Raw genomic sequence first — 57,671 nt, 5'->3', positions numbered from 1 at the left:
GCTAGTGCGACAAGCGACCAGCCGCCCCGTGCGGCCCCCACGATGGTATCGGCGAATGTGCCCCGGGTGTCTCACGACGTGCGGCAGCGGACCGTCTACCGTTATCCGGGTGAGTGCATTTCCCTGCAGCGATGATGTCCTTCCCGAGTCCGTGGCCGTGCTGCCACTGCCCGAGGTGGCCGACAAGCTCGGGCTCGTGGTGACCCGGGTGCATCAGATGCTGCGCGACCATCAACTTCTCGCCGTGCGCCGCGACGGCGTGGCAGGCGTCCCCGAACGGTTCTTCGACGACACGGGTGCGGTGATCAAATGGCTGCCCGGCCTGATCACCGTGATGAAGGACGCCAAGTACACCGACGAAGAGATCCTGGAATGGGTCTTCACCGAGGACGAGACTCTGCCGGGCCGACCGGTCGACGCCCTGCACGGTCCATTGGCCCGTGAAGTCATCCGCCGCGCCGCTGCCGATCCTTTCTGATCCCACCCGACCCTGACCTGTGCCGCACTACCGGTGCGGCACAGGCAAGCGGTCAGCGTGGGCCGCGCAGCGCGGCGGTGCCGAATTCCACCGCGGCAACACGCAGGCGTCGCCTCCGTGGGACTACCGCGCGCCCGCGGAAGACGGCGTAGTCGGAGTGTTCGATCTGGTCGAGAATGCCCGCGTACAGCGTGCTCGCGGTGCGGATGGCCGGGCGGACACGCGGTTCCAACAGGTCGATGCCGCGGTCGGCCGCACGATAGATGTCACGGTTGATTGCGATCAGGTGGGCCAGTGCCCTGCGCACCCGCTGATCGGTGTGCCCGCGGCGATGACAGTGGACCAGCAGGTCGTGGTCGACCCCGAACGCGGCCAGTTCGTCGGCGGGCAGATAGACCCGCCCGCGATCGAGATCCTCGGCGATATCGCGGAGGAAGTTGGTGAGCTGGAACGCCTCGCCGAGTGCCGCGGCGGCGGGTTCGGCCTCGGCCACCGGCACGACGGTGCCGAGTATCGGCAGCAGCTGTAGTCCGATCGCCGCCGCCGAACCGCGCATGTATTCGCGCAGTTCGTCCATGGTCGCGTAGCGGTTGCGGTGCTGCGGTGTGCCGACGATATCCATCCGCATCGCATCCATGAACGTCCAGAAGTGCTGGTGCGCAATGTCGTAGCGTTCGATGGTGTCGGCGACGGCGAGCAGGACCCGGTGCCGTTGCTCGCCGATCTGATCCGGGAGCGGATTGCCTTCCAGGCGGCTGCGCAGCTGCTTTTCGATGCGATCGAGCAGCTCGGCACAGTCCTGGACGTGGTAGGCCGTTGCCGCCGGATCGGGGGTGTTCGCCAGCTCGATGGCGTCGGCGTGATCGACGATGTCGTCGACCGTCCTCGCGAACGCGTAGAGCGCGTGCACCGCGGGTCTTCGCTCGGCCGACAGCAGGCGGGTCGCCAGGAAATAGGTGCGGCCGTGCACCGCGGCGAGTTGCCTGCATTCGTGATAGGCGACGGCGAGTTCGGCGGTCATGGCTGAGGCAGTGCTGGTCACAGCCGGGGCGGTGCCGACGAATCCGCCGAGGTAGTAGCCCGCAAACGTAGCGGGTCCACCTTCCGCAGCGACAGCGCCGCCACCACCGCGACGAAGGTCGCGGCGGCCACATGCCAGAAGTTGTACAGCCCGATCGAACCGTCCGGCTGGAACACCAGCATCAGCCAGGTGCATAGGCCGACAAGCACCATCAGCGTGGTGGTCGACAGCGCGAAGCCCGCGGCCAGCGCCAGTGGCCAGGAGTAATACCAGGGCAGCGCGGCGGGGGAGAGGATGACGATCGCGACGAACGCGATGAGGATGCCGAGCACCGCTTCGCGTTCGCTGTGCCGGAAGCGCCACCACGTCCACACCAGCACGGCCACCAGCGCCGCCGCGCAGATGGTCCGGGTGACGCCGAGCACCGAATCGAGCCGCCATGGGGTGATCCAGGTGGTCGCGTGCGCCATGATCGTCGGCAGCGACAGCCAGTTGATGATCTTCTTCGAGCCCGAAAGCGCGGTCAGCCAGCCGATGCCGACACCGGCGGCCAGCGAGGCCACCGCGAAGACCACCGCGAATACGCTCAGCCCGAGTCCGGCGATCTTCGCGAACATCAGTGCCGGGTGCGGCATTTCCTCGCTCGGTTTCGCGGCATCCGGCTCACCTTCGAGCGGCTGCGTGGCACCCGGGGAATTCGCGGCTCGCTCGAGAGCCCTGCGTTCCTTCTCGTGCAGCATCCAGATCCACACCAGGAACGGCAGCGCGATTCCCGCGGTCGCCTTGATGGCCACCCCGATCGCGACGACCACGACGCCGGCCACATGGTGGCGTTCCAGCACCAGCGCGATGCCCGCACACATCAGGCCGACCATCAGCATCTCGTTGTGCACGCCGCCGATCAGGTGGATCAGTACCAGAGGATTGAGCACGGCCAGCCATAGCGCGACCGTCGGCTTGCCGCCGAGATGCTTGGTCAGGTACGGCACCGCCCACATCATCAACGCCAAGCCGGGCAGCATCACCAGCCGCAGCGCGATCGTCCCTGCCACCACGTTGTCGCCCGTGATGGCGGTGATCGCGCGGCCGAGTAGCAGGAAGACCGGACCGTAGGGCGCCGTCGTGGTGGTCCACACCGGGCTCACGTTGTCCAGCAGCACACCGGGATTGGCGACCGGGCCGACCTGATAGGGGTCGAACCCGTCACGCAGCAGCGCGCCCTGCGCCAGATAGGAGTAGGCGTCACGGCTGAACATCGGTGCGGCGAACAGGAGCGGGAAGATCCAGATGCCGACGATCGCGCGCAGCTCGTTCAGCGTCACCCCGGCATCAGGTCGGTTCCCGAAGCCGATGGTGGTCCGGCCCAGCCGAACCCATGCGGTGATCATCAGCAGCACGCCGACCCAGATGACCATGGTGGACAGCGCGTAGCCGTGGCCGAATCGCAGCCAGGACAGGTGCAGTCCCTCGAGTAGCGGATCGCGTTTGCGGACACTGCCCGCGCCGAACCCGCCGAAGGTGATCATCATGGCGCCGAAGAACCCGAGTAGTGCCGAGTGTCCCTCTGGGCTGCGCAGGAAGTCGGCGGAGGTCCGCATCCACCACCGGAGTCCCTGGTGGGACGGTCCGGCGGGGGCGATGTGCTCGGTACGGTTGACAGGCGCACTCGACGTGCGGTCCGCGATGTCGCGGGTCTCGCTGATCGAGGCGTCGGTGGCGGCTGCGGCGCTGGCTTCGGGGGGTGGCATGTGGTGTCGGTCCCCCCGGAGTGGTCGGCGGTCGCAACCGCGAGTGAATTAGGTCGGCGTTGAGTTTAGAGGTTCGCCGGGAACACTATCCCGGTGGTGCGTGGGGTTTCATCCCGAGCGGGGCTCGCAGCACCGGTAATCCGGTTTGCCGCCAGTTTTCCGGACAGCACTGTCGTGGGCACTCCGACGCCTGGAGTGGTGCCGCAACCCGCGATAACTACATTGTCGCTGGAGTGCGGAAAATTGCGTGGCCGAAATGGCCCGGTTTGCCGGAACAGGTGTGCCGCGGAGAACGGAGTACCGGCCAGCATGCCTTGTTCGCGCCAGGTGTTCGGGGTGTCGAGATGATCGACGGTGAAATATTCGGCGATGCCGTTGTAGCCGCGTGACTCCAGGACGCCCAGCAGTTCACGCAGGTAGGACGGGCCGAGCCGATCCCAGTCCAGCGGCGCGGAATCCAGGTTGGGGCAAGGAGCCAGCAGCGAGAACGGTTCGTGACGGCCGTCGGGCCTGTCGATGTAGAGGGTGGAGTCGGTGAGTGCGGGGCGCGTCAGCAGCAGCGACGGATCGCTCATCACCCGGCCCTTGCCGCGTCTGGCCGCGATCTCGGTGAAGGTCCGATCCCAGGCCGCGCCGAAGTCGATGGTGTGGTGCGCCTGCACCGGCCAGGTGGCGGCGATCTCCGCGGGCACGGTGCCGTGCGCCACGATGGCCGACGGCGCGGCGCGCAGCGGGCGGCGGCGCACTCCGAATCGTTCGATCGAGCCGAGATCGGTGGTGAGCACCAGGGCGTCGCAGTCGAAGGACCGACCGTCGGCGGTGCGGACCCGTCGCGCGCGCCGGTTGGCATAGTCGATCGCCGTGACTTCGGTGCTCAGTGCCAAGGTGCCGCCTGCGGCAGTGAAGGCGTCGGCCATGGCGTCGGCGATGGCGCGCATCCCGCCCTCGGGGAAGTAGACGCCGAGGGAGGTGTCCATGTGAGGGATCGCGCCGTACACGGCAAGCGCCTCGGCGGGCGGCATGCCCGCGTAGAGCGCCTGGAAGGTGAACAGCCTTGCCAGCCTTTGATCGCGCAGGAACCGGCCGACGCGCGGGCCGAGCCTGCCGAACCCGCCGAGCCGCACCAGCGCGGCGAGTGCGCGCCGCTTCTCGGGCTTGCGCACCATGTCCAACGGCGAATCGAAGTTCGTGTCCATGAACTCGCCGAACTCGGCCTCGTAGATCCGTGCCAGCCACGCCCGCAGCCGTCGATAGCCGCGTGCCTCCTCCGCCCCGCAGACCTCGGTCACTTCCTCGGCCATGGCCTCCGGGTCGGCGAACACGCGAATGGTGGCGCCGTCGGCGAAACGGGCGTGATAGCTCGGCGCGAGCCGATGGATCCGCAGCGGTGGCGTGCAGGATTCCGGGGTCAGCCCCACGGCGGCCAAGGCATCGGTGATCAGCTCCGGCAGCGTCAACACGGTCGCGCCGGAGTCGATCTCGTAGTCCGGCCCGCGATACCGCCCGACGCGCCCTCCCGGGTGATCGGCGCGCTCCAGCAGGGTCACGGTGCGGCCCGCTCCGGTCAGATACAGCGCGGCCGCAAGCCCGGATAGTCCTGCGCCCACAACGACGACCCGATCGGTCGGTCCTGCAACGACTTTCACGCGGCGCGCCTTGTCGCCGCAAGCGCCATCGCGCGTAGCTGCTCCTTCGTCGCCTGGGTGGCGGAGCTGGATTCTATGGCGGCCAGGCCCTGTTCGGTGAGGTCGGTGATGCGGCGTTCCACTTCGTCGACCGCGCCGAGGTCGGTGAGGACGGCGCGCAGGTGTTCGACCTGGTCGGCGGTGAGGTCGGTGCCGATGCTCGTGCGCAGCAAGGTCGCGGCGGCCGGGTCGGTGCTGTCCGCGCGCTGTAGCGCCTCGGCGATCAGCACGGTGCGCTTGCCCTCGCGCAAGTCGTCGCCGGAGGGCTTGCCGGTGACCGCGGGGTCGCCGAAGACGCCGAGCAGATCGTCGCGCAATTGGAAAGCGATGCCGATGTCTGTGCCGAAGGTGCGGTAGTCCTCGACCAGCCGAGGATCGGCGTCGGCGATGGCCGCGCCCAGGTGCAGCGGGCGTTCGACGGTGTAGGCGGCCGTCTTGTACCGGTTGATACGCAGCGCGGCGGCTACGGATTCGTCGCCGCCCGCCTCGCCGTTGATATCGAGCAGCTGCCCGCCGAGCACCTCGGTGCGCATCAGCGCCCAGACCGGTGCGAACCTGGCGATGGCGGCGGGATCCAGGCCGGAGGCGTGCACCATATCGTCGGCCCAGGCGAGCGCGAGGTCACCGATCAGGATGGCGACGCTGGCGCCGAAGTGCTCGGAGTCGCCCGCCCAACCGCGGTCGCGGTGGCGCTGCTCGAAGTCGACGTGCACGGTGGGGAAGCGCCGCCTGGTGCGCGAAGAATCGATGATGTCGTCGTGAATCAGCGCGCACGCCTGCACCAATTCCAGTGCGGCGCAAGCATTCAGCACCGCGGCCGCGTCGGGACCGGTGGGGTCCCCGCCCGCGCCGAGCCAGCCGGTCCAGGCGAATGCGGGCCTGGTGCGTTTGCCGCCGCGCAGGACGAACAGCTCGAGGGCCTCGGCGGCCTGAACGAATACCGGGCCCAGCGGTTCGACCGCGGGCCGCCGAGTGCGGAAGAAGTCGGTGAGCGCGGCTTCGACTACCGCGACGAATGCGGGCGTCCCGGGCTTCAGCGCTGCATAGTCGGTGGCCGGCGCGGTGTCACCGTTCGGTGGTGGGGTTGGCGCCGCCGACGTGGCCGCCTCGTCCGACGGGTTGGCCCGAGGCGTCTGGGTACCGGTTCCGGCGGACAGGGGAGCCTCCAAGGTCGTGCGGGTCGTGGACTGCGCCGGGCCGCGTGCTGCCCGGAATGCGGCAAGTGGTGCCGGGCGAGCTGTCGTGCGTCTTGCTCGGCGGTGGCGACGATGCCGCCTGGTCGCAGAATACGCGGCCGTTGAAAACGGCACCCCTGGCGACCCGGCGAGGCTGCGACTGCCCACCACTACACTGGACCGGTGACTTTCGACAACGTACGGGGACCCTCGACCCCTGGCCGACCGTCCCCGACGCCACCGAACGTCTCTGGAACACCCTCGGTTGTGCAGAGCCTGCGGACCCATTCGAGCACTGCGGTGCCGTTCTCCGTGGAATTCAACCCGCCGCGCGACGCCACGGCCGAGGCGAGGCTGTGGCGTGCGGTGCGACAGTTCGAGCGGATGCATCCGGCCTTCGTATCGATGACCTACGGCGCGGGCGGGTCCACCCGCGACCGCACCGTGCGAGTGACCGGTGCCCTGGCGCAGGAGACCACGCTGCTGCCGGTGGCGCACCTGACCGCCGTCGAGCACAGCCTCGCCGAGCTGCGCTCGCTGGTCGGCGCGTACGCCGATTCCGGTATCCGCAACATCCTGGTGCTGCGTGGTGACCCGCCGGGCGATCCGCTCGGCGAATGGACCAAGCATCCCGAGGGCGTCGCCTATGCCGAGGAACTGGTGCGCATCGTGCGTGACCTCGGCGACTTCCATGTGGGCGTCGCGTCGTTCCCACAGGGCCATCACCGTTCGCCCGATCTGGACACCGATACCCAGTACCTGGCCGCGAAACTGCGTGCGGGCGCGGAGTATTCGATCACCCAGATGTTCTTCGACGTCGAGCACTACCTGCGCTTGCGCGACCGGATCGCCGCTTTCGACCCGATCGAGGCCGCCAAGCCGATCATCCCCGAGCTGATGCCGATCACCTCCCTGCGCACCGTCGCGCGCGCCGAGGAACTGTGCGGCCGCCCACTGCCGGGCGCTGTGCTGGAGCGGCTGCACAAGGCGGCGGGTGACAACCCGGACGCCAACCAGGCAGCGGTCCGTGAGGTCGGCATCGAGATCGCCACCGAAATGGGCCAGCGCCTCATCAACGAGGGCGCCCCCTGCCTGCACTTCATCACCCTCAACTTCGCCAAGGCGACCAGCGAGGTCCTCACCAACCTCGGCTACGGAGTGACGGCCGCTCCGATCAGCGCCTGAGCGGATCGCACCGGTGGGCCAGGTGGCCCACCGGTGTTGTCATCTAGGGGCGGGTGAACTCTCATCGGTGCGAGCTGGAGGCTCGGGGTCGCAGTATCGCCGCACCCAGGTCCAGGATCTACGCGGCGGTTATCTACGCCGTGATGGCCAGTGCTCGTGAGATCGGGCACTACGGCGTCGGGGGGTGGCGACCGCGCCACAGTTAGATGTGATCCTCGACGGTGCTGAGCGAACCGATTGGGATGCAGCAGTTTTCGCTGTTCTCATAGAAACGGCCGCACTCAACTGAACGGGCTCTCCTTCCGTGTTTGTCAACTAATATTGACGCCGACCCCGTTGTCAATCTAGATTGACATTGGAGGATGTCATGGGCGAGGAGAGTGTTCGTGAAGCGACGAGGTGTCAACTACGACGTCGGTATCGAGTTCGGGGAGCGATACCACTCACGTCCCGTGTTCGATCCGGAGATCGCCCGGGCGGGAACTCGAGATCATCGGGAAAGACCTGCACTGCAACACCGTCCGGATTTCCGGGACCGATCCGGACCGATTGGCCGTGGCGGCGGAGCACGCACTCGACCTCGGGCTCGAGGTTTGGCTGTCGCCCCACCTGCATGACAGATCTCCCCGGGAGACTCTGGACTACATTCTGCGCTGCGCCGCAGTTGCCGAGCGGGCGCGACAGCACCGGTCCTCGGTCGTGTTCGTGCTGGGCTGCGAGCTGACATTGTTCATGAACGGGATCCTGGATGACCGCAACTCGGTCGAGCGGTTCAGCAAGCCGACCGCCTTGCTGGCCACCGTGTTGAAGCTGAAGGTGCTCAAATCGCACAACAGACCACTGAACGCGTTTCTGGCCGAGGCCGTCACTGCGGTTCGAAAAATATTCAACGGCCCGATCACCTACGCGGCCCTGCCGATCGAGGCGGTCGACTGGACCTTGTTCGACATCATCGGCGTCGACTACTACCGCGCGAAGCGCAATCGCGCCACCTACGGCCGATCTCTGCAACAGCTGTCCGACTACGGCAAACCGGTCGTAGTCACCGAAGTCGGTGTCTGCGCGTACCAGGGCGCTGAAGACAAGGGGCCACGGGGATTCATGATCGCGGACTTCGCCTCGGACCCGCCGCAATTGAACGGCGACTACATCCGAGACGAGGCGATGCAGGCACGCGAGTTGACCGACATGCTGGGCCAACTCGATACGGCCGGTGTCGACGGCGCATTCGTCTTCACCTTCGTCACCCCCGCTCTTCCCCATCGTCCCCAAGCGCGACTGGACCTCGACCTGGCCGGCTACGGCCTCGTGAAAAGCTACGTCGATCACAACGGCGTCGCATATCCCGACCTACCGTGGGAACCAAAGGAGTCTTTCCGCGCCGTCGCGGACTTCTACGCCCATCACACACGGTGACAGTTCCCTACCCGCCCCGGCAACGGACCGGGCCTCGGCTCCGTGACCCGGTTGGCTGGGATCAGTCGGGTAGGTCCACCAGCGTCGCATTCCCGAGTCCGGTGCGGTGGCGCACTAGCGGCGCGACAGTTCGCGGCGATCGCTGACCATCGGCATCGAGACACACGATCCGGCGGGCACCGGTGCGGTGCCCGCCGGATCTCGTCCTGCGGTTCAGGCGGCGCGCGCGGCGCGGAGTCCCCATGCCTCGGCGAGCAGGCGGTGGGATTCGAGGCGGTCCTCGTGGTCGTGCGCGATGCTGGTGACCAGGAGTTCGTCGGCGCCGGTGACGCGTTGCAGTGCGGTGAGGCGTTCGGCGACCGTTGCGGGGGCACCGACAAATTGGGTGGCAAGACGGTCGTCGACCAGGCGTTGCTGCTCCGGTGTCAGCGGGGAGGCGTCGGCCGGGTCGAGATAGTCGGCAGCGCCCGCACCGCTGCGAATGCTGTGCACCCAGTGCCCGTAGGTGGATGCCCGTCGCTGCGCGGTCGCATCATCCTGGGCCACAACTACATCCGCCGAGATCACCACATAGGGCGCAGCCAGCTCGGCCGACGGCCGGAATGCCGCCCGATACGCATCGACCGCGTCGAGGGCGGTACCCGGCGCGACGTGGTAAGCCGCCGCGAACGGCAGACCGAGTCGTCCGGCGAGTTCGGCACTTTCACTGGCCGAGCTGCCGAACAACCACAGTTCGACCTGCGCCCCCTCACCCGGAACCGCGTGCAGCGCAACACCATCGGTGCTCTTGTAGGTGCCGTTGAGCAGCGCGCGGATCTCGTCGACCTGATCAGCGAAGTCCAGCGGGTGCGCACCCTCCTGCTGGAGCGCGGCGATCGAGGCGATGAACTTCGAACGGTCGGTGATCCGGCCGGGATCGAACGGCGGCGGGACAACCACACCGTCCCGGATCTCGGTGCGCCCTGTCACCGTATCGACCACCGGGTGGCTCTTCTTCGGACGCTCTGGCTGCGCACCGAATTGAGCACGGCGATGACCGGAGCGGCCGAGCCCGAGATCGAGACGCCCCGGGTACAGGGCATCGATGGTCCCGAACGCCTCCACGATCGACGCCGACGTGTGGTGCCCCACCTGCACCGCGCCGGAGCCGACCCGAATGCGCGAGGTAGCCGCCGCGACCAGACCGATCAGGGTGATCGACGAGGAACTCGCCACCGAAACGAAATGGTGTTCGGCGAGCCAATACCGGTGATAGCCCCAGTCTTCGGCGTGCTGCGCAAGATCGATCGTATTGCGGATCGCCTGCTGTGCGGTCGACCCGGCGCTGATCGGTGCCAGATCGAGAATGGACAGTGGAACGCTCATGCCGCCGGCCCCAACCGCGGATTCTGCTCGCCTGCTTCGATAGCAAGGCGCAGCCTGTTCTCCGCGGGTGCGAGCGGGCAGGTCGCGAAATCGGTGAAGGCGCACGGCAGGTTGGCCGCCCGGTTGAAATCGAGCCGCACGGTGCCGTCGGATTCGGGTGCGTCCACCGCGAGCGAGCGCGCCGTAGGGTAGGTGGTGACGCCGCTGGTGGCATCGGTGAACAGCACCCGCAGATTCGTGGGCTCACCGAAGGCGATGACCCGCTCGGTCACCTCGCCGATGCTGAATTCGATAGTGCCCACGGCGGTATGGTGATGCTCGAGACCGTCGACGACGGCGCCGGTCGTCACCGTCTGCGGTGCGTCGAACGGTACGAATCGGCCCGTGACCACCCAGCGCGGATCCGGTGCGTAAGCCGGAATCCCTTCGAAAGTCAGCAGCCTCGACGCGGCCGGATCGTGCACCCGCACCGCGTACTGTCCGGTGCGGCGGATCACCTCGAGCACCCGATCCTCGTGCAGCACAGTGAGTCCGGAAGCACCTTCGGCCGGCGCGAGGATCTGCACGCCTGCGATGCCGGTGCCATCGAACTCCAGTCGGTCGGCGGGTTGGGCGGTGATGAAAACCTTGTCGTCGGTGACCCACCAGGTGCCCGGCACACCGGGCAGCCGCTCGGGTTGGTCGGTGAGCCAATGCAATCCGGTCAAGCTGAGGAAGCCGAGCGGGTCGCGCAACTGATCCTCTCTGGCGTGCTGCCAGGAAGCCCACTCGGTCTCGAAAAGTGTTGTGGTGCTGGTGGTCATGACGCTCGGGCTCCTTCGTGTGCAGTGCTGCGGTGGTGCTGATGCGGGTGGGGCAAGCCGAGATGTTCACGCAGGGTGGTGCCGGTGTACTCGGTGCGGAAACTGCCGCGTTCCTGCAGTTCCGGGACGACGCGATCGACGAATTCGTCGAGTCCGGCCGGGGTGAGATGCGGGACGAGGATGAATCCGTCGGCGGCATCGGCCTGCACGTAGGCATCGATCTGTTCGGCGACCGCCGCGGGCGTGCCGACGAACTGCTGGCGCGCGGTGACCTCGATGATCAACTCTCGGATGCTGAGCTTCTCGGCCTCGGCTTTCTCCCGCCATCCGTCGGCTATGGCGCGGGGGTCCTTCGCGTGCCGTACTCGGCCGCGGGTGATGTCGGCGTCGCCGGACGGTTCGACATCCGGCAGCGGCCCATCCGGGTCGTAGCCGGAAAGGTCACGACCCCAGACCTGTTCGAGGAAGGCGATGGCGGTTTGCGGGCCGACCTGCTGAAGCCGAATCTGCCTGGCGCGTTCCTGCGCGTCCTCGGCGGTATCGCCGAGCACGAACGTCGCGGCGGGCAGAATCTTCAGCTCGTCCGGCGTGCGGCCGTATTTCGCCAAGCGGCCCTTCACATCCGCATAGAACTTCTGACCCGCTTCGAGCGAGCCGTGTCCGGTGAAGATCGCATCGGCGGAGGCGGCGCCGAACTCACGCCCCTCGTCGGAATCGCCCGCCTGCAACAACACCGGGTGCCCCTGCGGGCTCGGTGGCAGTACGAATCGGCCCGAGATATCGAATTGTGTGTTCCGGTAGCTGATTTCGGGAACCGCTCCGGCGAACACACCGGCCTCGCGATCAACCACCAGCGAGTCGGCAGGCCAGCTGTCCCACAGCGCGCGCGTGACCTCGACGACCTCGGCGGCACGCCGATAGCGTTGACTGTGTTCGAGATAGCCACCGCGCCGGAAGTTCTCGCCGGTGAACGCGTCGGAGGAGGTGACGACATTCCACGCCGCCCGCCCACCGGATAGATGATCCAGCGAGGCGAACTGCTTGGCCAACTCGAACGGCTCGTTATAGGTGCTGTTGATGGTCCCCGCCAGCCCAAGCTTCTCGGTAACCGCGGCAAGCGCATTCAGCACGGTAAACGTATCCGGCCTGCCCACCACATCGAGATCGTGGATCCGCCCGAGATGTTCACGCAGCCGCAGCCCCTCGGCAAGGAAGAAGAAGTCGAACAGCCCGCGCTCGGCGGTCTCGGCCAGATGCACGAACGACTCGAAATCGACCTGACTCTTGGATTCCGGATCACTCCACACCGTGGTGTTGTTCACCCCGGGAAAGTGCGCGGCAAGATGAACCGCCTTACGAGGTTTGTCGCTCATCACAGCGTCCTTTCCGAAGTAGACGTCGAAGCTTCCGCATAGCGGCTGGCCGGCCGCGGCAGACCGAGACGCGCCCGCAGCGACCCGGGGTTCCGGGTGTCGGGACCTGTTGTCGGGATCCGCACACCTTCCGGGTGCCCGGTGCGGATCCCGAGAAGGGGTGCCGCGGTGAGGTGGCGGAGGGCGGCGCGGACGGCGAGTGGGCGCAGGACGACGCCGTCGGCGGCTCCGGCGGTGCGGAAAGCGGCGAGGAGCTCACGCAGCGTGTCCGAGGTGCCGATGTGGCGCAGCGTGTTGGGCGCACCGGGGCCGGCGGTGGCGATCGGCTCGGCCCAGCGGTCCAACTGGACCACCTCGTCGTGCGCCGCCGGCACCGTCTCTGCCAGGTGGACGTCGATATCCAGCAGCACTCGCACCGCATCCGGATCGCGGCCCGCATCGACGAGCGCCGTGCGCAGCGTGGTGCGTCGAGCGGCGGCCTCATCGAGATCGGTGGCGCTGCTGCGGATCAGATCGGCGCGCTGAATCGCTACGGCGGTGCTCGCCGGGTCAGCGGCGCGGACCGCGACAATCGGCAGCCCCTGCGGGGAACGCGGTGTGATCGACGGACCCTTCACCGAGAAGTTGTCTCCGACGAAGTCGATGTAATGCAGCTTGTCCCGGTCGATGAATCGCCCGGTCGACTCGTCGCGGACCTCCGCGTCGTCCTCCCAGCTGTCCCACAGCCGCGCGACCACTTCGATCGCCTCGTCCGCCTCGTGCCACAGCGCCTGGGCATTCTGTGCGCCCTTACGCCCGAATGCCCTCGCCTGCTCGGCCCCTACGGAGACGGTGACCTCCCAGCCCGCACGACCCAGCGACGCGAAATCGAGGCTCGCGATCGCCTTGGACAGGTGGAACGGCTCTGTGTGCGTCACCGCGGCCTGCGGAATCAGCCCGATGCCGCGGGTGACCGCGGCAACCCTGGCCGCGATCGCCACCGCGTCGAGCACACCCCGGGTAACCCCGTGCCCGCCTTGCTGCACACCGAACGAATCGGGCACGAAAACCGCGTCGACCCCGAAACTCTCGGCGGCCGCGATCGCGTCCACCCAGTACCCGCCGGTGAACAGATCCTCCGCGCGAGAATCGTCGCGCCGCCACGACGCCGGATGCACTCCGGTTCCGGCGAGCTCTACAGCGAGGAAGAAGTCTGAATCAGACATCGGCACGGTCCTTTCCAGTCGATTCGACGCCGCGTTCGTGAGGGGGCGTGTGGGTCCGGTGCGGCGGCGACTTGTGTGCGGACTGCCCTTTCGTGGCTGTGGCGCGGGCGGGAATGGCCGACAACAGTTCCCGGGTGTACTCGTGCTGTGGGTTGTCGAAAATGTCGGCGGTGTGGCCCGTTTCGAGGATGCGGCCGTTGCGCATCACCGCGACGCGGTCGCTGATCCGGCGGACCACCGCCAAGTCATGGGAGATGAACAGGTAGCTCAGTTGCAGCTCGGTTTGCAGACGGTCGAGCAGCTCCAGGATCTGGGCCTGTACCGAAGCGTCCAGCGCGGAGACCGGTTCGTCGAGGACCAGCAGGTCGGGGTGCAGTGCAAGGGCTCGCGCGATCGCGACCCGCTGTCGCTGCCCACCGGACAGCTCGGCGGGGCGACGCTGCGCGAACTGCTCGGGCAATGCGACCTGTCCGAGTAGTTCCCGGATCCGTCCTCGGCGTGTCTTGCGGTCGCCGACTCCATAGGCGCGCAACGGTTCCTCGATGATCGACCCGACGCGCCAGCGCGGATCGAGAGAGGCGTAGGGGTTCTGATACACCACCTGGAACCGCTGGCGCAATGCCCGCAGCTCGGGTCTGCGGACCCTGGTCAGCTCGTGGCCGTCGAAGGTGATCGCACCGCTGTCGGGTTCGGTGAGCCGCAACGCGATTCGCGCGGTGGTGGACTTGCCGGAGCCGGATTCGCCGACCAGCGACAGTGTTTCGCCCCGTCCGAGGTCGAAGTCCACGCCGGAGACCGCTGTCACCGACTCACCGGCTTGTGCGCGGAAGCGCTTGCGCACCCCCCGAACCGACAGCAGCGGCGTGCCTTCGCTTGGGCGCCGAGGACGGAACCCGCCGAACGGAGCCAGGCTGGGTGATGCCGCGAGCAGTCGTTTCGTGTACGGGTGCCGAGGTTCGGCGAGCAGCGTTGCGGTGGGGCCGGTTTCGACGACTTCACCGCCGTTGAGCACCACCAGCCGATCGGCCCGCTCGGCGGCGACCGCAAGATCATGGGTGATCAGCAGCACGGCCGTGCCGCGAGCCGAGATCTGCTCGGCCAGCCCATCGAGCACCCGCCGCGCCACGGTCGCGTCCAGCGCACTGGTCGGCTCGTCGGCGATCACCAGCTCCGGCCCGCAGATCAAGGCGGCCGCGATCAGCACCCGCTGCCGCTGCCCGCCGGACAGCTCATGCGGATACTGCGTCGCCCGCAATTGCGGCCGATCGAGCCCCGCCTCGGCGAGCAACTCCACTGCCCGCTGCCTTGCACCGCGCCGATCGGCCAGACCGTGCACGATCAACGCCTCGGCGACCTGATCGCCCACCCGCTGCACGGGATTCAGCGACAGACCGGGATCCTGTGGCACGAACGCGATCCGAGCCCCGCGCAGTCGCCGCAGCGCCCGCTCGGATCCGGTGTCGATGGTCTCCCCATCGAAAGTGATGGTCCCGCCCGCGACTTCGGCATTCGGACCGAGCAACCCGATCACCGCCTGCGCGAGCGTCGACTTGCCGGAGCCGGATTCACCGACCAACGCGACAACCTCACCACGCGCCACAGTGAGCGAGGCACCGGCCAACGCGGTGACGGGACCGGAGTCCGACCGGTAGCGAACATGGAGACCGTCGATCCGCAGCAGCGCGGTATCTGCTGACGATGATGCGAACCCATTCTCGGAGCCACGGAATTCGTTGTCGCTCATGTGTGCTCACTCCTGCTCACGACGCGACCAAGGCGCTGGGCGGCGAGGACGACCGCGATGATCACCAAGCCGGGCAGCGTGGTCATCCACCAGGCGGTGGCGAGGTAGTTGCGGCCCTCGGAGATCAGCGAGCCCCATTCGGGAGTCGGCGGTTTCGCGCCGTAGCCGAGGAAGCTCAGCGCCGAGACCGCGAGCACCGCCATGCCGAACTCGACCGCGGCAAGGGCGAGCACCGGCTGGTAGGCGTTGGGCAGCACGTGCCGAGCGAGCACGCTGTACCAGCGGACGCCGGACGCGTGCGCGGCCTCGACGAACGGTGACTGGCGCACCCGCAACACTTCCGAGCGCATCACCCGCGCGAAATTGGCGACCAGCGAAACACCTACTGCGATAGCCACATTGCGAGTTCCGAAGCCGAGCGCGGTGACCAAGGCCAGCGAAAGCAGTAGCGCCGGGATGGACAGCAGCACGTCGACGAATCGCATGATGAGCGTGTCCACGACGCCACCGATCGACCCGGACAGCAGTCCGAGCAGCGACCCCGCGACCAACGCGATGGCCACCGCGGAGATCGTGGCGGTCAGTGAAAGCCCCGCGCCGTGCACCATCCGGGTGTAGAGGTCACGGCCGAGGTTGTCGGTACCGAACCAGTGCTGAGCGCTCGGCCCACGGAATTTCTCGGCGGGCACGCCGGTGAGCGGATCGCCGCTGGCGAACACCGACGGCAGCAAAGCCCACCCCAGCGCGATCAGCACGACTACGACGGCCACGATCAGCGCGGCATTGCCGCGCACTGTCGTCCATCGCAGCACCGGCCGCCGCAACCACGGCGCTGCCACGCCGCGCCGCTCGTCGAGCACGTCAACCATGGACGTTCACCTCCGCGATGTTGTCGATGAGCAGCCACGGCTCGAATGCGAAGCCCGCAGAGAGCACTCCCGGTGGCAGGGCAATTACGGCGTTGTCACGCACGGCGCGGGCGTCGGGTTGCTGAACCGAGCCACAGTTGCCTGCAAAGGTGAATCGAGCAGGCGTCGGTGGGGTTGTGCGGCGCGACGACTTCCACGAGCGCGCACGTCGCCCCCAAGTTGATGTGTCGAGGAGATCAGGCACGAACACCCACCTCCTTCTCGCCGACGCCGACGCCGACGTCGCTGCTCTCCGGCACCGCGCGGCGAGTGCGACCCGCGATGCGCGGATCCAGCAGCGGATAGAGCAGATCCACCGCGAGATTGACCGTGACGAACACCGTCGAGGTCAGCAGCACGATGCCTTGTACAACCGGAATATCCTGGGCGAGTACGGAAGTCTGGGTGAGCCGTCCGACGCCGGTGCGAGCGAACACGGTTTCCACCACCACCGACCCGGCCAGCATGTTGCCGACGAGCACGCCCGCGATGGTGAAGGTGGGTAGTGCGGCCGAGCGCAGCACGTGTTTGCGCTGCACCCACCAGCGTGAGCCGCCCTTGGCCAGCGCCACATCGACGAACGGCTGACGCCACGTCGATTCCAATCCGGCCGCAAGCACCTGGGCGATCACCGCGCCGATCGGAATGGCGAGGGTGATGGCGGGCAGGATGGTGCCCGCGAAGCCGTGGCCACCGAACGCGGGTACCAGTCGGAACTGGAAAGAGAACAGTTGCAGCAGTAGCAGTCCGGTCCAGAACGTCGGCACCGAGACACCGAGCGAGGGCAGCGAGCGCAGGGCGTTGCGCAGCCAGTGGCGGCGCGAGTAGGTCGCGGTGAAGGCCAGCGCCACACCGCCGACGGTCGCGAACAGCAGTGCAAGCGAGGCCAGTCCGAGAGTGGACGGCAGTGCGTCACCGATGGCGCCGGTGACAGGTTGGCCGGTCGAGATGGAATGGCCGAGGTCGCCACGCACCGCGTGCGTCAGCGCGGTCCAATACTGCTCCCACAGTGGACGATCCAGCCCGTACCTGGCCTGCAGCTCCGCGATCGCGGCCTTGTCCACCGCGGTGCCGGAGCCGCCGGAATCGGCGGCGATGGACACCGGATCGGCGGGCAGCAGATAGAGCACCACGAACGAGATGGTGAAGGCCGCCCACAGCACCCCCACCGCCTGCAGTGCTCGCAGCGTCACATAACGCGCCACCGCTACCGCCCGCTCAGCCAGGTGTCGAAGAACTGTAGTCGCGCCGAAGCCTCGAACTTCAGATCCTGCACACTGCCGCCCGCGCCGATGGCCTGGGACAGCTCGACCGTCGGAATCCACAGACCCGAATCCAGCACCGACTGCTGCGCGGTGTGGATGAGGGCGCCGCGCGCGGCGGCGTCGCTGGTGCTCAGCTGCCCGTCGAGCGCGTCATCCAGTGCCGGGATGCGTTCGCGGACATTGAGATTGCGGCTTTCGACACCGAATGCGGTCCGCAGGATGTCGCCGTCGGCGCGGGTGGTGTTGTAGTAGAGGCTGTCGTAGTCCTTGGCGTTCTGCCTGGCCGTGTACTCCGCGACCGCGACCAGATCCAGGCGTAGCTCGACGCCGATCTGCCGCAGCTGCTGCTGCACCAGTTCGAGGATCGCCTGATTGCCTGCGAACACCTGGCTGAACAGCACCGAGAAGGACAGCCGCTCACCGTTCTTGACGCGGATGCCGTCGTTGCCGGGCGTCCAGCCCGCCTGGTCGAGAACGCTGCGCGCCTTGGCTTGGTCGTAGCTCAGTTTCGCCGAGAGGTCCTGATAGCCAGGAGTGGTGCTGGCCAGCGAACTCGTCGCGGTCTTGAATTGCGGGCCGAGCACGGTGTCGATGAGCTGCTTGCGGTCGATCGCGGGCAGCAGCGCCTGGCGGACCGCGGGATCGCGCAGGGGACCGCGGGTCAGGTTGGGCTGGAAGCCGAATGGCACACCCGGGTTCGCGGTGCTCAGTACCCGCCCGCCGGTCGCCTCGATCTGCGGCGCGTCCTGTGGCAGGGCGTCGCTGATCGCGTCGAGCTGACTGGAGCCGAGACTTCCGGTTCGGACACCGGATTCGGGGACCACGGTGAACTCGATCTTGTCCAGATAGGCCTCGCCGCGGTGCGCGAAGACCGCCGAACCCCAGTTGTAGCCTGCGCGCTTGGCCAGCGTCGCCGAGGCGTCCTGGCGGTAGTTCGCGTAGGTGAACGGACCGCTGCCGACATTGTCGCCCGCGCAGCGCTGTTCGGCGGGTTTGGCAGTGGTGACGTCGGCGAGGATGCCCAGCTGCGCGGTTGAGGTGGCCTGGAGGAATTGGGCATTCGGCTTGCTGAACTCCACTCGGGCGGTCAGCTTGTCCACCGGGGTGGTCGCGACATAGTTGGTGAGGTAGCTCGCGCCGAGCGGCGCCTTCGCCGCGCCGAGTGCGACGACCGAATCGAAGGTCTTCCGCACCGATTCCGCGGTCAGCGGCGTGCCGTCGCTGAAGGTGACGCCGTCGACGAGATGGAAGGTGAAGACCTTCGCGTCGGGAGTGACCTCCCAGCTCTGCGCCAGCCACGGCTTCAGTTCACCGGTCTCGGGATCCTGATCGGTCAGCGAATCCACGATCTGACGGCTGACATACAGCGTTTGGTTGGTGCTCGACTGCGCGGGGTCCGAGCAGGTGGGAGCCACCGACAGGCCGTAGCGCAGGGTGCCGCCCGGCTTGGGCGGGCCCGCGGCGGTGCCGGTCCCTGCCGAATCACTGCCGCAGGCGGCGAGGCTCGCGGCCGCGGTGACGGCTGCGGCCACTGCCGCGATTCGATGGCGGGGTCGGATCACTGTGGTACTCCAGATGTTTCGGTGCGGACGAGTTCGCCGCGGGAATCGAGGTCGTTGTCGGTGGCTGGTCGGGTGGGGATTTCGTTGTCGTCGGTGGCGGTGTTCGTCGCCAGTGGCCTGCTGTGGATGCGGCGCCGCAGCTCCGGCGCCACCTCGGTCTGGAACAGCTCGAGGCTGTCGCGATGCTGAATCTCGGTGCGTCCGTCGCGATCGGCGGCCAGGTGGGTCACCTCGTGGCCGAAATGCTGGTGCTGTCGACCGACCTTGTCGATCACCTGCTCCGGGCTGCCGACCAATGCCGAGCTGCGAGTGAGGAAGTCGTCGAGGGTCTCGAATACCACCGGCAGCCCGAGTTTGCGGGCCAGCGCGAGGCGCGCCTCGAAGATCGGACGGAATACCTCTGCGGCCTCCTGCGAGGTCCTGGCCACATGGAATCCGGCGGTACCCGCACCGACCAGTGCGTCGGCGGGGTTGTGCCCGTAGAACTCCCACCGTTCCCGGTAGTGGCGCACCAGTTCGGCATACGGCTCGATCGGGTTGGTGACATTCGCCGAGAACAGGGGATCACCATGGCGTGCGGCCAGTTCCACGGAATCGCGGCTGGTCGTGCTGCCGTGCCAGATCCGAATGCGCGGCTGCCACGGCCGCGGCAACGCTTTCGCCGCGTGGAGGTCGGGCCGGAACCGGCCCGACCACGTCACACTGTCACTGGCCCACAGCGCCCGAAGCAGCTCGTAGCCTTCGCGATTGCGATCCCACTGGTCGTCGGTGGTGACGTGGAACAGCTCCGCCTGCGCGCTGCCGTTGCCCTTGCCGATGATCAACTCCAGCCGGCCGCCGGAGAGATTGTCCAGGGTCGAGTAGTCCTCGAACGCGCGCACCGGATCCAGCAGGCTCAGCGTGGTGACCGCGGTGAACAACGAGATACGCGAGGTGACCGCGGCGATGTGGCTGAGGATCACCGGCGGTGCGGCCGAAAGGAACGGATCCTCGTGCCGCTCACCGACGGCGAAACCGTCATAGCCGAGCTCTTCGGCGAGGCCGGCCTGTTCGATGACATTGACCAGACGTTCCCTGGTGCCGGGCAGCCGCCCGGTTTTCGGATCCGGCACCCGGGTGACCAGGGTGAACAGCAGGAATTTCATGCGCGGGCTCCTACTGGATCGGAGGCGGGATGTGGTGCGGGCAGGTACTTCTCGAAGGGATGTGGGCCGATCTGGTCCGACGGAATGTCCTGGTCGTAGAGCGCGGCGTAACCGTGAGTGAGATACAAGGCGACGGCCTCGGGCTGGCGCGGCCCGGTGGTCAGGTAGATGCGCCGGTATCCGCGCCGCGCGATCTCGGTCTCCAGCTGTTCGAGCACGAAAAGGCCGAGTCCTTGCCTGCGGTGCTCACGTGCGGTCCAGATACGTTTCAGCTCGGCCGTGTCGTCGTCGTAGCGGCGAAAGGCGCCCCCGGCCACGGGCTCGCCGTCGCGGGTGACGACCAGCAGCGCGCCGTCCGGCGCCGCGAACTCCGCGGCGGGGTAGTTGCGCAGCGAGTCGTGTACCTCGCCGACGGTCCGGCCGTAACGAGTGCTGTATTCGACGGCGAGTTCGGCGAGCAGGGGCGTGGCCAGCGGATCGTCCTGGGCGACCGCGTGCACCCGTAGCCCGCTCTTGGCTGTCGGTCGCCATGTCTGTGAAAGTCGCTGTGTCATCGGGCCGTCACGACTTCTTCGGTAGGCCGGTCGGATTGATCCGCGAGCTGGCCACGGTTTCGGTCTTCAGCCCCCACCGGTCGATGACCTGTTGGTAGGTGCCCGACTGGATGGCGTGGTTGATGGCCTTGTGGACGGCGCCGATCAGCCCGTTGTCTTTCTTGGTGAGCACGCCGATCTCGCCCTGGAGCGCCTCACCCGCGCCGGAGAAGGTGGCCACGATCTTGGTCTGATTCGCGGTGGCCACGTGGTAGATCGCTGTCGGGTTGGGTCCGATGTAGCCGTCGAGGCGGTGCGAGGCGAGCGCCAGGTAATAGTCGCTGGTTTTATCGAAGTAGGCGATATCGATGGCGGGCAGTTTCTCGGCGGTGTTCTGCTCGTTCCACTTCACCAGCAGCTGTTCCTGGTTGGTCCCGGTTCCGACGCCGATCCGCTTGCCTGCCAGGCTCTTACGATCCTTGTAGTCGAGCGTGCTGTCCTTGGGGACCTCGAGCGCGACATTGTCGGTGCGGTAGGTGGCGAAGTCGTACTTCTCTTTGCGTTCCTCGGTCACGGTGACGTTGCTGATGAACGCGTCGACCTCGCCGGAGTCCACTCGGACGAAGTTCTGTGTCCAGTCCGCCACAGTCGCTTCGAGTTTCAGACCGAGGATGTCGGCGATCAGCGCGGCGAAGTCGACTTCGGAGCCCACCACGGTCCTGTCGTCGGTGGCGTAGAAGCGCAGTGGGGGCGCGGTGCCGGACGCACCGGTCACCACCAGGGTGCCGCGGTCGCGAATGGATTGGGGCACCTCGGCGGCGATGGCATCGACTTTGGTCGTGTGCACCCGACCCGACTGAGCGGGGGAGAGATCGAAGGCGACCGAACCGGCCGGTGCGACGACGGTGTCCTCATCGGGATCAGTGCCGCCGCCGGTGACCAGCAATGCGGCCGTGGCGGCGATGCCGACCAGGGCGGAGAACTTCATCGAATACCTGTTCATCAGGGGAGCGCGCGTCGTGCGCTCAGCGGACTCGGGACAGAAATGCGCGGGTGCGCGGATGTTCGGGGTTGTCGAGCACGGCGGCGGGCGAGCCCTGCTCGACGATCGCGCCCGCATCGAGGAACACGACGGTGTCGGCAACCTCACGGGCGAAACCGATTTCGTGGGTGACGATGACCAGCGCGGTGCCGCCATCGGCCAAACCGCGGATCACGTCGAGGACCTCGCCGACGAGCTCGGGGTCCAGCGCGGAGGTGGGTTCGTCGAACAGGATCACCGGCGGCCGCAGTGCCAGCGCCCTGGCGATCGCCACCCGCTGCTGCTGTCCACCGGACAGCCGCCTCGGATAGGCGTCGGCGAGCGCGCCGATGCCGACGCGGTCCAGCAGTGCCTTCGCCTCGCGCTCGACCTCCTGCCGCGGGCGACCCTGCGCGGAAATCGGTGCGAGCGTGACGTTGTCCAGCACCGTCAGATGCGGGAAAAGATTGAACTGCTGGAACACGAACCCGATATGGGAACGCTGCTTACGTACCTCGCGGTCCGACAGCGCGTGCAAAGTGTTGCGGCGCTGCCGGTATCCGATCAGCTCGCCGTCGATGTGCACGGTGCCCGCTTCGAGCGGCTCCAGGTGGTTGATCACCCGCAGCAGCGTCGACTTGCCGGAACCGGATGGGCCGATGACGGTGACCACTTCGCCCGCGGCGACGGTCAGGTCGATGCCGCGCAGGACCTCGTGCGCGCCATACGATTTGCGGACACCACGGACCTGGACGGCGGGAGCCGTGCCGGTATGCCGCTGCTCGACCGTGTCGAGCGCACCGGCGCTCATCGGGTCGCTCCGCGCGGTGCGGCCGAACCGATTTCGGCGACGTCGCGCAGCCTCTGCCATGCCCGCTGCAGTGGTGTCGGCGGCGGTGTGCGCTGTGCGCCCTTGGCGTAGTGGCGTTCGATGTAGAACTGCGCCACCGACAGGATCGTGGTCAGGATGATGTACCAGACCGTGGCGACCATGAGCAGCGGCACCACCCGGCCACTGCGGCCGTAGATCACCTGGACCTGGTAAAAGAGCTCGGCGATCGCCATCACCGACACGATCGAGGTGCCCTTGAACAGGCTGATCACTTCGTTGGTCGCGTTCGGCAGGATGGATCGCATCGCCTGCGGGACGATGATGGTGCGGAACTGGCGTAGGCGCGGAATGCCGAGCGCCGCCGCGGCTTCCAGTTGGCCGGGATCGACCGAGATGAAGCCGGCACGGATGATTTCGGCCGAGTATGCCGCCTGGTGCAGCGCCAACCCGATCACCGCCGCGGTGAACCCGCTGATCACGCCGTTCACTTCGAAGGTCAGAAACGGGGGGCCGAAAGGGATTCCGAGGGACAGCGTGTTGTACAGGTAGGCAAGGTTGAACCAGAACAGCAGCTGCACGATCAACGGAATCGACCGGAACGCCCAGATGTAGACCCATGAAATCACCCGCAGCACCGGATTGTTCGACAGCCGCGCGATCGCCAATGCGGTACCGATCACGAACCCGAGCGCAGTACCCCACACCGTGAGCTCCAACGTGACCCGCAGTGCCGACAACACCGACTTCGCGGTGAAGTACTTCGCGAACGTGGACCAATCCCAGCCCGGATTGGTTACCAACCCATGTATGAACTGCGCGAGCAGCACCAGCGCCACCGCACTGATCACCCACCGCCATGGATGCCGTGTCGGGGCAACCTTCAGCGCTGGCTCGGTGGTCTCACCGAGTGCGGTTGCAGCGCCGCTGTCGAGCGTCGCGGTAGCGCTGCGTGCACTGACGATGGCGGGATCGCCCGTCGTACCCGGCTCGCTCGATGCGGGGGCGAGGCCACGGGATTCAGCGGCGTCGGATCTGGCGGATTCGTCGGGTGTTGCGGTGGCGGGCCTACCGGGTGCGGCCTTCGTGCCGGGCCCGTCCGGGGAGCCGGGCGCACCGCCGACGGCGGCGCCGGATGCGATGGACGCACTCATGTCGAGGTCCTTCGAAGAAAACGAACGGGACCGCCCCTCATCGGGCGGCGGTCACATCACCCGGCCAGCGACGGGTGCACGGTCTGGCGGCGCGATCAGCCTCGACAGTTCGCGGCGGTGACGCGGCACTGGTCGACATGACGACGGGCCCAACGGTTGACGCATTGCTCGGTGATCATTTCGTTTCCTCCATCGTTCCCGGCGGAAGCACCCGCACCCGGCGAGCGGGGGGTTGCTGCGACGTCGACGAGCCAGGTCTCTCGGTCGCTCTGGATGGTGCGGCCCGCGCCGAGCGCGGGCCTCGAAGGGTTTAGCCCGATCAGCATGCGAAGTAAGGGCACTCCAGAACAAGGTTAGGAATCACTGTGAGCGCAGCCCTTGTCCGAGCGCCCCATGCCCGCGATCATTTAGCCCGTCGCCACGCCCCACCTTTCGGCCCGAGTGTCGACCGTGCGACGCGCGACGCGCCGGAAAGTTGCCAGTCGGAAGAAGCCCTGTTGTGAGGGTTTGCCGGAGTACCCTGACCTCGATCGTGCCGACGATGAGAGAGGTCCGCTGTGACCGTTGTGCGCCGTCTGACCACGCTTACCGCCATTGCGACCAGCTCGGCCGCACTAGCGCTCGCAACCCCGGCCATCGCCGTCGGCGCCCCGGCGGTTCCGGCCCCCGCACCCCCGGCCGCGTCAGCTCCTGCGTCCGCCGAGCGCCCTGGCCTGGCCCAATCGGCCGCTCCCAATGATCTGTTCGGCGCATATCAGTCGGCAATCGACGCGCTGCACACCTTCGGCATGGACCCGTTCCTGTACCCGACCGCCGCGCCATTCTGCTCCAACGCCACCACCCTCGGCCTGGTCCCCGCCGTCGCAGGCGCAATCCCCGGCCCGTGGCCCAAGACCACCGTGAATATCCCCGGCCTCGACCTCACCGCCGTCAAAGCAGGCCAGACCATGTTCACCTTCGTGCCCTACGGCGTCGCCCCCGACACCTCGACCGTGTCGGGCATGCGCGTCGCCTGGATGAACCTGAGCAACGGCCGCAGCGGCTTCACGTCGATGGGCCCGCTCTCCGACATCTTCCGCGCTATGGTCCCCGCGGAGGTCCCCCAGGAAATCCGCCCGCTCGCCGAACGCGCGATCCGAGACTTCTTCTTCGCCGCCCTCCCGGTCGGCGGCGTCCGCGCGGTGCCGGTGGACACGGGCTCGGGAACCGTACTCGCCGCAGTCTTCGGCACCATCGAAAACGGCGGCAACTCCTGCTTCTTCCTCCCGACGATAGGCATCACCTCGGTTCGATAGTCCGCTCCGCCCCGACACTTTCGCCCGGAATCAGCAAGCTTGGGTTCAGGCTGATAGCACCACTCTTGATCGCTCTTTTTCCTCACTGCTTGCGACGCAACCACAGCCAGCCTTCACGCCGGAAGCCGTGTCCCTGCTCGCTCAGGGCCACGGAAGACCAAGCCTGGTGTACCGCACAGGACGCACCAGCACTGCCCCGAACAACCGCCAGGAAGTGAGCCCGGCCCACCAACCCAGGACAAGCTCCCCAACACCGGCTGCCCTCACCACCTAAAACGCCTGAAACGCAACCACAGCCAGTCCTCACGCCGGAAACCGTGGCCTGTCTACCCAGGTTGCGGAAGACCAGGTCGGGTACGGCACACGACGTGCCCAGCACTGCCCGGAACACCGCTGGAAGGTGAGCTCGGTCTACCAAACCGGGCACGCTACCCACAGCTCTGGCCTACTCCGGTGAGCTCCAGCAAGGCAACCTCAGGCAGGCGAGCTCGGTCCACCAATCCAGGGCACGCTCCCAAACGCTCGGGCTGTCCTCGGTGAGTTGCACGGGGCACGTCAGGGTGGTGAGCTCGGTTTACTGAACCCAGGGCGCGCACCCCAGTTTTGGTTGCCTCCCCGTGGTTTTGCCGGGGGCAGTGCTGGGCGCGTCGGGTGCCGTACCCGGCTTGGTCTTCCGCAGCTTTTCGAGGCAGGCACACGGCTTCCGGCGTGAGGACTGGCTGTGGTTGCGTTCGCGAGCGGTAGAGAAATCCGTCCTCACACCCCGTGTCGTAACCGCACACCCGGTATACGGGGTGTGCGGTTGTGACGCGGGGTGTTCGGACGACAGTTTGGTCTTCCACAGCTTTGCGAGGCACGCCCACGACTTCCGGCGTGAGGACTGGCTGTGGTTGCGTTCCCGGACGGTAGAGAAATCCGTCCTCACACCCCGTGTCGTAACCGCACACCCGGTATACGCAGTGTTCGGCTGGGACACGGGGTGTTCGGACGACAGTTCGGTCTTCCACAGCTCTTGGAGGCACGCACACGGCTTCCAGCGTGCGGACCGGCTGTGGTTTGCGTTTCCGAACCCGCACAACCTCCCTAACCGTCGCAACCCAATCGCGATGGCAGCCGCACCCCGTGTCACAACCGTACAGCCGATACACGGGGTGTACGGCTGCTACACGGGGTGCGCGGTTCGGGGGCGGGGCGAGAAACGGTGGGTGCAGGGGAGGTTGGGGGCAGTGTCTGCTTGGGCCGGGCTGGTCAGGGGGTGAATGAGCGGTTTTTCCAGCGAAGTGTGCCGTGTCGGTGGGCGTAACGGGATCGCGCCCACAGGGCGGAATACGCGCCGATTGATAGCGGATGAGCAAGGGCCGCAAGGATGTCAGTGGCTGTGACGGGGCCACCGGTCTCGGTGGAACGGGACAAGAGACGGGCTGCCACCGCGGCGGAGTAGCCGAGCAGACCGGCTCGACGGATTGCGCCTCTACCAGCGGCGGTGGCGAGAGGCGGAAGCCAATAGCCCAGTGTGGCAATGGCTCCGACGGTCGCGCCCGCGCTTGCGGATCCGCCGTAGGCGGACCATAGCCACCGGGTATATCCCGCTTCGAGTTCGGCGGCGCCACAGTACATTCGGGTGTCTGCCAGATGGCCTGCGGCGACCAGTGCGGTGTGGAAACCGTTGCGGCGCAGTTCGCGAGCGATATCGAGGTCCTCGGTGGGGCTGGCCGCTACCGCGCGATGGCCGCCTACAGCGCGGTAAGCGGAGGTATCGAAGACCAGGAACTGTCCGCACGCCACCGCTGTTGACGGCCGCGTGCTGCGGTTGGCCACCGAGATCGGCAGCGTGGACGCCCACGACCAGCACAGCAGCGGTTGCACCAATGCTTCTACCGCCGATCCGGCTCGTTGCCTCGGCCAGGGGGATAGCAGCGCGACATCTCGGCGGTGGAACTCGGCCGCCGCCGAAGCGAGCGCCTTCGGTGCCAGCCGGACGTCGGCATCGAGAAAGATGAGAACGGGTGCGTCCACGAGATCGGCGAGCCGCGCGCAGGCGGCTGCTTTGCCTGTCCAACCGGGGTCGGGCTCGAACTCGTTGCGCAGCACCATGAATCGCTCGTCGCCTGCTATCGCACCGATCGCCGCGGCACGGGTGTCATCGGTGGAGGCGTCATCGAGGATCAGCACCCGCAATCGTGGGACCCCGACCTGAGCCCGCAGATCGGCGATCAGCGCGGGCAGCCGCGTCGCCTCATTACGCGCGGGAACGCAGACCGTGATCGGTTCGAGGGCGGGCGCGGCGATATCGGGCAGTCGGCGCACCGTCGCCCGGTTGTACAGCGCGATCGCACTGCCGAGCAGCGCAATACCGGTGCCGATGCGGGTCAGCGCCAGTGCGGCCGAATGGAGATTCGGGTCGGCGGGCCGTCGTGTCATGAGCTCAGCGGCGCTGCCGCGGCTGCCACACGCTGCTGAACGAGAAGCCCTCCGGCGCGCCGGGCGGCGCGGGGTTGCGATTCATGTAGGCCAGTGCGGCGACAATCGCGGCGACGGCCAGGGTGATGCCGCCGACGATGCCTGCCCAACCCGCGAAGGAGCGGGTGTTCGGGTCGGCGTAGCTGACCTCGGCGCGCAGCGTGGACACATCGCCGGGCGGCAGCTTCCATGACACGGTGGAATCGTCGTCGCGGGTGCCGTTGGTCTTGGCGACGCGAGATGGGAAAGCCACCGTGAACTGCACGTCCGAGCCGTGCGGTGGAACGGATTTCAGATCGACCCTGCCGTTGAGGCTGACCAGGTCGCCAGTGCGCTGGAACTGCAGGTTGAACATGCCCTGTGTCTGCTCGGAAAGCCCTCCGAGCTGGGAAATCTCACCGAAGGACAGGTCGTCGAAGAACACCTTGCTGCCCACATACCCGTCCTGGCTGTAGGGCACGACCCGGACCTTCGCCGCCAGTGAGTCGGGCGACTTCAGCTGCGGGCCCTTGTCGTTGGGGTCGACCGGGACGACCGCGGCGACGATCCGGCCGGACACTCGGTCGTTGGACGACACACCCATCGATACCTGCACGCGCAGGCAGCCGGCGAGCACAGGCACCAGCAATGCCGCCAGCAGGACTGCCGCCGCGACTCGGACCCCGAGGCGGGGCGAGCGCGGCGACGGTAGAACCGGAGCATCGGGCGTCGTGGAGAGAGGACTCGGCTGCACGGGTCACATCGTGCCAGGCCATCGGTTCAGATTGCCACGCGACGGGCGGAACCGCCGTCGTTGTGTTCGCCTCGGGAGCGTCGCAGCCGCACTACCAGCGGTACTCCGAGAAGCCCGAGCCCGATCCCGCCGTAGCAGGCCGAGGCGGGCAGATCCAGGAACACCGCATGTGCCAGCGCGGACCCGAGCCAGGTCCACAGGAAAACCACGATCGGTACCGCGATGTTCGAGCCCGACAGCACTACCTCGCGCGCGACGCGCTCCCACACGGTCAGCGCCAGCGCCATCAGCAGCGCCACCCCGAACCAGCCAAGGTAATTGGTAGCGGGAATCCGCGCCAGCCCGGGCAGCCCCGAATCGGTATCGCACCAGAGCCACTGCCCATCGGCGACCATCTGCGGATCCAAGAACAGATCCCACCCCACCGCGCCCACCGCCGTCAGGACGATCCGGCCGCTTGTCCGGCGCGCCAACAGCCCGGCCACCACCCACACCGGATACAGCCCGCCGGTCCATGCCAGCGCGACAACCAGCGGCACCCCGGCCACGGCGGGCCCGAGCCTGCCATCCGCGTACTCATAACAGCCGAACGGGAATCCCGTTGCAGTACCGACGATCTCGGCAACCAGCCCCAGCCCCGACACGATCACCAGGAATCCGGCGGCGTATCCGAGGCCCCGAGTCACCCCGGCATGAACCAGCGCGGTGGCCGCCGAGAGCAGCACGACCACGACGGTCACCGCATCGCGGGCGACCCCCGAGGTCAGCGGATAGGCGATCTGTACCAGGACCAACAGCATTACGAACAACGCGGGTATCAGGTCTCGCGGCCGAACATCGGCCGCATCAGCGGATCCGGTTGTCGCGAGCCGTCGGAGGAGCGCCGCGGGGTGCCGCCCCGATCGCCGCTCGCGTCGTCGATCCGGATGCCCTTGGTCCCCACTTACGGGCGGAAGCGCACCATGCTGACCGGACTGCTGTGCGGCAGGCTTGTTTCGCTCGCCGATCTGCGGTCCAGCTGTGTGATCTGGTTGGTCGGCAGGCTGGACTGCGGCTTTTGGCTGAGCAGGCTCCGCAGCCATCCGATCCCGCTTGCCGACCCGCGCTCTGGATTCGCCTTCTGGACGCGGTCCGGGCTGATCTGCCGCTTGCGGCCGGGTGTGGTCCGTCATCGTCTGCGCAGTAGCGGGAACCGATTCCGCCGCTGGTCGCGCAGGACGAGTTGCGCGGCGCTGCGACCGCTCGCACCGGACACACCGCCGCCGGGATGGGTCGACGCGCCGGTCAGATACAGCCCCGGTGCGCCCGGCACTCGCTGCCCCGACAGTTCAGGCAGCGGCCGCCACAGCATCATCTGGTCCAGGGACATCTCGACGTGCATCACATTGCCGCCGCGCAAGCCCATCTCGCGCTCCAGATCGACCGGTGTCTGCACGTGGCGCCGCAGCACCGAGTCGGCGAAACCCGGTGCGTAGGAATCGACTTCGGCGATGATTCGGTCGGCTTCGTGGTCGGCGTGCTCGGCCCAGTCACTGCCGTCGGCCAGTTGGTATGGGTGCCACTGGGCCCACAGCGAGACCTGATGTTCTCCGGGGGCTGCGATGCTCGGGTCGAGTGCGCTGAAGCTCATCGCGAGAACGACCGGGCGTGGCGGCAGGTCGCCGGCGAGCGCCGCGCCGTGCGCCAGCCGCAGCTGTCGCCGATCGGACACCAGAAACTGCAGGCCGTGCGCGGATTCGTCGGTCGGGCTGCCTGGATACCGCGGCAGCGATCGGGTCGCCAACCGAACTACCATGCCGATGCCGGGCCCGACGCGGATGCGACGCTGCCAGTCGTCGAGCACGGCCGCGTCGTATCCGCCGTCCCGCAGCAGATCCAGGGTGGTCAGCACATGGGTGCCCGCGATCACGGTTTCCGCGTGCAGGTCTCGACCGGATGCGGTGTGCACCCGCCAGCCCTCGCCCGCGCGTTCCAGCGCGGTGACCGCATCGCCCGCCGACACCGTGCCGCCATCGGCACGCAATCGTGCGACGAGCGCCGCGCTGAGCGCACCACTGCCGCCGACGGCGCGGCCAGGTGGCAGGGTGTGCATGAGCGCGGCGAAGCCGACCATCGGCGCGGTGCCAGGCTCCGACATCGGAGGACCCGACTGGGCGCCGAACCAGGCCAGCGACGCTTTGAGCCGCTCATCGTCGAAGTAGCTGTCCAGCAGGGCATCCCCGGACTGGAGAAACTCCCGTGACAGCGCACTGCCACCATCGCGGGCGTCGAGCCCCCAGAACGAGCGCAGCAACCTGCCGGGTGTGGGCGATCCGCCGAACGCGCGCATCACCCGTGCGGACCGCGGCCCCCAGACATCGACGAAACGTCGATACGCGGCGGCATCGCGGGCACCGCAGGCCGCCGCGATCGAGGCGCGGGTTCGATCGAGATCGCGATGGAACACGATCGGCGCGCCACCGCCGGGGCCTGCCGGTGTGAACCCCCATGGGTCGCAATCGATGTAGCGCAGCCCGAATCGGGCCAGCTCCAGCTCCTCGATGATCCCGGTGTGCCGCACCATGATGTGCGCGGATGACCCGCGGTCGACCAGATGTCCTGGAAAACGTTCGACGGTCGACACCGCGCCGCCCAGCACGTCGTCGCGCTCGAGCACCTCGACCCGGTGCCCGGCGCGCGCCAGATAACAGGCCGCGACGAGCGCGTTGTGGCCCGACCCGATCACGAGAACCGTCACGTGACCCTCACCGGCGCACCGTCTCGGACGTGCACGCTCACAGCGGCAGCCGTCGGCCGAGGATGGCGAACGGCCGAGTGTCGCCCGCGAAGACGAAGTTCCGGACCACATCGGTGAATCCCTGTCGCCGGTACAGCCGCCAAGCGCGGTTGCCCTCCTGATCCACCTCCGGGGTGGACAGCAGGACGGCGCTTTCGGGCCGGTCCTGGAGCAGCCGAGTCAGCAGTGTCGCGCCGATGCCCCGGCCCTGGGCGGCCGGGTGCACGTGCAGCTCGGTGAGCTCGAAATAGTCCGAGAGCAGTTCGCGCGCAGAGTGTTCCGGCCACCCCGAGCGTCGCATGCCGCTGTGCACCTGCTGGTGCCACCACTGGTGTGCGGCGCCCCGATAGCCGTAGGCGATCGCGACGATCGGCGACGATCGTAGGTCGACGTGCCCGGAATCATCGGGCACGACGGCGGCGACCGCCTGCCAGCCGGGACGGGTGGTGTGCTCGGTCCACATCGGCGCACGGTGCTGCTCGGTGCCGCGCGGGTAATCCATCGCCGCGACATACACGGCCAGCGCATCGTGGAGCCGGGAGCGCAGGGCCGCGACCGAGAGGTCGACGACGACGGGTGCGGGGGTGTGATTGGGCTTGACGGCAGTCATGGCTCTCGTCGGGCCGCGCTGGCGCGGAAGTTTGTCGGTGGGTGTCTCTATATTCAATCTCAATTCAAACGTTCGAATACCTGTTCGATCCGCGCGGTGGCGAGAAGTCGGCTTCCGCGCACACGATGGGCCAGGTGCGCGATTGTGGAGGGACGGCTGATGTCTGGTCGGATCGAACATGCGGGACAACCCGGTCGGGCGGGGAAACTGCTGAAGAAGGCCGACGGCCTGCTGATGCAAGCGGCGGGCGAGGAGGATCCGCGGGAGCGATTCCGGACCGCGTATCTCGCGGCGTTGCGTGGCGCGGGCGCGGTGCTCGCGTTCACGGGTGCTGACGCCGCACCGCGAGCGCGCTCGCGCAACGCCTGGGTGCTCTTGCAACGCGCGGCTCCCGAATTCGTGATGTGGGCGGACTACTTCAGCGCGCGCTCGGAGACGCGCGCGGCGCTGGAGGCCGGCCTCGATCGTGATGTCGACAACCAGCAGGCCGACGAGTTCTATTCGCGGGTAGGCGCATTCCTGCACGACGTGGAAGATCTCATCGACGCGGGGGCTCGATTGCGCCCGGCGCCAGGCTGGAACAACGGCATGACCGCATAGCCATCGGCGTGTCGGTTACGGCCTTATTGCCGCCCGGCTCGGCGCAATTTGGCGACAGACTGGTCTGGCTGGGCCCATTAGGTGGTACGGCTTTGATCGAACTCGTATCATTGGTGACAGATAGCCGCCAAGGTCGGCTGTCTGTCGCCTACCCGGAGGCGACAGCCAAGTCCTAGTGCCGGGGGAGGTACCGTGCCACTCTCCGAGCACGAGCAGCGCATGCTCGAACAAATCGAGAGCGCTCTCTATGCTGAGGATCCGAAGTTCGCCTCGTCCGTCCGCGGCGGACGCCTTCGCTCGACCTCGAGTCGTCGCAGACTCCAGGCCGCAGCTTTGTTCGTCCTTGGTCTGTTTCTACTTGTCGCTGGTATCGCCGCTCCGGTGAAGCTCGGCGACTTTCCGATCATCAGCCTGATCGGATTCATCGTCATGTTCGCCGCAGGCGTGCTGCTACTGGTCGGCAGTTCGAAGGGCATCGCCAAGGGTGACCGGACGGGCGAAGCCCAATCCGGTGGCGCGAGCGGCGGATCGAGCGGACGTGGGCGCCAGCGCAAGTCCGGTGGCTTCTCCGAACGCATGGAGGATCGATTCCGGCGACGGTTCGAGCAGGAGTAGCTCGCCCATAGCCGACATCTCGCATAACAGACGGCGACGCCGCACCGAATCGGTGCGGCGTCGCCGTCTGTTATGCGAAACGTCGAGCGGTCAGATGATCTTCGGGCGGGTTTCCCTCGATGCCCCACATCACCCCACGAAGTTCCCCCACCAAGCCCCATTCATCTACTGAATGGGGCGGCACCAGGGCGTTTGCTGGTTGTTGTCGGGCGGCCGTTCGGTCGGGCGGTGCGTGTCGGCGAACACCTGAAAAGTTCTCCACCGTGGTGATAGCTGGGATGACCTGCGGAATCGCCGAAGCGGGGAGCCAGATCACCCCGCGTTTCGATTGAAAGTGGGGGAAAGTGGGGTAATGTGGAGCGCGCACTACAGGAAAGTCGTACATCCGAGGTGATCGCACTCCCCGCGCAGGTGGGGTTGATCCGGGAGGTATCGGGTTGTTTCTCGGTACGTACACACCTCGGTTGGATGACAAGGGGCGACTCACGTTGCCTGCAAAGTTTCGAGACGATCTGGCGGGAGGGTTGATGGTCACGAAGGGTCAAGACCACAGCCTTGCCGTGTATCCCAAGGAAGAGTTCACCGCGCTCGCTCGCCGAGCCGCGGCGGCGTCTCGGAGCAACCCGCAGGCGCGCGCGTTCGTCCGCGCGCTGGCAGCCGGAACCGATGAGCAACGTCCGGATGCCCAAGGCCGGATTGTGTTGTCGGCCGACCATCGTCGTTACGCGAACCTGGACAAGGAATGCGTGGTGATCGGATCGGTCGACTTCCTCGAGATATGGGACAAGCAGGCGTGGGATTCCTACCTCGCCGAGCACGAGGAGGACTACGCGGAAGCGAGAGACGAGTCGCTGGGCGGAATCTTCTAACCGAGCGAACGAGTGCCACGCGGCCTCTGCCCGGACGTGGACCCTGACGTACTTCCCCGACGCCAGGTGCCGTGTTTCGGACAGAGACCACGCGGCATTCGTATTTTCGAAAGCAACTGTCTATCAAGGCGACCCGTGCGATGGTCGGACTCTTATCCGCCCAGACGCTCCAAGTAGTGCAGGACGACGCGAGGCAAAATCCCGGGAGGTCGAGGTGAACCGCGAACAGCACGGTCCCCGTCATGTTCCGGTTCTGCTCGGTCGAGCTGACGAACTTCTCGGACCGGCATTGGGTGAACCCGGTGCCGTCTATGTAGACGCCACCCTCGGACTCGGCGGGCACGCCGAGCACTTCCTGCGCACCTATCCGCAGATCCGTCTGGTCGGACTCGATCGCGACACCTCGGCGCTGGCACTTGCCGCTGAGCGACTACGCCCGTACGAGGACCGAATCACCCTGGTGCACACGCGGTATGACGGTATCGCCGCGGCGTTGAACGAGGCCGGGCTGGCGAGCACCGGCTCGGTGAGCGCCATCCTGATGGACCTCGGTGTGTCCTCGATGCAGCTGGACGAAACCGATCGTGGCTTCGCCTATTCCGTCGACGCACCGCTGGACATGCGGATGGATCCGACCACCGGCATCACCGCCGCCGACGTGCTCAACACCTACAGTCACGGCGATCTGGCTCGCGTGCTGAAAACCTATGGGGAGGAACGCTTCGCGGGCAGGATCGCGTCGGAGGTGTTGCGGCGGCGACAGCAGAAGCCGTTCACCACGAGCGCCGAACTCGTCGAGGTGCTCTACGCCGCGATTCCGGCCGCGACCAGGCGGACCGGCGGGCATCCAGCCAAGCGGACCTTCCAGGCGCTGCGGGTGGAGGTCAACCACGAGCTCGATTCGCTGCGGGCCGCGCTACCCGCGGCACTCGATTCGCTGCGGCTGGGCGGACGGATTGTGGTGATGTCCTACCAGTCACTCGAGGACCGAGTGGTCAAGCAGGAGCTCGCACCGCGCACGACATCGCGGACTCCGGTCGACCTACCGGTCGAATTGCCCGGTATGGGACCGGAATTCAAGCTGTTGACCAGGGGCGCCGAGAAGGCGACCGAGCAGGAGATCGAGGAGAACCCGCGCGCGGCGCCGGTAAGGATGCGCGCGGCAGAGAGAATCCAGGAGGGGAATTCATGAGTGTTCGGACGCGAGCCGTCGAGGCGCCGGGCCGGGTCGCCCGCCGGGTTCAGGCTGCCGAGCGGGTCAAATCCGGTGCGGCGCAACGCGCTTACGCCCGCCGCCGACTGCGCGCCGAACACCTCACCGACACGCCCGCCCTGCCGAAGCGGCGGGTGTCTGTCATGGCGACCCGAATTCCGTTCGTGGCGGCCATCATCGCGCTGCTCGGCTGTGGTCTCGCCTTCACGTTGCTGCTGACCACCCGGGCGGCCGAGGACAGCTACCAGCTCGGCGACGCCAGGCAGGCCAACAGGAAGCTGTCGGAGGAGCGGGCGTCGCTGCAGCGCGAGGTGGAGGCGGCCGATTCGGCGCCGGAACTCGCGGCACGGGCGCGCGAACTCGGCATGATCCCGGCCAAGGATCCGGCCCGCATCGTGGTCGCTCCGGACGGCACCGTGACGGTGATCGGCAAACCGACTCCCGCGCAGGGACCGCCGGTGCCGCCGCTCAATACGGCGCCGGCGGCGCCGATCGCCTCGCAGCCGGGACATGTGCTGGCACAGGGCGAGCGTGTGGTGCCGGTGCCGTCGTCACGGCAACCGTCGACGCCCGATCATGCGAACGCGGCGCAGGCCAACGGCGCACAGGCGCACACCTCGCCGCCTAGCCCGACGCCCACTGCGCCTAGCCCGAGTCCGGCCGCGCCCGCTCAGGCTCCGGTGGAACAGCCTTCGGTGCCGTCGCCCATCGAGGCGCCGCAGCCCGGCGCCCAGCAAGCTCGGGCGCCGGAAGATCAAGCACCGCAGGAACCTGCCACGCAGCCGGAAGTGCCGCAGGAACAGCCCGTGCCCGGCGGGGCCACGCAGTGACCCAGACCAGGCCCGCGCCGCGACAGCGGCGCGGGCCGAATCCATCCAGAACACCGAGGCCGCGGCCCGCCGCCAAACAGCAAGACCGTCCGCTTCGGCTTCGGCTCGGCGTCGGCCGGATCGTGATGCTGGTCGCGTTGCTGGTCGTCGCGCTCCAATTGCTCTGGGTGCAGAGCTTCGCCGCTCCCGGCCTGTCCGAGCAGGCGGCAAGCCAGCGCACTACGCGCAAGATCGAAGAGGCCACCCGCGGCCCGATCACCGATCGCAACGGCAAGTCGCTCGCCTTCACCATCAGTGCGAAATCGCTGACCTTCCAGCCGGTCCCGGTCCGCAAGCAACTCGAGGACGCCAAGGCCAAGAGCGCGAAGGCGCCGGATCCGGAGGAGCGGCTGCGCGCCATCGCGAAGACCATCCACGAGAAGCTCGGCAAGGACGCTCCCAGCGAGCCGGAGTTGCTGCAGAAGATGCGCAGCGACAAGACATTCGTGTACCTCGCACGCAACGTCGACTCGCGCATCGCCTCCGACATCATCGTGCAGTACCCGGAGGTCGGCGCGGACCGGCAGGACGTGCGCGAGTATCCGGGTGGTTCGCTCGCGGCCAACGTCATCGGCGCGACGGGCTGGGATGGGCACGGCCAGATGGGGCTCGAATCCTCGATGGACGCGGTGCTGGCAGGCACCGACGGTTCGCATACCTATGATCGCGGCTCGGACGGCGCGGTCATCCCGGGCAGCTGGCGCGACAAGCAGTCCGCGGTGAACGGCAACGGCGTCGAGCTGACCCTCGATTCGGATCTGCAGTACTACGTGCAGCAGCAAGTGCAGCAGGCCAAGGAGATGTCCGGCGCCAATTCGGCGTCCGCGGTGGTGCTGGATGCCAAGACCGGCCAGGTGCTCGCCATGTCCAACGACAACACCTTCAATCCGGCGCTCGGTCCCCAGAATTGGGGCAACGCCGAGATGTTCAACCCCTCGGTGTCCGACCCGTTCGAGCCCGGCTCGGTCAACAAGATCGTCACCGCGGCCGCGGCCATCGAATACGGACTGACCAATCCCGACGAGGTGCTGCAGGTTCCCGGCGAGATCCGGATGGCGGGCGTGACCGTCCACGATGCCTGGGTGCACGGCGTCGCGCCGTACACCACCACCGGCATTTTCGGTAAGTCCTCCAATGTCGGCACGCTGATGCTGGCGCAGCGGGTCGGTGAGGACCGGTTCGCGGACATGGTGCACCGATTCGGGCTCGGCCAGCGCACCGGTGTCGGCCTGCCGGGCGAGAGTACGGGCCAGGTTCCGGCCCGCGACCAGTGGTCCGGCGGCACCTTCGCGAACCTGCCCATCGGCCAGGGCCTTTCGATGACTACGCTGCAGATGACCGCGATGTACCAGGCGATCGCCAATGACGGCGTGCGGATTCCGCCGCGGATCGTCAAGGCCAAGATCGCACCAGACGGCACCAGGACCGAAGAGTCGGCGCCCGACGGAGTGCGGGTGGTGAGCCCGCAGACCGCGGCGACACTGCGCACCATGTTCCAGGCGGTGGTGCAGAAAGATCCGATGGGCGTCCAGATGGGTACCGGCAGCCCCGCGGCGGTCGAGGGATATCAGGTCGCGGGCAAGACCGGCACCGCACAGAAGGTCGATCCGAGCTGCCGCTGCTATTCGACCTCGTCGTTCTACATCACCTTTGCCGGGATGGCGCCCGCGGACAACCCGCGCTATGTCATCGGCCTGATGCTGGACGCGCCCATCCGCAGTTCCGACGGTAGCGGTGGCGGCTCAGCGGCTCCGCTGTTCCACAACATCGCCTCGTGGGCGCTGCAGCGCGACCGCATCCCGCCATCGCCGGAGCCGGCCAAACGGTTCGTTCTGCAGGCTCAGTAAAACTATGCGGCTGTCGAATTGCCTCGTTTCGCCCAGCATGTCCCCGCCTCGGCGGTCACATGCCGGGTCGGCGACGGGTGCCGGCGGCCGCTTCGCCAGACTTGCGAGGTCGAATCGGTGAGCCGCGTTGTCCGGCCATGAGTAGACGTCGGTAACCTGACTCGTCGTTCCACTCCAATTCGTCAGTCCATGTTGTCCGTGCCGATACCCGAGAGGAGCCTTGTGCCCGCGCAGTCCAGCCAGCACGCGCTCCGGCCGACCCACCCGCGGTCGACGTCGTTGTCCACCGTGCTGGAGCTGACCGGCGCGAGTACGCCGGGGTCCGTCCCGGCCGACCTCCTTGTCACGGGTATCGAGCAGCGCTCGAATGCGGTTCTGCCCGGCGATCTGTTCGCCGCACTGCCCGGCGCGCAGGCGCACGGCGCCCGATTCGCGCGCGACGCCGTCGAACGGGGCGCGGTCGCGGTGTTCACCGATGCGGTGGGCGCGGAAATGGCGGGTGAGCTCGGCGTGCCGGTGCTGGTGCGCGAGCAGCCGAGATCGGTGCTCGGCGAGCTGTCCGCCGCGCTCTACGGCAATCCTTCGCAGCGGTTGCGCATCGTCGGCATCACCGGGACCTCGGGCAAGACCACCACCGCGTATCTGGTCGAGGCCGGGCTGGCCGCCGCGGGCCTTTCCACCGCGCTGATCGGCACCATCGAGACCAGGATCGGTGGCCGCCGGGTACCGAGCGCACTGACCACGCCCGAGGCGCCACAGCTGCACGCGATGTTCGCGCTGATGGTCGAGCAGGGTGTGGACGCGGTCGTGATGGAGGTGTCCAGTCACGCGCTCGCGCTCGGCCGGGTCGACGGCGTGCGCTTCGCGGTGGGCGGTTTCACCAACCTGTCGCAAGACCACATGGACTTCCACACCGACTTCGAGGACTACTTCGCCGCCAAGCGCGAGCTGTTCGAGGCCGAGTCGCCGGTCGCCGCCCGCACCGCGGTGATCTGTGTCGACGACGAGTGGGGTCAGCGGTTGGCCGCCGGGCTCGCGCGTCCGATCACGGTGTCCACCAACGGTTCCGCGGACTGGCACGTCACGGGCGAGGTCACCGGGCACGGTGGCGAACAGGAGTTCACCGCCGCCGGACCGGACGTGAGTGTCGATGTGCGCTTGCGGCTTCCTGGCCGCTACAACATCGCCAACGGACTGCTCGCGGTCGCGCTGTGCGCGGCGGCCGGCGTCGATCCCGCCGTCGCCGCGCCCGCGCTCGCCGCGGTCGATGTGCCAGGCCGGATGCAGCGGGTGGAACGCGGACAGGACTTCCTGGCCATCGTCGACTACGCGCACAAGCCCGCCGCGGTCGAGTCGGTGATCGCCACCCTGCGTGGTTACCTCGCGACGGCGGCGGAATCCACCGGTCGGCTGGCCGTTGTCGTCGGCGCAGGCGGCGACCGGGACGCGGGCAAGCGGCCGCTGATGGGCGCGGCCGCGGCGCGCGGCGCCGACCTGCTGATCATTACCGACGACAACCCGCGCACCGAGGACCCCACGGCTATCCGTGCGGCCATGCGCGCGGGGACCGAGGACATTCCGGCCGACGAGCGCGGCGAGATCCGGGAGATCGGCGATCGGGCCGAGGCCATCGCCGCCGCGGTCGACTGGGCGCGGCCCGGCGACGTAGTGCTCGTCGCGGGCAAGGGACACGAAGCAGGGCAGGAGATCCAGGGTGTGAAGCATCCGTTCGACGACCGCGACGTGCTCGCGGCGGCATTGGAACGGCGCCTCGGCAGCGACCATGCCCACCAGACCATCACTGCCGACCAGACCACACAGCAAGCACATCGAAGTCCGCAGAGTTCGGACGCGGAGGACTTGACGGTTTCATGATCGAGATGACACTGCGGGAGATCGCGGACGTCGTCGGCGGCACGCTGCACGACGTACCCGACCCGGAGGTGACGGTAACGGGTTCGGTCGAATTCGATTCGCGCCGAATCAGTTCCGGAGATCTGTTCCTCGCCCTGCCGGGCGAGCGCTCCGACGGCCACGACTTCGCGGGCGCGGCGGTTGCCGCGGGTGCGGTCGCGGTGCTCGCGGCCAAGCCGGTGGGGGTACCCGCGATCGTGGTGACGCCCGACTCCGGCGCGGTGCCCGCGACTTCGGTTGCGCTGGCCCATGATTCGGACGGCTCCGGTGCCGCGGTGCTCGCCGCATTGGCCACGCTCGCGCGGATCAGTGTCGAACGGCTCAGTGCGGCAGGCGGACTCACCGTTGTCGGAGTGACCGGTTCCTCCGGCAAAACCTCGACCAAGGACCTACTCGCCGCCGTGTTGGCTCCCTTGGGGCCGGTGGTTGCCCCGCCGGGTTCGTTCAACAACGAGCTCGGTCATCCGTGGACCGCACTGCGCGCCGACACCGGCACCCGATTCCTGGTGCTGGAACTGTCCGCCCGCGGCCCCGGCCATATTGCCGCGCTCGCGCACGTCGCGCCGCCGCGGATCGGCGTCGTCCTCAATGTCGGTACCGCCCACCTCGGCGAGTTCGGCAGCCGCGAGGCGATCGCCAAGACAAAGGGCGAACTGGTGGAGGCACTCCCGCCCGCCGGGCTCGCCGTACTCAATGCCGACGATCAGCAAGTGGCGGCGATGGCCGATCGCACGACCGCACGCGTGGTGACGGTCGGGCAGACCGAGCGCGCCGACATCCGGGCCACCGACATCCGGCTCGACGACGAGGCGCGCGCGGGCTTCACGCTGCACACGCCGAGCGGCAGCGTCCCGGTGCGGCTGGCCGTGCACGGCGAACATCAGGTCGGCAACGCACTCGCCGCCGCCGCGGTGGCCCTGGAATGCGGCGCCGACCTCGACACTGTCGCGCAGGCGCTCTCCGGTGCCCGCGCCGCATCGGCCCGTCGGATGGATGTGCGGACCACCGCGGAGGGCGTCACCGTCGTCAACGACTCCTACAATGCCAATCCGGATTCGGTGCGAGCCGCGCTCAAGGCGCTGGTCACCATGTCGCGCGCGGGTGGCACCGCGCGGCGCAGCTGGGCGGTGCTCGGTGAAATGGGCGAACTCGGCGAGGAATCCGTGATCGAGCACGACCGGATCGGACGCCTCGCGGTACGCCTCGATGTCGACCGCTTGATCGTGGTCGGCACCGGGAGGCCGTCCCGGGCGATGCACCAGGGAGCGGTGATGGAAGGCTCATGGGGCGAGGAGTCGATTCTCGTGCCGGATATCGGCTCAGCCATCGCGCTGCTCGACGATGAGGTCGAAGCGGGCGACGTGGTGCTGGTCAAGGCGTCGAAGTCGGTGGGCCTGTGGGAGGTCGCCGAACATCTGACCAGTGCAGAGCGTGCGCGGGGTCACGCGGGTGGGACTAGGGCGGGGTCTAACACGGAGGCGGCAGGAGTGAGTGAGCGAAGCGAACGAACCGAAGGCACAGCGGCCTTCTGCCGAACGACGGAGCCGAGCGTTAGCGAGGCGGAGTCGTGAGGCAGATTCTATTCGCGGCAGGCATAGCGCTAGCGGTGTCGATCCTGCTGACGCCGCTACTGATTCGAACCTTCGCCAAGCAGGGCTTCGGCCAGGAGATCCGGGTCGACGGCCCAGCAAGCCACCAGGCCAAGCGCGGCACCCCGACCATGGGCGGCGTGGCCATCCTGATCGGCCTGTGGGCCGGCTACCTGGGCTCGCATCTGATCGGCATCGGCTACGACGCCGAGGGGCCGACCGCGTCGGGTCTGCTCGTGCTCGGCCTGACCACCGCGCTCGGCCTCGTCGGCTTCCTCGACGACTTCATCAAACTGCGCAAGCAGCGCAACCTCGGCCTGACCGCCGCTGGCAAATACCTCGGTCAGCTGACCGCCGCAGTCATCTTCGGCGTCCTCGCCCTGCAGTTCCGCGGCGGGAACGGTCTCACCCCGGCGAGCAGGCATCTGTCCTACGTCCGTGACATCACCACGGTGTCGATGGGCGCGATCATCTTCCTGGCCTTCGTCTGCATCATCGTGGTCGCCTGGTCCAACGCGGTGAACCTCACCGACGGCCTCGACGGTCTCGCCGCGGGCTCGATGAGCCTGGTGCTCGGCGGCTATGTGGTCATTTCGTTCTGGCAGTACTACCACGCGTGCGCGATCAAACCGGAGGCCGGCTGCTACAACGTTCGCGACCCGCTGGACCTGGCTCTGGTGTGCGCCGCCGGCGCGGCCGCGTGTGTCGGGTTTCTCTGGTGGAACGCCGCACCGGCCAAGATCTTCATGGGTGACACCGGCTCGCTCGCCCTCGGCGGCATGCTGGCGGGCTTGTCCATCACCACCAGGACCGAGCTGCTGATGGTCGTCATCGGCGCGCTGTTCGTGGCGGAGGCGGCCTCGGTGGTGCTGCAGGTGGCGGTGTACCGCACCACGCGCAACCGATTGTTCAAGATGGCGCCGTTCCATCATCACTTCGAACTGAGCAAGTGGGCTGAAACTACGGTGATCATCCGTTTCTGGTTGTTGGCGGCGATCGCCTCCGCGGTCGGACTCGGGCTGTTCTATAGCGAATACCTCTCCGCGGTCGGGTGAATTAGCGATGGTCGAACATTCTCCGAGGGCCCTGCGAACGCCAGGGCCCATGCTCGAATTCCTGCGTGGCCGTGATGTTCTCGTGGCCGGCTGGGGCGTATCCGGACGCTCGCTGATCGAGCCCCTACGCGATATCGGCGCCCGACCGGTAGTCACCGACGGCGGCGCGTCCGCGCTGGCCGAGGCGGCCGGGCTCGGCCTGGACATCGCGACCTGCACCGAACTGGAGTCCGCCGACTGGAGCCGCTTCGCACTGGTCATCACCAGCCCGGGCTGGCGGCCGGACTCGCCGGTGCTGGCGGCGGCCGTGACCGAGGGCACCCCGGTCTGGGGCGACGTCGAATTCGCCTGGTGGGTCGATCAAGCCAGGATCTACGGCCCGGTCCGCAAGTGGTTGGTGGTGACCGGAACCAACGGCAAGACCACCACCACCTCGATGGTGCATTCGATCCTGCGCGCGGCGGGCATCGCCAGTGTGGCGTGCGGCAATATCGGGCTGCCGATCCTGGATGCCTTGCGGCGCAACCCGGGTCCGCAGGTGCTCGCTGTCGAGCTGTCGTCGTTTCAGCTGCACTGGGCGCCGTCGGTGCGGCCCGAGGCAGGCGTGGTGCTGAATGTCGCCGAGGATCACCTGGATTGGCACGGCGGCCTCGATGCCTACGCCGCCGCCAAGGCGCGGGCGCTGGTCGGCCGGGTCGGTGTGGTCGGACTGGACGATCCGGTGGCCGCCTCGCTCGCTCGCCGCGCTAAAGCCCGTCGGGTCATCGGTTTCCGGATCGGCGTGCCCGCCGACGGTGAGCTCGGCGTCGTCGACGGCAAGCTGCTCGATCGCGCGTTCACCAAGGCTGCGATCCTGGCCGAGGTCGGCGACATCAGCCCGCAGGGACCCGCGGGTATAGCCGACGCACTGGCCGCATCGGCGTTGACACGGGCCATCGATGTCGCACCACAGTTCGTCCGCGAGGGGCTCATCGAACACAAGGTCGGTCCGCATCGCGCGGCGTTCGTGCGCGAGCTGGACGGCGTCGAGTTCATCGATGATTCCAAGGCCACCAACCCGCACGCCGCGCGGTCATCGATCCTGGCCCATACGCAGGTGATCTGGCTCGCCGGTGGGCAATTGAAGGGCGCCGCGGTCGAGGATCTGATCGGGGAAGTCGCCGATCGGTTGGTCGCCGCTGTGCTGTTCGGGGCCGACGCGCCGGTGATCGCGGCCGCGTTGGCGCGACACGCACCCGAGGTCCCGGTCGTCGAGGTGCGCGCGGGAGACGATGCAGAGATGGGTAGAACCGAGAAGGCCGACGCCGTCATGGCCGAGGCCGTGCGCGCGGCGGCCGGGTTCGCCCGCCAGGGCGATACCGTACTGCTGGCTCCCGCCGCTGCCTCACTGGACATGTTCGCCGACTACACGCACCGCGGCCGCAGCTTCGCCGCGGCGGTGCACGCTCTGGAAGACGGTGACATCGGGCGGCGGCTATGACCGAGACGACGCGGCGGAGCATGCAGATGGGGACGAAGTTCGGCGCCTGGCTGGCCCGCCCGCTCGCGTCGTTCCACCTGGTTGTCACCATCGCCACGTTGCTGACCGTGCTCGGTCTCGTGATGGTGCTCTCCGCGTCGAGCGTCGAAGCGTACGCCGATGGCAGGTCGGCCTATTCGCTGTTCAACCAGCAGGCCATGTTCGCGGTCATCGGCTGCGTGCTGTTCTATCTCGCGCTGCGGATTCCGTTGCGACGACTGCGCCAGTGGTCCTTTCCGTTCTTCGCGATCTCGGTGATCGCGCTGGTGCTGGTGCTGATTCCGGGCATCGGCAGTGAGGTGCAGGGCTCACGGCGGTGGTTCGACGTCGGGCTGTTCTCGGTGCAGCCGTCGGAGATCGTCAAGGTGACGTTGGTGGTGTGGGGTGCGCATCTGCTCGCCTCGCGCCATGCGGAGCGGGCGAACCTCAAAGAGCTGCTGGTGCCGTTGGTGCCTGCCGGTCTGCTTGTCTGTCTGCTCGTGGTGCTCGAGCCCAATCTCTCCACCACCATCGCCCTCGGCATTGTGCTCGCGGCGTTGCTGTGGTTCGGCGGACTTCCGGTGCGGCTGTTCGTCACCATCGCGGTGTCCGGCGTTGTCGCGGCGGGCATTCTCGCCCTGTCCGCGGGTTACCGGTCCGACCGGATGCGCGCCTTTTTCAATCCGGGCGACGACCCACAGGGCATCGGTTATCAAGCGCGCCAAGCGTTGTACTCGCTGGCCGACGGCGGGATCTGGGGTCGTGGTCTCGGCCAGAGCCGTGCCAAGTGGAGCTATCTGCCCAACTCGCACAACGACTTCATCTTCGCCATCATCGGCGAGGAACTCGGCTTCCTCGGCTGTGCGCTCGTACTCGGACTATTCGCGCTGTTCGTCTATACCGGCCTGCGTATCGCGGGTCGCTCGGCCGATCCGTTCCTGCGGCTGCTCACCGCGACCGCGACCACCTGGATCACCGGGCAGGCCCTGATCAATATCGGTTACGTCGTCGGCCTGCTACCGGTGACCGGTCTGCAGTTGCCGCTGGTGTCGGCGGGCGGTTCGTCGCTGGCCATTACGCTGTTCATGTTCGGCATCATCGCCAACGCGGCCAGGCATGAGCCGGAGGCCGTTTCGGCGTTGCACGCCGGGCAGGACGGCCGGTTCAGCAGGCTGCTGCGGCTGCCGAAGCCAGAGGTGTATTCGCCCGCGAGGGCGGACGCGGCCAGGGCCCGCTCGGCCGCGGCCAGGGCGGCAAGGTCTGCCGAGAAGGCCCGCGCCGATCGGGCGAGAGCCGACCGAGCACGGCAGGCGGTGCCGCCCGCGCGGCGTCCGCAGGCCGGCGCCGATGCGGGCAGGCGCCGTGCACCGGAGAGCCGGGGCACGAGTTCGTTGCGGGCGACAAGGGCTTGGGAGCCGAGTTATCCGGTGAATCATGCGAGAGATCGGGGAAGATCCAGGTGAGTGACGTGCGGCCCGCGCGGCGACCGCTGTCGGTGATCGTCGCGGGCGGTGGCACCGCGGGACATATCGAACCGGCGCTGGCCGTCGCGGATGCGCTGAAGCGGCTGGACGATTCGATCCGGGTGACCGCGCTCGGCACCGAACGCGGACTGGAAACTCGCCTCGTACCCGAGCGCGGCTATCCGCTCGAGCTGATTCCGCCGGTTCCGTTGCCGCGCAAGCCGACCGCCGATCTGCTGCGCCTGCCCGGTCGTGTCCGTGCCTCGGTGGCCAGGACCAGGGAAATCATCGATGCGGTCGACGCCGATGTGATCGTCGGCTTCGGCGGCTATGTCGCGTTGCCCGCCTATCTGGCCGCGGGCCGGGGACTACTGCGTCGCAGGCGTGCGGTGCCGGTGGTGGTGCACGAGGCCAATGCGAAAGCGGGCATTGCCAATAAGGTCGGTGCTCGCCGCGCCGTGCGGGTGCTCGCCGCGGTGCCGGATTCGGGGCTCGCCCATGCCGAGGTCGTCGGCATCCCGGTGCGCGGCTCCATTACTTCACTGGACCGGGCAGCCCTGCAGGCCGAGGCGCGTGCGCACTTCGGGCTGCCCGCCGAGGGGCCGGTGCTGCTGGTGTTCGGCGGCTCACAGGGCGCGCGGACCCTGAACGAGGCGGTCGCCGCGGCCGCGCCGCAGCTGGCCGCGGCAGGCATCTCGGTGCTGCACGCACACGGTCCCAAGAACACCCTGGACGTCGCGGACTCGGGTGACGACCGATCGCGGTATGTCGCCGTGCCGTATCTTTCCCGCATGGATCTGGCCTACGCCGCCGCCGACGCGGTCGTTTGTCGGTCCGGTGCGATGACCGTCGCCGAGGTGTCGGCGGTCGGGCTGCCCGCCTTCTACGTGCCGCTGCCGCACGGCAATGGTGAGCAGGAGCTCAATGCCAGGCCGGTCGTCGGCCAGGGCGGTGGCAGAATTGTGGCCGATTCCGAATTGACCCCTGAATACGTGAGCGACGAGGTGATCCCACTGCTGACCGATCCCGCACGGCTGATCGAGATGAGCCTGCTCGCCGCAGGCGCTGGACACCGTGATGCCGCCGACGAGGTGGCGCGGATCATCGTGCAGGTGTCGGGCCGATGAGCGAGGCCAGTATCAACCAGGTGGAATCCGACACCGTGGACGGGCGTTCGGCGCTGCCGCCCGAACTGGAGCGGGTGCACATGGTCGGCATCGGCGGTGCCGGGATGTCCGGCATCGCGCGCATCCTGCTCGCGCGCGGCGGCGCGGTATCGGGCTCGGACGCCAAGGAGAGCCGCGGCGTGCTCGCGCTGCGGGCCCGTGGCGCGCAGGTGCGCATCGGTCACGACGGGAGCGCACTCGACCTGCTGCCCGGCGGCCCGACCGCGGTGGTCACCACCTATGCGGCCATCCCGAAGACCAATCCCGAACTGGTCGAGGCGAATCGACGCGGTATCCCGGTGCTGCTGCGCCCCGCCGTGCTCGCCTCGCTCATGCAGGGGCACCGGACGCTGCTGGTTTCCGGTACCCACGGCAAGACGTCCACCACATCGATGCTGATCGTGGCCTTGCAGCACTGCGGGTTCGATCCGTCCTTCGCGGTTGGCGGCGAGCTCAACGAGGCGGGCACCAATGCCCACCACGGCACCGGTGAGATCTTCGTTGCCGAGGCCGACGAGAGCGACGGCTCGCTGCTGCAATACGACCCGCATGTCGCGGTGGTCACCAATATCGAATCCGATCACCTGGACTTCTTCGGTTCCGACGAGGCCTACGTGCAGGTCTTCGACGACTTCGCCGATCGGCTTTCCGAGGGCGGACTGCTGGTGGTGTGCCTGGACGATCCCGGCTCGCTGGCACTGGCCGAACGTGTGGGCGCCCGCCTCGCGGAGAAGAACATTCGGGTACTCGGCTACGGGTCGGGCGAGCTGGCCGACGCGCCGGTGCCGGTCGGGGTGCGTCTGCACAGCTGGGAGCCGCGCGATGTCGGCGGCGTCGCCCAATTCCAGCTGGCCGATGAGCCGGCGCCGCGCACTCTGCGGCTGTCGGTGCCGGGCAGGCATATGGCGCTCAACGCGCTCGCCGCCCTGCTCGCCGCCCGCGCCGCCGGGGCAGACGTGGCCGAAATCGTCCAGGGTCTCGAGGGTTTCGGCGGGGTGCACCGCCGGTTCCAGTTCGTCGGACGGGAAAACGGCGTGCGCGTCTTCGACGACTACGCCCACCACCCGACCGAGGTGCGCGCGGTGCTCGGCGCCGCCGCCGAGCTGGTCCAGCAGGAAGCCCGCGACGGCGCCCGCTCCAGGCAGGGCCGGGTCATCGTGGTGTTCCAGCCGCACCTCTACAGCCGCACCGCCACCTTCGCCAACGACTTCGGGGCCGCGCTGAGCCTGGCCGACGAAGTGGTCGTGCTCGATGTCTACGGTGCGCGGGAGAAGCCGCTGCCCGGTGTGAACGGTGCGCTGGTTGCGCAGGCGGTCACCAAACCCGTGCACTACCAACCGGATATGTCGCGGGTCGGCCGTCAGGTCGCGGCGCTCGCGCTGCAGGGCGATGTGGTGATCACCATGGGCGCGGGCGACGTGACGATGCTCGGAAGTCAAATTCTCGACGGGCTACGGGCCCGTCCGCAGTACGGGCGGTGAGACGCGATGCCGTTGCCGTGGCGACGCATCCGGCTGTGGGGATCGCTCGGCGTGTGCCTGCTCGTCGTCCTCGGTGCGCTGTCCTGGTTCACGCCGGTGCTTTCGGTGCGCACCGTCAAGATCGACGGGTTGGTCGCGGTGCCGGAACAACAGCTGCGCGAGCAGTTGGAGATTCCGTCGGGGCGTTCGATGTTGCGTATCGATACGACGTCGGTGGCCGGGCGGGCGGCGAGCATCCCGAAGGTGCACACAGTTCGGGTGCAGCGCGTGTTTCCGTCCACCGTCAAAGTGACGGTGGTCGAGCGCACCCCCGTGTTGTTCTTCGACAGCCCACAGGGTGCGCACCTGATGGACGCGGAGAGTGTCGAGTTCGCGATCGAGCCCGCCCCGATCGACGTGCCGAAACTGATCACCGGGCACCCCGGCGGCGAGGATCCTGTCACCAGGGCCGCGATATCGGTGCTGGCCGTGCTGCCGCCCGCACTGAGCGGTCAGGTGGGCGAGGTTGTCGCGCGGTCGATTTCGGATATTTCGCTGAACTTGCGCGACGGCCGGACGGTACTGTGGGGCGGGACGAACGACGCCCAACGCAAGGCGGCTGTGGTTTTGCCGCTGCTCACCAGGGACGGCACGGTCTACGACGTTTCGAGTCCGAATCTCGTCACGGTAAGGTGATCGACACCCATTGCGCCCAGGGAATTTTCGGACGGGGCGTCGGGGGCAACCGTCCACGATACTGTGTGTTGTGCGGCGAGACGAGAGGGATCACACAAGATTCTCCTCACTCGTTTCGGCGCGCCTGCGCGCGGATCGCGGCGGCGGCGAATAGCGTTCCGCACCAGTCGGATACTTGACATAACGCCAACCCTATGGTTGAGGTTGAGGGTTTTGCTCCCGGCCGAGTGTCGAGAATCCGAAAACGACAGGCTTTAGATCGAAGGAAGGCGAGAGCCCATGACGCCCCCGCACAACTACCTTGCCGTGATCAAGGTCGTCGGTATCGGCGGCGGCGGTGTGAATGCCGTCAACCGGATGATCGAACAGGGTCTCAAGGGAGTCGAGTTCATCGCGGTCAACACCGACGCGCAGGCGCTGCTGATGAGCGACGCCGACGTCAAGCTCGACGTCGGCCGTGAACTCACCCGCGGCCTCGGCGCCGGTGCGGACCCCGAGGTCGGCCGCCGGGCCGCCGAGGACCACAAAGACGAGATCGAAGAGGTGCTCAAGGGCGCCGACATGGTCTTTGTCACCGCGGGCGAGGGCGGTGGCACCGGAACCGGTGGTGCGCCGGTCGTCGCCCAGATCGCACGTAAGCTCGGAGCGCTCACCATCGGTGTGGTCACGAGGCCGTTTTCCTTCGAAGGCAAGCGGCGTGGCAACCAGGCCGAGGTGGGCATCAACCTGCTGCGCGAATCCTGCGACACCCTGATCGTCATTCCGAACGATCGGCTACTGCAACTCGGCGACGCCGCGGTGAGCCTGATGGACGCGTTCCGCTCCGCCGACGAGGTGCTACTCAACGGTGTGCAGGGCATCACCGACCTGATCACGACGCCTGGCCTGATCAACGTCGACTTCGCCGACGTCAAGAGCGTGATGTCCGGCGCGGGCAGCGCGCTGATGGGTATCGGTTCGGCGCGCGGCGAGGGTCGCTCGGTGAAAGCCGCGGAGTCGGCGATCAATTCACCGCTACTCGAGGCGTCCATGGACGGCGCGCACGGTGTACTGCTTTCGATCGCGGGCGGCTCCGACCTGGGCCTTTTCGAGATCAACGAGGCGGCGTCGCTGGTGCAGGAGGCCGCGCACATCGAGGCCAACATCATCTTCGGCACGGTGATCGACGATTCGCTCGGCGACGAGGTGCGCGTCACCGTGATCGCGGCGGGCTTCGACAGCGGCGCGCCCTCCCGGCGCAGCTTCGAGCCCGTGAACCGGGGCGCGATCGGATCGGCGCGCGCGGGCGAAATCGCGCAGAGCCGCAGTAGCGAGGTGGCGGCATCGTCGCGTACCGAAACCTCTTCTGCCGCAAGTCAGCCCGCCTCGACGCGGGGAGCCGTGCCCAGCTACAGGGACAGCGAACGCGCCCGCACCCTCGCCGAGCCGACGGTCACCAACAACTCGCGCTCGCACATCGAACCTCCGGATGCGGGCGACGATGACGACGACGTCGACGTGCCCTCGTTCATGCGCAGGTAAGAACCGGGATCTCGGCGGGGGCGGGGGCCCGGTGTCAGCTGGGCCGCAGGGGGTGAAAACGGCTGTGACGTGGGATACGTGCAGTCGGGGAGGGACGGCACCGGCCGTTAGGCTGGTGTCATGACAACTGCGCTGACGCTGACCGTTCGACGGGTGACCACCACGCGAGCGGGGGGCTTCTCGGCGCCGCCGTACGACTCGTTCAATCTCGGCGATCACGTGGGGGACAATCCGGCGACAGTGCAGCGCAATCGGGATCGGCTGGCAGACGGGATCGGGCTGGCGCCGGAGCGCCTGGTGTGGATGGAACAGATCCACGGCCGCAATGTCGAAATTGTCGATGGCCCAAGGGCCGAGCCCGTCCCCGCTACCGACGCACTGGTGACCACCGTGCCCGGTCTCGCGCTGGTGGTGCTGACCGCGGACTGTGTGCCGATTCTGCTGTCCGACGACGAGGCGGGTGTGGTCGCGGCCGTGCACGCCGGACGTATCGGAGCCCGCATCGGCATCGTGCCGCGCGTGCTCGACGCGATGGTCTCCGTCGGTGCTCGCCTCGATCGGATCGGCGCCTTCCTCGGCCCGGCCGCCTCCGGCCGCCAATACGAGGTGCCCGCCGCGATGCGCGCCGATGTCGAGGCGCACCTGCCCGGCAGCGCGACCACCACCGTACGCGGCACTCCCTCCCTCGACCTGCGCGCCGGAATCCGCAGGCAGCTCACCGAAGCCGGTGTCGCGGCCGTCGCGGTCGACCCGCGCTGCACCATCGAAGATCGCACCCTGTTCAGCCACCGCCGCGGCGCGCCGACCGGCAGGATGGGCAGTGTGATCTGGGCACAGGCGGGCGCATGAGCGAGCGCGGCGAGCGAATCATGGTCGCGGCCGCGACCGAGTTGGAAATCCTTGCGGCCGACGCGGTCGACGGCAGGACCGCGGAGCTGGCGGAGAACCTCGCCGGACTGAACAAGCGGATCGGCGCGGCCTGTCATACGGCAGGGCGTGATCCGGCATCGGTGCGACTGCTGCCGGTGACGAAATTCTTCCCGGCCTCCGATGTCGCGATCCTGCACCGATTGGGTTGCCGCGAGTTCGGCGAGTCCAGGGAGCAGGAGGCCACCGCGAAGGTTGCCCAGCTCGGCGAACTGCCGGATGCGCGGTGGCACATGATCGGCCGGTTGCAGCGCAACAAGGCACGGATCGTCGCGCGCTGGGCCTATGCGGTGCACTCCGTGGACAGCGAACGATTGGCAATGGCTCTTGACACCGCGGCGCGCGCCGCGCTGGACGCGGGAGAGCGGATCGACCCGGTTCGGGTGCTTGTTCAGGTCAGCCTGGACGAGGACCCCGGCCGCGGCGGCGTCGCACCCGAAGAGCTTGCGGCGCTGGCGGACCGGATTGCCGACGCGGCAGGGCTGCGGCTGGCTGGGCTGATGGCCATTCCGCCGCTCGATGTCGACCCCGCGGCCGCGTTCGCCCGTCTCGCCGAGGTGCATAGCCGACTACTCGTCGACCATCCCCACGCGCGAGAACTTTCCGCCGGAATGTCCGGTGATCTGGAATCGGCAATCGAACACGGTTCCACCTGTGTGCGTGTCGGAACCGCCTTGATGGGCGCTCGACCGATAACCTCGGCGTAGCAAAGAAACCTCATCAGTCACATTCGACACATATGCTTTGGGACAGAAGAGGGCTGAGCAAGACTTCAACACCCGGCCGCCACCGGGGCCGAAGGAAGGTCGACCAGATGAGCACGCTGCACAAGTTCAAGGCGTACTTCGGCATGGTTCCGCTCGAGGATTACGAAGACGACTACGTCGCCGAGCACGCCCCTCGGGGTGTGGACGAGCGTGCCACCCGTAGGCCCCGTGAGTACTCCGACCGCGCGGGCTACGGTGCCCCGCGTTATTCGGACGATCGGTATGGTGCCGATCGCTTCGATGAATCCGATTACCCGGAGCCGGCTTACAAGTCGCCGTACAAGGCCGGGTACCCGGTGTCACGTCGGGACGACTATGCCGACGACTCCTACGGTGACGACCGCTACGAGGCGCCGCGCCGCCCCACCCGGATCGAGTCTGCGCCGACCGCAGGCCGATTCCGTGCCGGTGGCAGCGCGCCGATGATGCGGGGAGCCACCAGGGGTGCGCTCGCCGTCGATCCCGAGGCCGAGGAGCGGCGGCTGGAAGAGCGCGTGCGCCCCGAGCCCGCCCCCGCGCGTCGTCCGGGGATCTTCGAGGACGGAGGTCCCTTGTCCAAGATCACGACGCTGCGCCCGCGTGACTACAGCGAGGCCCGCATCATCGGTGAGCGGTTCCGCGAGGGCAACCCGGTGATCATGGACCTGGTCGACCTGAGCAACGCCGATGCCAAGCGGCTTGTCGATTTCGCCGCGGGCCTGGCCTTCGCGCTGCGTGGTTCGTTCGACAAGGTCGCCACCAAAGTGTTCCTGCTCTCACCGGCCGACGTGGACGTATCGGCCGAAGAGCGCCGTAGGATCGCCGAAACCGGCTTCTACAACCAGAAATAGCGGTGTGATCCGGGGGTGGTCTCAGACCTGTCGCACATGGGGCGGTGTGGTCATTTTGCGCGGCGGGGATTTTCGGGCAGAGTGAAGTCGTGGCCTTGTTCGCGGTGCTGTACTTCGTACTGTTCATCTTCTGGCTGTTGTTGATCAGCCGGGTGATCGTCGAGTTCATCCGTAGCTTTGCGCGCGACTGGCGCCCGAGCGGCTTCGTCGTCGTCATCCTCGAGGTGATCTTCACGATCACAGACCCTCCGGTGAAACTCCTGAGGCGGTTGATACCACCGGTGTCACTGGGGGGAATTCGACTCGACCTGTCGATTATGGTCCTGCTTTTCATCGTCTTCATCCTGATGTCGATCGTGGGCAGGCTCGGGCAACCGGTAGCCCCGGTGTGACAGAATGAACCGAGAAGATAGCTTGCTAGATCTGCTAGATCTCCAAAAGACGCGTGAAGGGATCCTTCCATGCCGCTGACCCCAGCCGATGTGCACAACGTCGCGTTCAGCAAACCGCCGATCGGGAAGCGCGGCTACAACGAGGATGAAGTAGACGCCTTCCTGGATCTCGTGGAGCAGGAGCTCTCGCGGCTGATCGAGGAGAACGCCGACCTGCGCCAGCGGGTCGCCGAGCTGGACGCGGAACTGGCCGATGCCAAGAAGAATCGCGGTCCTGCCAGCGTAAATAACGTGAAGGCTCAGGTGCAGCAGGCCCCGCCGCCACCCGAGCCGATCAAACCTCCGGTGCAGCAGGCACCGCCGCCCGTCCCGATGCCGGTGGCCGCGCCCGTCGCCAAGGAAGCGCCGAGTGCCGATGCGAATCTGCAGGCAGCCAAGGTGCTCAGCCTCGCCCAGGAGATGGCGGACCGGCTGACCAGCGACGCCAAGTCCGAGGCGGAGAACCTGCTTTCGAACGCGCGGGCAAATTCCGAGCGACTTGTCGGTGACGCCAGGACTCGCTCCGAGTCCATGATTGCCGACGCCCGTCAGAAGTCGGATGCGATGCTGTCGGACGCGCAGAACCGTTCGGACAACCAGCTGCGGCAGGCGAAGGAAAAGGCCGACGCCCTGCAGGCCGATGCCGAGCGCAAGCACACCGAGATCATGGCGACCATCACCCAGCAGCGCAGCGTGCTGGAGAGCCGGATCGAGCAGCTCAAGACCTTCGAACGCGAATACCGCGTGCGGCTGAAGTCCTACCTGGAATCACAGCTCGAGGAGCTGGAGAACCGCGGCTCGGCCGTTCCGGTCGACGGCGGCGAGGCCTTCGCCGACGCGAACACGGCCAACAACCTCGCGCCTGCGTCGTTTGCCAAGGGCGGCAAGTAGTCTCGTCCTCAGGCCGACCAGTCGCCTGTGTAGTCCTGCCGCCTGGCATGCCTAGGGGGTCATCATGCTCGTCTTGACACTCGTCCTCGCTGCTATCGGTTTTGCCCTGCTAGTGGCCGCTTTGACTACCGGATCGGTGGTGTGGGCGTGGGGGTGCATCGTTGTCTGTGTGCTGGGTGCGGTGCTGTTGTTGGTGAGTGCGTTGTCGATGCGGAGTCCGGACAGTGATTCCACGCCGCCGCCGGGGCGACACGCCAAGCGTTGAGGTCGGGCCACGGAAACTGGTTTGACCGCACTGGCTAGAATCAAACATATGCGGCGTAGATCCGGCCATCACCGGGGAGTCTTCGGAAGAACGGCGCCACGAGCGAACGCTCGGCACGCTCAGTAGAACCGAACGGGCGAGCCCGTCACAGCTCACAACGAGAGGTCCAGGGCAGTTCTCCTTGGACAAGCGGGGTGGTACCGCGGTATCGGCGCAACCGGCGCCGGAATCGTCCCCGTGCTGACACATACGCGCCCACGGCGCGGCGGCACGAGGAGACGGCATCCGCGATGGCGGACGACACTTCCAGTAGCGCATACCCACGCGTCGATCTCGGCGCGGGCAGCGGGGCTTCCTTCCCTGACCTGGAGCGACGTGTCCTCGACGCGTGGACGGACGACGACACCTTCCGTGCCAGCATCGAAAACCGTTCGGGTGCAGCGGAGTTCGTCTTCTACGACGGCCCTCCGTTTGCCAACGGTCTGCCGCATTACGGGCATTTGCTCACCGGCTATGTGAAGGACTTGGTTCCGCGATTCCAGACCATGCGCGGTAAGCGCGTCGATCGGCGATTCGGCTGGGACTGTCACGGATTGCCCGCGGAAATCGAGGCGGAAAAGCAGCTCGGTATCACGGACAAATCACAGATCGACGAGATGGGGCTGGCGGAATTCAACGCCGCCTGTAAATCTTCGGTGCTGCGCTACACCGGGGAATGGCGCGATTACGTGACGCGTCAGGCGCGGTGGGTCGACTTCGACAACGACTACAAGACACTGGATCTCGACTTCATGGAGTCGGTGATGTGGGCGTTCAAGTCGCTGCACGAGAAGGGCCTGATCTATCAGGGCTTCCGGGTGCTGCCCTACAGCTGGTACGAGCAGACCCCGCTGTCCAACCAGGAGACCCGCCTCGACGACGCCTACAAGATGCGTCAGGACCCGGCCGTCACCGTGGACATGGTGTTGCGGGTGCCCGCCGAGCATCCGCTGCACGCGCTCGACGGCGCGAATGCGCTGATCTGGACCACCACGCCGTGGACCCTGCCGTCCAACCTCGCCATCGCGGTGCACTCGGACGTGCGCTATGTGCACCTGCGCGCGGCCGACGGCAAGCGGTACGTGCTGGCCGCCGAACGGGCATCGCACTACACCCGCGAGTTCGGCGAGGAGCCGGAGGTGCTGTCGGAGTACGACGGCGCCGCGCTCGCCGACCTGTCCTACGAGCCGCCGTTCGACTTCTTCGTCGGTCATCCACGGGCCCACCGGGTCCTGACCGCCGACTACGTCACCACCGACTCCGGCACCGGAATCGTCCATCTCGCTCCCGCTTTCGGTGAGGAGGACATGGATGTCGCCACCATCAACGGTATCGAGCTGGTGCAGCCGCTGGATCCGGGCGGCAAGTTCACCTCGATGGTGCCGCCGTACGAGGGCATGATGGTCTTCGACGCCAACCCGGTGATCATCAAGGACCTCAAGGCCGCGGGAAAGCTGTTGCGGCACGAGACGATCGAGCACTCCTACCCGCACAGCTGGCGTTCGGGCCAGCCGCTGATCTACATGGCGGTGCCGTCCTGGTTCGTCGCGGTCACCAAGTTCCGCGACCGGATGGTGGAGCTCAACAAGCAGATCAGCTGGGTACCCGAACACATCCGCGACGGCCAATTCGGCAAGTGGCTGGAGGGTGCGCGGGACTGGAACATCAGCCGCAATCGCTACTGGGGCAGCCCTATCCCGGTGTGGGTGTCCGACGACCCGGCCTACCCGCGCACCGATGTGTACGGCTCGCTCGACGAGCTGGAGCGCGATTTCGGCGTCCGTCCGACCGACCTGCACCGGCCGATGATCGATGACCTGACCAGGCCCAACCCTGACGATCCGACGGGCCGTTCGACCATGCGCCGGGTACCGGAGGTGCTGGACTGCTGGTTCGAGTCGGGCTCGATGCCATATGCCCAGGTGCACTACCCGTTCGAGAACAAGGAGTGGTTCGACAGCCACTTCCCCGGTGATTTCATCGTCGAGTACAACGGGCAGACGCGTGGCTGGTTCTACACGCTGCACGTGCTCTCGACCGCCCTTTTCGACAGCCACGCCTTCAAAACCGTTGCCGCGCATGGCATCGTGCTCGGTGACGACGGGCTGAAGATGAGCAAGTCCAAGGGCAACTACCCGGACGTGAACGAGGTGTTCGATCGGGACGGCTCGGATGCGATGCGCTGGTTCCTGATGAGCTCGCCGATCCTGCGCGGCGGCAACCTCATCGTCACCGAGCGTGGTATCCGCGAAGGCGTCAGCCATGCGTTGCGCCCGCTGTGGAATGCGTGGACCTTCCTGCAGCTCTACGCATCCCAGCCGGGCACGTGGCGCACCGACTCGACGAACGTGCTGGATCGCTACATCCTGGCCAAGCTGGCCGAGACCAGGGACGCGATGACCGAAGCGCTGGAGACCTACGACATCGCGGGCGCCTGCGAGGAACTGCGCTCCTTTGCCGATGCCCTCACCAATTGGTATGTGCGCCGGTCGCGTTCGCGCTTCTGGAGCGAGGATCGCGACGCCGTCGACACTCTGCACACGGTGCTCGAGGTGGTCACCAGGCTGGCCGCACCGCTGCTGCCGCTGATCTCCGAGGCGATCTGGCGCGGGTTGACCGGCGAGCGGTCGGTGCACCTCGCCGACTGGCCCAAGGAGGGTGAGCTGCCGGAGGATCCGGAACTGGTTGCCGCGATGGACGAGGTCCGCGTGGTCTGCTCGACGGTGCTGAGTCTGCGCAAGGCCCAGAACCTGCGGGTGCGGCTGCCGCTGGCCGAGGCCACCATCGCAGCGCCCGACGCCGACCGGATGCGTCCCTACGCGGACATCATCGCCGACGAGGTGAACGTCAAGAAGGTCGATCTGACCACCGACGTCGCCGTACACGGCCGCTTCGAGCTGGTCGTCAACGCTCGCGCCGCAGGCCCGCGCCTCGGCAAGGACGTGCAGGCGGTGATCAAGGCGGTGAAGGCGGGCGAGTGGTCCGAGGACGCCGACGGTGTTGTCACGGCGGCGGGTATTCAGCTGCTCCCGGAGGAGTACACCCAGCGCCTGGTCGCCGCCGAGCCCGAATCCACCGCGGCGCTGCCGGGCAATGCCGGTCTGGTGGTGCTGAATTCGGTGGTGACCGAGGAACTGGAGGCCGAGGGCTGGGCCCGCGATGTGATCCGCGATCTGCAGGAGACCCGAAAGTCCGCCGGACTGGAGGTTTCCGACCGCATCACGGTGGTCCTCGAGGTGCCTGCGGAGCGGGCGGCGTGGGCGCAGACCCATCGCGACCTCATCGCCGGTGAAATCCTCGCCACCGAGCTGACTTTCGGTGACCCGGGTGCCGATGCCGCCGAAATCGTCGGCGGCGTGCGGGTTTCCCTCGCCAAGGTCTGATCGGGATCCGATCGACAGCCAGGGGCGGGACCGACGCGGTCCCGCCCCTGGCTATGTGTAGTCGTTCTCGGTGAGCGCGATCAGGTAGGCCCGGCGTTCGGCGATCTTGGCCTCGCGCATCACGAACGTCTCGCCCGCCACCATCCGGACCGGCTCACCGGTCTTGTGCGTGGCTTCGATGGTCAGCTCGGCCATCACCACGTTCGCGAGCAGTTGACTGTGATCAAGATCACATGCTGAAGATTTGCTGGAACTCTTGTCGCGATCTTGAAGG

The 57,671-nt window shown here is 67.4% G+C and carries 49 protein-coding genes, 1 pseudogene and 1 riboswitch; of the genes and pseudogenes, 26 read left to right on the top strand and 24 right to left on the bottom strand.

The genetic code is table 11. The features are described from left to right. Nucleotides 1-109: 109 nt before the first annotated feature. Nucleotides 110-478 carry an Rv2175c family DNA-binding protein gene (locus tag ACFQZZ_RS13865; RefSeq protein ID WP_378679278.1) on the top strand — a complete coding sequence of 123 codons (369 nt, stop codon included), beginning with the start codon at nucleotides 110-112 and terminating at the stop codon, nucleotides 476-478. A gap of 52 nt (nucleotides 479-530) precedes the next feature. Here ACFQZZ_RS13865 and ACFQZZ_RS13860 read toward each other — a convergent pair whose 3' ends face one another. The 4 genes and pseudogenes from ACFQZZ_RS13860 to ACFQZZ_RS13845 all read right to left on the bottom strand — a co-directional run bounded on the left by ACFQZZ_RS13860 (nucleotide 531) and on the right by ACFQZZ_RS13845 (nucleotide 6,101). Beyond that, nucleotides 531-1,499: a phytoene/squalene synthase family protein gene (locus ACFQZZ_RS13860; protein ID WP_378679276.1), complete on the bottom strand. Its 969-nt coding sequence runs from the start codon at nucleotides 1,497-1,499 to the stop codon at nucleotides 531-533. A 17-nt stretch (nucleotides 1,500-1,516) separates the two neighbouring features. Beyond that, nucleotides 1,517-3,247, bottom strand: a complete 1,731-nt coding sequence (locus ACFQZZ_RS13855; RefSeq protein ID WP_378679273.1) for an alpha-(1->6)-mannopyranosyltransferase A — start codon at nucleotides 3,245-3,247, stop codon at nucleotides 1,517-1,519. 65 nt (nucleotides 3,248-3,312) lie between these two features. Continuing rightward, nucleotides 3,313-4,902: pseudogene (crtI, locus tag ACFQZZ_RS13850) on the bottom strand (phytoene desaturase family protein); the annotation flags it as partial. After that, nucleotides 4,890-6,101: a polyprenyl synthetase family protein gene (locus ACFQZZ_RS13845; RefSeq protein WP_378679270.1), complete on the bottom strand. Its 1,212-nt coding sequence runs from the start codon at nucleotides 6,099-6,101 to the stop codon at nucleotides 4,890-4,892. The pseudogene crtI and the gene ACFQZZ_RS13845, both read right to left, overlap by 13 nt. A 189-nt stretch (nucleotides 6,102-6,290) precedes the next feature. Between ACFQZZ_RS13845 and ACFQZZ_RS13840 the strand changes: the two genes are divergently transcribed. Both ACFQZZ_RS13840 and ACFQZZ_RS13835 read left to right on the top strand, forming a co-directional pair. Continuing rightward, complete coding sequence (locus ACFQZZ_RS13840) at nucleotides 6,291-7,292, top strand: methylenetetrahydrofolate reductase (protein WP_378679267.1); 1,002 nt, start codon at nucleotides 6,291-6,293, stop codon at nucleotides 7,290-7,292. A 399-nt stretch (nucleotides 7,293-7,691) separates the two neighbouring features. After that, nucleotides 7,692-8,708 (top strand): hypothetical protein, encoded by a 1,017-nt coding sequence (locus ACFQZZ_RS13835; protein ID WP_378679264.1) that lies wholly within the window; start codon nucleotides 7,692-7,694, stop codon nucleotides 8,706-8,708. 213 nt (nucleotides 8,709-8,921) lie between these two features. Here ACFQZZ_RS13835 and ACFQZZ_RS13830 read toward each other — a convergent pair whose 3' ends face one another. The 13 genes from ACFQZZ_RS13830 to ACFQZZ_RS13770 form a co-directional block, all read right to left on the bottom strand. Then, a complete protein-coding gene (locus ACFQZZ_RS13830; protein ID WP_378679261.1) occupies nucleotides 8,922-10,073 on the bottom strand; it encodes an LLM class flavin-dependent oxidoreductase in 1,152 nt (383 codons plus the stop codon). Then, nucleotides 10,070-10,876, bottom strand: coding sequence for a DUF1684 domain-containing protein (locus ACFQZZ_RS13825; protein ID WP_378679258.1), 807 nt, complete (start codon nucleotides 10,874-10,876; stop codon nucleotides 10,070-10,072). Before ACFQZZ_RS13825 ends, ACFQZZ_RS13830 begins: the two co-directional genes overlap by 4 nt. Further along, entirely contained in the window at nucleotides 10,873-12,249 is a 1,377-nt protein-coding gene (locus tag ACFQZZ_RS13820) for an NtaA/DmoA family FMN-dependent monooxygenase (RefSeq protein WP_378679255.1), read from the bottom strand. The genes ACFQZZ_RS13825 and ACFQZZ_RS13820 overlap by 4 nt, the downstream gene beginning before the upstream one ends. Then, the gene (locus ACFQZZ_RS13815; protein WP_378679253.1) at nucleotides 12,249-13,454 is read right to left on the bottom strand and encodes an LLM class flavin-dependent oxidoreductase; all 1,206 of its coding nucleotides are present in this window, start codon (nucleotides 13,452-13,454) and stop codon (nucleotides 12,249-12,251) included. The genes ACFQZZ_RS13820 and ACFQZZ_RS13815 overlap by 1 nt, the downstream gene beginning before the upstream one ends. Beyond that, entirely contained in the window at nucleotides 13,447-15,198 is a 1,752-nt protein-coding gene (locus ACFQZZ_RS13810) for a dipeptide ABC transporter ATP-binding protein (protein ID WP_378679250.1), read from the bottom strand. The genes ACFQZZ_RS13815 and ACFQZZ_RS13810 overlap by 8 nt, the downstream gene beginning before the upstream one ends. Beyond that, entirely contained in the window at nucleotides 15,195-16,067 is an 873-nt protein-coding gene (locus ACFQZZ_RS13805; RefSeq protein ID WP_378679247.1) for an ABC transporter permease, read from the bottom strand. The genes ACFQZZ_RS13810 and ACFQZZ_RS13805 overlap by 4 nt, the downstream gene beginning before the upstream one ends. Before the next feature lie 236 nt (nucleotides 16,068-16,303). Further along, nucleotides 16,304-17,311: an ABC transporter permease gene (locus ACFQZZ_RS13800; RefSeq protein ID WP_378679244.1), complete on the bottom strand. Its 1,008-nt coding sequence runs from the start codon at nucleotides 17,309-17,311 to the stop codon at nucleotides 16,304-16,306. A 2-nt stretch (nucleotides 17,312-17,313) separates the two neighbouring features. Next, complete coding sequence (locus tag ACFQZZ_RS13795) at nucleotides 17,314-18,933, bottom strand: ABC transporter substrate-binding protein (protein ID WP_378679241.1); 1,620 nt, start codon at nucleotides 18,931-18,933, stop codon at nucleotides 17,314-17,316. Next, entirely contained in the window at nucleotides 18,930-20,078 is a 1,149-nt protein-coding gene (locus ACFQZZ_RS13790) for an LLM class flavin-dependent oxidoreductase (protein WP_378679238.1), read from the bottom strand. The genes ACFQZZ_RS13795 and ACFQZZ_RS13790 overlap by 4 nt, the downstream gene beginning before the upstream one ends. Continuing rightward, nucleotides 20,075-20,632 carry a GNAT family N-acetyltransferase gene (locus ACFQZZ_RS13785; protein ID WP_378679236.1) on the bottom strand — a complete coding sequence of 186 codons (558 nt, stop codon included), beginning with the start codon at nucleotides 20,630-20,632 and terminating at the stop codon, nucleotides 20,075-20,077. The genes ACFQZZ_RS13790 and ACFQZZ_RS13785 overlap by 4 nt, the downstream gene beginning before the upstream one ends. 7 nt (nucleotides 20,633-20,639) lie before the next feature. Next, nucleotides 20,640-21,614 carry an ABC transporter substrate-binding protein gene (locus ACFQZZ_RS13780; protein ID WP_378679233.1) on the bottom strand — a complete coding sequence of 325 codons (975 nt, stop codon included), beginning with the start codon at nucleotides 21,612-21,614 and terminating at the stop codon, nucleotides 20,640-20,642. A gap of 22 nt (nucleotides 21,615-21,636) precedes the next feature. Continuing rightward, the gene (locus tag ACFQZZ_RS13775) at nucleotides 21,637-22,443 is read right to left on the bottom strand and encodes an amino acid ABC transporter ATP-binding protein (protein ID WP_378679230.1); all 807 of its coding nucleotides are present in this window, start codon (nucleotides 22,441-22,443) and stop codon (nucleotides 21,637-21,639) included. Beyond that, a complete protein-coding gene (locus tag ACFQZZ_RS13770; RefSeq protein ID WP_378680525.1) occupies nucleotides 22,440-23,348 on the bottom strand; it encodes an amino acid ABC transporter permease in 909 nt (302 codons plus the stop codon). Before ACFQZZ_RS13770 ends, ACFQZZ_RS13775 begins: the two co-directional genes overlap by 4 nt. A gap of 453 nt (nucleotides 23,349-23,801) precedes the next feature. Continuing rightward, nucleotides 23,802-23,895: riboswitch (SAM riboswitch) on the bottom strand. A gap of 277 nt (nucleotides 23,896-24,172) precedes the next feature. Between ACFQZZ_RS13770 and ACFQZZ_RS13765 the strand changes: the two genes are divergently transcribed. Next, nucleotides 24,173-24,910: a hypothetical protein gene (locus ACFQZZ_RS13765; RefSeq protein WP_378679227.1), complete on the top strand. Its 738-nt coding sequence runs from the start codon at nucleotides 24,173-24,175 to the stop codon at nucleotides 24,908-24,910. 1,248 nt (nucleotides 24,911-26,158) lie between these two features. Here the strand turns inward: ACFQZZ_RS13765 and ACFQZZ_RS13760 are convergent. The 6 genes from ACFQZZ_RS13760 to ACFQZZ_RS13735 form a co-directional block, all read right to left on the bottom strand. After that, on the bottom strand, nucleotides 26,159-27,331 hold the full coding sequence (locus ACFQZZ_RS13760; protein ID WP_378679224.1) for a glycosyltransferase: 1,173 nt from the start codon (nucleotides 27,329-27,331) through the stop codon (nucleotides 26,159-26,161). Between the two features lie 4 nt (nucleotides 27,332-27,335). After that, nucleotides 27,336-28,103, bottom strand: coding sequence for an LppM family (lipo)protein (locus ACFQZZ_RS13755; protein WP_378679221.1), 768 nt, complete (start codon nucleotides 28,101-28,103; stop codon nucleotides 27,336-27,338). Nucleotides 28,104-28,129: 26 nt separating this feature from the next. Next, entirely contained in the window at nucleotides 28,130-28,903 is a 774-nt protein-coding gene (locus tag ACFQZZ_RS13750) for a carotenoid biosynthesis protein (RefSeq protein WP_378679219.1), read from the bottom strand. 17 nt (nucleotides 28,904-28,920) lie between these two features. Continuing rightward, nucleotides 28,921-29,046: a hypothetical protein gene (locus ACFQZZ_RS13745; RefSeq protein ID WP_378679216.1), complete on the bottom strand. Its 126-nt coding sequence runs from the start codon at nucleotides 29,044-29,046 to the stop codon at nucleotides 28,921-28,923. Between the two features lie 225 nt (nucleotides 29,047-29,271). Further along, entirely contained in the window at nucleotides 29,272-30,840 is a 1,569-nt protein-coding gene (locus tag ACFQZZ_RS13740) for a phytoene desaturase family protein (protein WP_378679213.1), read from the bottom strand. A 37-nt stretch (nucleotides 30,841-30,877) separates the two neighbouring features. Then, nucleotides 30,878-31,489 (bottom strand): GNAT family N-acetyltransferase, encoded by a 612-nt coding sequence (locus tag ACFQZZ_RS13735; RefSeq protein WP_378679210.1) that lies wholly within the window; start codon nucleotides 31,487-31,489, stop codon nucleotides 30,878-30,880. A 159-nt stretch (nucleotides 31,490-31,648) separates the two neighbouring features. On the opposite strand from ACFQZZ_RS13735, the gene ACFQZZ_RS13730 reads away from it, so the two are divergent. The 22 genes from ACFQZZ_RS13730 (at nucleotide 31,649) to ileS (ending at nucleotide 57,397) form a co-directional block, all read left to right on the top strand. Then, complete coding sequence (locus tag ACFQZZ_RS13730; protein ID WP_378679207.1) at nucleotides 31,649-32,089, top strand: SAV_6107 family HEPN domain-containing protein; 441 nt, start codon at nucleotides 31,649-31,651, stop codon at nucleotides 32,087-32,089. A 192-nt stretch (nucleotides 32,090-32,281) separates the two neighbouring features. Then, nucleotides 32,282-32,704 carry a DUF3040 domain-containing protein gene (locus ACFQZZ_RS13725; RefSeq protein ID WP_378679204.1) on the top strand — a complete coding sequence of 141 codons (423 nt, stop codon included), beginning with the start codon at nucleotides 32,282-32,284 and terminating at the stop codon, nucleotides 32,702-32,704. A gap of 437 nt (nucleotides 32,705-33,141) precedes the next feature. Then, the gene (gene mraZ / locus ACFQZZ_RS13720; protein ID WP_328411392.1) at nucleotides 33,142-33,573 is read left to right on the top strand and encodes a division/cell wall cluster transcriptional repressor MraZ; all 432 of its coding nucleotides are present in this window, start codon (nucleotides 33,142-33,144) and stop codon (nucleotides 33,571-33,573) included. A 214-nt stretch (nucleotides 33,574-33,787) separates the two neighbouring features. After that, nucleotides 33,788-34,765 (top strand): 16S rRNA (cytosine(1402)-N(4))-methyltransferase RsmH, encoded by a 978-nt coding sequence (rsmH, locus tag ACFQZZ_RS13715; RefSeq protein WP_378679201.1) that lies wholly within the window; start codon nucleotides 33,788-33,790, stop codon nucleotides 34,763-34,765. Further along, nucleotides 34,762-35,616, top strand: coding sequence for a hypothetical protein (locus ACFQZZ_RS13710; RefSeq protein ID WP_378679198.1), 855 nt, complete (start codon nucleotides 34,762-34,764; stop codon nucleotides 35,614-35,616). The genes rsmH and ACFQZZ_RS13710 overlap by 4 nt, the downstream gene beginning before the upstream one ends. A 125-nt stretch (nucleotides 35,617-35,741) precedes the next feature. Then, nucleotides 35,742-37,502, top strand: coding sequence for a peptidoglycan D,D-transpeptidase FtsI family protein (locus ACFQZZ_RS13705; protein ID WP_378679196.1), 1,761 nt, complete (start codon nucleotides 35,742-35,744; stop codon nucleotides 37,500-37,502). Nucleotides 37,503-37,691: 189 nt separating this feature from the next. Next, nucleotides 37,692-39,377, top strand: coding sequence for a UDP-N-acetylmuramoyl-L-alanyl-D-glutamate--2,6-diaminopimelate ligase (locus ACFQZZ_RS13700; protein ID WP_378679193.1), 1,686 nt, complete (start codon nucleotides 37,692-37,694; stop codon nucleotides 39,375-39,377). Further along, nucleotides 39,374-40,987, top strand: a complete 1,614-nt coding sequence (murF, locus tag ACFQZZ_RS13695; protein WP_378679191.1) for a UDP-N-acetylmuramoyl-tripeptide--D-alanyl-D-alanine ligase — start codon at nucleotides 39,374-39,376, stop codon at nucleotides 40,985-40,987. Before ACFQZZ_RS13700 ends, murF begins: the two co-directional genes overlap by 4 nt. Then, complete coding sequence (mraY, locus tag ACFQZZ_RS13690; protein ID WP_378679189.1) at nucleotides 40,984-42,060, top strand: phospho-N-acetylmuramoyl-pentapeptide-transferase; 1,077 nt, start codon at nucleotides 40,984-40,986, stop codon at nucleotides 42,058-42,060. Before murF ends, mraY begins: the two co-directional genes overlap by 4 nt. 49 nt (nucleotides 42,061-42,109) lie before the next feature. Then, on the top strand, nucleotides 42,110-43,540 hold the full coding sequence (gene murD / locus ACFQZZ_RS13685; RefSeq protein ID WP_378679186.1) for a UDP-N-acetylmuramoyl-L-alanine--D-glutamate ligase: 1,431 nt from the start codon (nucleotides 42,110-42,112) through the stop codon (nucleotides 43,538-43,540). A 26-nt stretch (nucleotides 43,541-43,566) separates the two neighbouring features. Beyond that, nucleotides 43,567-45,021, top strand: coding sequence for a putative lipid II flippase FtsW (gene ftsW, locus ACFQZZ_RS13680; protein ID WP_378679183.1), 1,455 nt, complete (start codon nucleotides 43,567-43,569; stop codon nucleotides 45,019-45,021). Between the two features lie 5 nt (nucleotides 45,022-45,026). After that, nucleotides 45,027-46,148 (top strand): undecaprenyldiphospho-muramoylpentapeptide beta-N-acetylglucosaminyltransferase, encoded by a 1,122-nt coding sequence (murG, locus tag ACFQZZ_RS13675; protein WP_378680522.1) that lies wholly within the window; start codon nucleotides 45,027-45,029, stop codon nucleotides 46,146-46,148. Then, complete coding sequence (gene murC / locus ACFQZZ_RS13670) at nucleotides 46,145-47,668, top strand: UDP-N-acetylmuramate--L-alanine ligase (RefSeq protein WP_378679180.1); 1,524 nt, start codon at nucleotides 46,145-46,147, stop codon at nucleotides 47,666-47,668. The genes murG and murC overlap by 4 nt, the downstream gene beginning before the upstream one ends. Before the next feature lie 6 nt (nucleotides 47,669-47,674). Beyond that, a complete protein-coding gene (locus ACFQZZ_RS13665) occupies nucleotides 47,675-48,343 on the top strand; it encodes a cell division protein FtsQ/DivIB (protein ID WP_378679177.1) in 669 nt (222 codons plus the stop codon). Nucleotides 48,344-48,622: 279 nt separating this feature from the next. After that, a complete protein-coding gene (ftsZ, locus tag ACFQZZ_RS13660) occupies nucleotides 48,623-49,864 on the top strand; it encodes a cell division protein FtsZ (protein ID WP_378679175.1) in 1,242 nt (413 codons plus the stop codon). 120 nt (nucleotides 49,865-49,984) lie between these two features. Beyond that, nucleotides 49,985-50,713, top strand: a complete 729-nt coding sequence (pgeF, locus tag ACFQZZ_RS13655) for a peptidoglycan editing factor PgeF (protein WP_378679172.1) — start codon at nucleotides 49,985-49,987, stop codon at nucleotides 50,711-50,713. 20 nt (nucleotides 50,714-50,733) lie between these two features. Then, nucleotides 50,734-51,498, top strand: coding sequence for a YggS family pyridoxal phosphate-dependent enzyme (locus ACFQZZ_RS13650; protein WP_378680519.1), 765 nt, complete (start codon nucleotides 50,734-50,736; stop codon nucleotides 51,496-51,498). Between the two features lie 107 nt (nucleotides 51,499-51,605). After that, nucleotides 51,606-52,388: a cell division protein SepF gene (gene sepF, locus ACFQZZ_RS13645; protein WP_378679169.1), complete on the top strand. Its 783-nt coding sequence runs from the start codon at nucleotides 51,606-51,608 to the stop codon at nucleotides 52,386-52,388. 89 nt (nucleotides 52,389-52,477) lie between these two features. Further along, on the top strand, nucleotides 52,478-52,780 hold the full coding sequence (locus tag ACFQZZ_RS13640; RefSeq protein WP_228000883.1) for a YggT family protein: 303 nt from the start codon (nucleotides 52,478-52,480) through the stop codon (nucleotides 52,778-52,780). Nucleotides 52,781-52,849: 69 nt separating this feature from the next. Further along, a complete protein-coding gene (locus ACFQZZ_RS13635) occupies nucleotides 52,850-53,710 on the top strand; it encodes a DivIVA domain-containing protein (protein WP_378679166.1) in 861 nt (286 codons plus the stop codon). Between the two features lie 64 nt (nucleotides 53,711-53,774). Continuing rightward, nucleotides 53,775-53,975: a hypothetical protein gene (locus tag ACFQZZ_RS13630; RefSeq protein ID WP_378679163.1), complete on the top strand. Its 201-nt coding sequence runs from the start codon at nucleotides 53,775-53,777 to the stop codon at nucleotides 53,973-53,975. A 290-nt stretch (nucleotides 53,976-54,265) separates the two neighbouring features. Then, entirely contained in the window at nucleotides 54,266-57,397 is a 3,132-nt protein-coding gene (ileS, locus tag ACFQZZ_RS13625) for an isoleucine--tRNA ligase (RefSeq protein ID WP_378679160.1), read from the top strand. Between the two features lie 51 nt (nucleotides 57,398-57,448). On the opposite strand, the gene ACFQZZ_RS13620 is transcribed toward ileS, so the two are convergent. Then, nucleotides 57,449-57,592 carry a hypothetical protein gene (locus ACFQZZ_RS13620; protein WP_378679157.1) on the bottom strand — a complete coding sequence of 48 codons (144 nt, stop codon included), beginning with the start codon at nucleotides 57,590-57,592 and terminating at the stop codon, nucleotides 57,449-57,451. Between the last annotated feature and the right edge of the window lie 79 nt (nucleotides 57,593-57,671).

It is taken from the genome of Nocardia sp. GCM10030253 (genome assembly GCF_042675075.1).
Classification (GTDB): domain Bacteria; phylum Actinomycetota; class Actinomycetes; order Mycobacteriales; family Mycobacteriaceae; genus Nocardia.
Note: the sequence above shows the minus strand (reverse complement) of the source record. Positions and strands in the feature narration are given on the sequence as shown.

Bases quoted from the DNA above. Each gene is read 5' to 3' on its own strand.
- ACFQZZ_RS13650 (WP_378680519.1), top strand. From the start codon at position 50,734: ATGGTCGCGGCCGCGACCGAGTTGGAAATCCTTGCGGCCGACGCGGTC.
- ACFQZZ_RS13665 (WP_378679177.1), top strand. From the start codon at position 47,675: ATGCCGTTGCCGTGGCGACGCATCCGGCTGTGGGGATCGCTCGGCGTG.
- ACFQZZ_RS13775 (WP_378679230.1), bottom strand. From the start codon at position 22,443: ATGAGCGCCGGTGCGCTCGACACGGTCGAGCAGCGGCATACCGGCACG.
- ACFQZZ_RS13710 (WP_378679198.1), top strand. From the start codon at position 34,762: ATGAGTGTTCGGACGCGAGCCGTCGAGGCGCCGGGCCGGGTCGCCCGC.
- ACFQZZ_RS13825 (WP_378679258.1), bottom strand. From the start codon at position 10,876: ATGACCACCAGCACCACAACACTTTTCGAGACCGAGTGGGCTTCCTGG.
- ACFQZZ_RS13635 (WP_378679166.1), top strand. From the start codon at position 52,850: ATGCCGCTGACCCCAGCCGATGTGCACAACGTCGCGTTCAGCAAACCG.
- ACFQZZ_RS13815 (WP_378679253.1), bottom strand. From the start codon at position 13,454: ATGTCTGATTCAGACTTCTTCCTCGCTGTAGAGCTCGCCGGAACCGGA.
- ACFQZZ_RS13730 (WP_378679207.1), top strand. From the start codon at position 31,649: ATGTCTGGTCGGATCGAACATGCGGGACAACCCGGTCGGGCGGGGAAA.
- ACFQZZ_RS13860 (WP_378679276.1), bottom strand. From the start codon at position 1,499: ATGACCGCCGAACTCGCCGTCGCCTATCACGAATGCAGGCAACTCGCC.
- ACFQZZ_RS13805 (WP_378679247.1), bottom strand. From the start codon at position 16,067: ATGGTTGACGTGCTCGACGAGCGGCGCGGCGTGGCAGCGCCGTGGTTG.
- pgeF (WP_378679172.1), top strand. From the start codon at position 49,985: ATGACAACTGCGCTGACGCTGACCGTTCGACGGGTGACCACCACGCGA.
- murF (WP_378679191.1), top strand. From the start codon at position 39,374: ATGATCGAGATGACACTGCGGGAGATCGCGGACGTCGTCGGCGGCACG.
- ACFQZZ_RS13810 (WP_378679250.1), bottom strand. From the start codon at position 15,198: ATGAGCGACAACGAATTCCGTGGCTCCGAGAATGGGTTCGCATCATCG.
- ACFQZZ_RS13705 (WP_378679196.1), top strand. From the start codon at position 35,742: ATGCTGGTCGCGTTGCTGGTCGTCGCGCTCCAATTGCTCTGGGTGCAG.
- murD (WP_378679186.1), top strand. From the start codon at position 42,110: ATGCTCGAATTCCTGCGTGGCCGTGATGTTCTCGTGGCCGGCTGGGGC.
- ACFQZZ_RS13750 (WP_378679219.1), bottom strand. From the start codon at position 28,903: ATGCTGTTGGTCCTGGTACAGATCGCCTATCCGCTGACCTCGGGGGTC.
- ACFQZZ_RS13700 (WP_378679193.1), top strand. From the start codon at position 37,692: ATGTTGTCCGTGCCGATACCCGAGAGGAGCCTTGTGCCCGCGCAGTCC.
- ftsW (WP_378679183.1), top strand. From the start codon at position 43,567: ATGGGGACGAAGTTCGGCGCCTGGCTGGCCCGCCCGCTCGCGTCGTTC.
- ftsZ (WP_378679175.1), top strand. From the start codon at position 48,623: ATGACGCCCCCGCACAACTACCTTGCCGTGATCAAGGTCGTCGGTATC.
- ACFQZZ_RS13785 (WP_378679236.1), bottom strand. From the start codon at position 20,632: ATGACACAGCGACTTTCACAGACATGGCGACCGACAGCCAAGAGCGGG.
- ACFQZZ_RS13855 (WP_378679273.1), bottom strand. From the start codon at position 3,247: ATGCCACCCCCCGAAGCCAGCGCCGCAGCCGCCACCGACGCCTCGATC.
- ACFQZZ_RS13780 (WP_378679233.1), bottom strand. From the start codon at position 21,614: ATGAACAGGTATTCGATGAAGTTCTCCGCCCTGGTCGGCATCGCCGCC.
- ACFQZZ_RS13630 (WP_378679163.1), top strand. From the start codon at position 53,775: ATGCTCGTCTTGACACTCGTCCTCGCTGCTATCGGTTTTGCCCTGCTA.
- ACFQZZ_RS13830 (WP_378679261.1), bottom strand. From the start codon at position 10,073: ATGAGCGTTCCACTGTCCATTCTCGATCTGGCACCGATCAGCGCCGGG.
- sepF (WP_378679169.1), top strand. From the start codon at position 51,606: ATGAGCACGCTGCACAAGTTCAAGGCGTACTTCGGCATGGTTCCGCTC.
- murC (WP_378679180.1), top strand. From the start codon at position 46,145: ATGAGCGAGGCCAGTATCAACCAGGTGGAATCCGACACCGTGGACGGG.
- ileS (WP_378679160.1), top strand. From the start codon at position 54,266: ATGGCGGACGACACTTCCAGTAGCGCATACCCACGCGTCGATCTCGGC.
- ACFQZZ_RS13760 (WP_378679224.1), bottom strand. From the start codon at position 27,331: ATGACACGACGGCCCGCCGACCCGAATCTCCATTCGGCCGCACTGGCG.
- ACFQZZ_RS13790 (WP_378679238.1), bottom strand. From the start codon at position 20,078: ATGAAATTCCTGCTGTTCACCCTGGTCACCCGGGTGCCGGATCCGAAA.
- ACFQZZ_RS13820 (WP_378679255.1), bottom strand. From the start codon at position 12,249: ATGAGCGACAAACCTCGTAAGGCGGTTCATCTTGCCGCGCACTTTCCC.
- ACFQZZ_RS13620 (WP_378679157.1), bottom strand. From the start codon at position 57,592: ATGGCCGAGCTGACCATCGAAGCCACGCACAAGACCGGTGAGCCGGTC.
- ACFQZZ_RS13735 (WP_378679210.1), bottom strand. From the start codon at position 31,489: ATGACTGCCGTCAAGCCCAATCACACCCCCGCACCCGTCGTCGTCGAC.